The sequence below is a fragment of the Sporofaciens sp. SGI.106 genome (assembly GCF_050314255.1).
Classification (GTDB): domain Bacteria; phylum Bacillota; class Clostridia; order Lachnospirales; family Lachnospiraceae; genus Claveliimonas.
In genome coordinates, this window is the sequence record NZ_JBNPMZ010000025.1 from 1 (window position 1) to 41970 (window position 41970).

At 42.5% G+C, this 41970-nt stretch carries 37 protein-coding genes and 3 pseudogenes; 5 read left to right on the plus strand and 35 right to left on the minus strand.

Translation table 11 applies throughout. The annotated features are described in order from the left end of the window. From ACQRCC_RS13790 to ACQRCC_RS13850, 13 genes are all read right to left on the minus strand, one after another. A partial coding sequence (locus ACQRCC_RS13790) for a hypothetical protein (protein ID WP_427851341.1) occupies positions 1-1103 on the minus strand: 1103 nt, incomplete at its 3' end. A 229-nt stretch (positions 1104-1332) separates the two neighbouring features. After that, positions 1333-3282 (minus strand): EAL domain-containing protein, encoded by a 1950-nt coding sequence (locus ACQRCC_RS13795; protein ID WP_427851342.1) that lies wholly within the window; start codon positions 3280-3282, stop codon positions 1333-1335. A 17-nt stretch (positions 3283-3299) separates the two neighbouring features. Next, positions 3300-4715 carry a glycosyltransferase family 2 protein gene (locus tag ACQRCC_RS13800; RefSeq protein WP_427851343.1) on the minus strand — a complete coding sequence of 472 codons (1416 nt, stop codon included), beginning with the start codon at positions 4713-4715 and terminating at the stop codon, positions 3300-3302. Further along, on the minus strand, positions 4712-5860 hold the full coding sequence (locus ACQRCC_RS13805; RefSeq protein WP_427851344.1) for a hypothetical protein: 1149 nt from the start codon (positions 5858-5860) through the stop codon (positions 4712-4714). Before ACQRCC_RS13805 ends, ACQRCC_RS13800 begins: the two co-directional genes overlap by 4 nt. After that, positions 5860-8034, minus strand: a complete 2175-nt coding sequence (locus ACQRCC_RS13810; RefSeq protein WP_427851345.1) for a hypothetical protein — start codon at positions 8032-8034, stop codon at positions 5860-5862. The genes ACQRCC_RS13805 and ACQRCC_RS13810 overlap by 1 nt, the downstream gene beginning before the upstream one ends. A 23-nt stretch (positions 8035-8057) precedes the next feature. Further along, positions 8058-9536: a CotH kinase family protein gene (locus ACQRCC_RS13815; protein ID WP_427851346.1), complete on the minus strand. Its 1479-nt coding sequence runs from the start codon at positions 9534-9536 to the stop codon at positions 8058-8060. Positions 9537-9545: 9 nt separating this feature from the next. Further along, the gene (locus ACQRCC_RS13820; protein ID WP_427851347.1) at positions 9546-10223 is read right to left on the minus strand and encodes a DUF4956 domain-containing protein; all 678 of its coding nucleotides are present in this window, start codon (positions 10221-10223) and stop codon (positions 9546-9548) included. Between the two features lie 14 nt (positions 10224-10237). After that, positions 10238-10933 (minus strand): polyphosphate polymerase domain-containing protein, encoded by a 696-nt coding sequence (locus tag ACQRCC_RS13825; RefSeq protein ID WP_427851348.1) that lies wholly within the window; start codon positions 10931-10933, stop codon positions 10238-10240. 102 nt (positions 10934-11035) lie between these two features. Further along, positions 11036-12331, minus strand: coding sequence for an MATE family efflux transporter (locus tag ACQRCC_RS13830; RefSeq protein WP_427851349.1), 1296 nt, complete (start codon positions 12329-12331; stop codon positions 11036-11038). Positions 12332-12453: 122 nt separating this feature from the next. Continuing rightward, a complete protein-coding gene (locus ACQRCC_RS13835; RefSeq protein WP_427851350.1) occupies positions 12454-13836 on the minus strand; it encodes an NCS2 family permease in 1383 nt (460 codons plus the stop codon). 210 nt (positions 13837-14046) lie between these two features. Further along, a complete protein-coding gene (locus ACQRCC_RS13840; RefSeq protein ID WP_427851351.1) occupies positions 14047-14934 on the minus strand; it encodes a quinate/shikimate dehydrogenase in 888 nt (295 codons plus the stop codon). 32 nt (positions 14935-14966) lie between these two features. Continuing rightward, positions 14967-16994 (minus strand): FAD-dependent oxidoreductase, encoded by a 2028-nt coding sequence (locus ACQRCC_RS13845; RefSeq protein ID WP_427851352.1) that lies wholly within the window; start codon positions 16992-16994, stop codon positions 14967-14969. Positions 16995-17117: 123 nt separating this feature from the next. Further along, complete coding sequence (locus ACQRCC_RS13850) at positions 17118-18005, minus strand: LysR family transcriptional regulator (RefSeq protein ID WP_427851353.1); 888 nt, start codon at positions 18003-18005, stop codon at positions 17118-17120. Positions 18006-18281: 276 nt separating this feature from the next. Between ACQRCC_RS13850 and ACQRCC_RS13855 the strand changes: the two genes are divergently transcribed. The 5 genes and pseudogenes from ACQRCC_RS13855 (at position 18282) to ACQRCC_RS13875 (ending at position 23313) form a co-directional block, all read left to right on the plus strand. Then, positions 18282-19490, plus strand: a complete 1209-nt coding sequence (locus ACQRCC_RS13855) for an MFS transporter (RefSeq protein WP_427851354.1) — start codon at positions 18282-18284, stop codon at positions 19488-19490. A 48-nt stretch (positions 19491-19538) separates the two neighbouring features. Further along, the gene (aroD, locus tag ACQRCC_RS13860; protein WP_427851355.1) at positions 19539-20300 is read left to right on the plus strand and encodes a type I 3-dehydroquinate dehydratase; all 762 of its coding nucleotides are present in this window, start codon (positions 19539-19541) and stop codon (positions 20298-20300) included. A 239-nt stretch (positions 20301-20539) separates the two neighbouring features. After that, positions 20540-20991: pseudogene (locus tag ACQRCC_RS13865) on the plus strand (TRAP transporter small permease). Continuing rightward, entirely contained in the window at positions 20992-22281 is a 1290-nt protein-coding gene (locus ACQRCC_RS13870) for a TRAP transporter large permease (RefSeq protein ID WP_427851356.1), read from the plus strand. A gap of 12 nt (positions 22282-22293) precedes the next feature. Further along, positions 22294-23313: a TRAP transporter substrate-binding protein gene (locus tag ACQRCC_RS13875; RefSeq protein ID WP_427851357.1), complete on the plus strand. Its 1020-nt coding sequence runs from the start codon at positions 22294-22296 to the stop codon at positions 23311-23313. A 74-nt stretch (positions 23314-23387) separates the two neighbouring features. Here ACQRCC_RS13875 and ACQRCC_RS13880 read toward each other — a convergent pair whose 3' ends face one another. The 22 genes and pseudogenes from ACQRCC_RS13880 to ACQRCC_RS13985 form a co-directional block, all read right to left on the minus strand. Further along, positions 23388-23927, minus strand: coding sequence for a hypothetical protein (locus ACQRCC_RS13880; RefSeq protein ID WP_427851358.1), 540 nt, complete (start codon positions 23925-23927; stop codon positions 23388-23390). Continuing rightward, complete coding sequence (locus ACQRCC_RS13885) at positions 23920-24672, minus strand: ImmA/IrrE family metallo-endopeptidase (protein ID WP_427851359.1); 753 nt, start codon at positions 24670-24672, stop codon at positions 23920-23922. Before ACQRCC_RS13885 ends, ACQRCC_RS13880 begins: the two co-directional genes overlap by 8 nt. 5 nt (positions 24673-24677) lie before the next feature. Continuing rightward, the gene (locus tag ACQRCC_RS13890; protein ID WP_427851360.1) at positions 24678-25010 is read right to left on the minus strand and encodes a helix-turn-helix domain-containing protein; all 333 of its coding nucleotides are present in this window, start codon (positions 25008-25010) and stop codon (positions 24678-24680) included. 122 nt (positions 25011-25132) lie between these two features. Continuing rightward, positions 25133-25702, minus strand: coding sequence for a 4Fe-4S binding protein (locus ACQRCC_RS13895; RefSeq protein WP_427851361.1), 570 nt, complete (start codon positions 25700-25702; stop codon positions 25133-25135). Positions 25703-25704: 2 nt separating this feature from the next. Further along, positions 25705-25908, minus strand: coding sequence for a 4Fe-4S dicluster-binding protein (locus ACQRCC_RS13900; protein ID WP_427851362.1), 204 nt, complete (start codon positions 25906-25908; stop codon positions 25705-25707). Between the two features lie 112 nt (positions 25909-26020). Next, the gene (locus ACQRCC_RS13905; RefSeq protein WP_427851363.1) at positions 26021-26878 is read right to left on the minus strand and encodes an AraC family transcriptional regulator; all 858 of its coding nucleotides are present in this window, start codon (positions 26876-26878) and stop codon (positions 26021-26023) included. A 153-nt stretch (positions 26879-27031) separates the two neighbouring features. Beyond that, positions 27032-27252: pseudogene (locus ACQRCC_RS13910) on the minus strand (DNA-binding transcriptional regulator); the annotation flags it as partial. 15 nt (positions 27253-27267) lie between these two features. Then, a complete protein-coding gene (locus ACQRCC_RS13915; protein WP_427851364.1) occupies positions 27268-27573 on the minus strand; it encodes a type II toxin-antitoxin system RelE/ParE family toxin in 306 nt (101 codons plus the stop codon). Further along, a complete protein-coding gene (locus tag ACQRCC_RS13920) occupies positions 27563-27829 on the minus strand; it encodes a type II toxin-antitoxin system prevent-host-death family antitoxin (RefSeq protein ID WP_427851365.1) in 267 nt (88 codons plus the stop codon). The genes ACQRCC_RS13915 and ACQRCC_RS13920 overlap by 11 nt, the downstream gene beginning before the upstream one ends. A gap of 251 nt (positions 27830-28080) precedes the next feature. Then, positions 28081-29628: a glutamine-hydrolyzing GMP synthase gene (gene guaA / locus ACQRCC_RS13925; protein WP_427851366.1), complete on the minus strand. Its 1548-nt coding sequence runs from the start codon at positions 29626-29628 to the stop codon at positions 28081-28083. A 102-nt stretch (positions 29629-29730) separates the two neighbouring features. Next, the gene (locus tag ACQRCC_RS13930) at positions 29731-31092 is read right to left on the minus strand and encodes an MATE family efflux transporter (protein WP_427851367.1); all 1362 of its coding nucleotides are present in this window, start codon (positions 31090-31092) and stop codon (positions 29731-29733) included. Next, complete coding sequence (locus ACQRCC_RS13935) at positions 31089-31541, minus strand: DUF1893 domain-containing protein (RefSeq protein WP_427851368.1); 453 nt, start codon at positions 31539-31541, stop codon at positions 31089-31091. The genes ACQRCC_RS13930 and ACQRCC_RS13935 overlap by 4 nt, the downstream gene beginning before the upstream one ends. Further along, positions 31531-32103 (minus strand): ECF transporter S component, encoded by a 573-nt coding sequence (locus ACQRCC_RS13940; protein ID WP_427851369.1) that lies wholly within the window; start codon positions 32101-32103, stop codon positions 31531-31533. Before ACQRCC_RS13940 ends, ACQRCC_RS13935 begins: the two co-directional genes overlap by 11 nt. Then, positions 32091-33203: an aldo/keto reductase gene (locus tag ACQRCC_RS13945; protein WP_427851370.1), complete on the minus strand. Its 1113-nt coding sequence runs from the start codon at positions 33201-33203 to the stop codon at positions 32091-32093. The genes ACQRCC_RS13940 and ACQRCC_RS13945 overlap by 13 nt, the downstream gene beginning before the upstream one ends. Positions 33204-33225: 22 nt before the next feature. Next, positions 33226-34401, minus strand: coding sequence for an iron-containing alcohol dehydrogenase (locus tag ACQRCC_RS13950; protein WP_427851371.1), 1176 nt, complete (start codon positions 34399-34401; stop codon positions 33226-33228). Between the two features lie 128 nt (positions 34402-34529). Next, positions 34530-35645 carry a 4-hydroxybutyrate dehydrogenase gene (locus ACQRCC_RS13955; RefSeq protein WP_427851372.1) on the minus strand — a complete coding sequence of 372 codons (1116 nt, stop codon included), beginning with the start codon at positions 35643-35645 and terminating at the stop codon, positions 34530-34532. Positions 35646-35722: 77 nt separating this feature from the next. Beyond that, positions 35723-35878, minus strand: a pseudogene (locus ACQRCC_RS13960) (sporulation transcriptional regulator SpoIIID); the annotation flags it as partial. Beyond that, positions 35865-37400, minus strand: a complete 1536-nt coding sequence (locus ACQRCC_RS13965) for a recombinase family protein (RefSeq protein WP_427851373.1) — start codon at positions 37398-37400, stop codon at positions 35865-35867. The pseudogene ACQRCC_RS13960 and the gene ACQRCC_RS13965, both read right to left, overlap by 14 nt. Before the next feature lie 195 nt (positions 37401-37595). Next, complete coding sequence (locus ACQRCC_RS13970) at positions 37596-37805, minus strand: FaeA/PapI family transcriptional regulator (RefSeq protein WP_427851374.1); 210 nt, start codon at positions 37803-37805, stop codon at positions 37596-37598. Positions 37806-38049: 244 nt separating this feature from the next. Beyond that, positions 38050-39375, minus strand: a complete 1326-nt coding sequence (locus ACQRCC_RS13975) for an IS1380 family transposase (RefSeq protein ID WP_427851375.1) — start codon at positions 39373-39375, stop codon at positions 38050-38052. 128 nt (positions 39376-39503) lie between these two features. Then, complete coding sequence (locus ACQRCC_RS13980) at positions 39504-40631, minus strand: RNA-binding domain-containing protein (RefSeq protein ID WP_427851376.1); 1128 nt, start codon at positions 40629-40631, stop codon at positions 39504-39506. An 81-nt stretch (positions 40632-40712) separates the two neighbouring features. Continuing rightward, positions 40713-41970, minus strand: a 1258-nt coding sequence (locus ACQRCC_RS13985) for an AAA family ATPase (RefSeq protein WP_427851377.1), incomplete at its 5' end; no start/stop codon positions are given.

Sequence of the window (41970 nt, forward strand, 5' to 3'; positions counted from 1 at the left end):
GGACAAAGCTGATTCTCACCATCCAGATAATAAACGTTCGTTACAGTCCTGTTTTTATCAATCTTTACCGTAACCGGATATTCTCCTGCTGCAAGCTTTGATACTTCCCACCTGTGCGGATTGACAACCTTGATATCCAGAACCGTATAATCATTGCTCTCCAGCCCCGTCACCAGACTGCTGTCAAGTTCTTTATCCAACACAAGAAAATCTCTGAAATTCATTCCCGTCACCGTGGTCTTCCCCGATATACTGGTGACCGTTGTATCGTTCGTATGGGCATACTTCTTATCTACAAGCTGGATAGTATCAATTCGATTGCAATCGGCATGATTGTAAGCATATCTGCCAGCGCCATATTCTGACTTATCCTTTGCCGCCAGAACCAGAGGCTCCACAGCATACTGCTCGTTATCTGCCACCACCATATAGGTAATATCCTCCAGAATATCAGCCCTTAATTGGCCACTATTCGTAGTTACAGCTTCAACTGTTTCCACAGCGCTTACCAGCTTAAACCTGACATTAGCCATAGCTCCCTCTCCGTAGCGAACCGGCAGATTGATAAAGACTCTGTTAGTACCTTCCGGATTCGGCTCCTCGCTATCTCTTTCGTACAGTATCAGGCTGTCCACCTCCGGATAGGCATAAGTATCGACATTCTTCTTAATATCTACAATCTTGTTGCCATTTACCCAGATATATACATTAGGCATCCTATATTTTGAGTCCTCTGCAAAAATAATATAATTATGGTTCTTAACCAGATTCAATTTCGGAAGCATTCCATTTTCAGACTCAACACGCTGCTCAACTATCTGCTTCGTGCTATTGTAAATTACAAACTTTACCGGCTCCTGAATTGTGTTCGTTATCACAGGGCTAACCGTATCATTTACCACCTTTTCAACGGTGATTCCCTGTATTTTTACCGTCTCGGTCGCGAAAACATCCTTCTGCTGATATGCCGGAATACCATGATACACCGGTATAGATTCCGCCTTTACTTCTTTCAGTTCCGCACTTGATACAGCACCTGTTGTCAACGAAATCGCCATAACGGCACATAACAACTTCGCCAGAATAGACTTTCTTTTTTTCATTATACTATCTCCTTCCCTGGATCTTTGGCATTCCCCTGCCTCTTCTTTACAAAGCCGACATTTACCCTATTATTTGTATTATACACTCTATGGAAGGTTTTTCCCAATCGGTAATATTTATATATAGTTCTTCTATAGACTGCATCTATAGTTACTCGTTAGCCCATATATACCAAACCAAAAAGAGGTATCAGAATGTACGCATCCTAATACCTCTTTCAATCGATTTTTAACAAGGGGATAGGGGGTGGTTCCCTGTTCCTTCCTCCGAATATTTCCTGTAATATTCCATTGCATACTCTTTCGGCAGAACCCTGGAATAATAAAACCCCTGAATATATTCACAGGGAATTTTCTCTATCTTCCGATTTTCTTCCTCTGTCTCTACTCCTTCACAAAGCACCTCCATATCCATCTCATGAACCATTGTATTAATTGCTCTGAGAAGCGCCATACCTTTTGGCTGAATAACCTTCCTCAGAACAGCCCTGTCAATCTTAATACAGTCTATTGGAAAATCACACAAATCCCGTAAAGAAGAATAGCCGCTTCCAAAATCATCCAGCAGGATATAGCATCCCATTTTCTTACACTCAAGCAGATTCTGTAAAATCGCTGCAGCATTATCAGCCAGGAATTCTTCGGTAACCTCTAACCAAAGCTTCTTACGATTGAATTCATACTTCTCCACAATTTCTTTAAACTGCGGCAAAAAATCCTCTCCGCATATGGATGTCCTTGTAAAATTGCAGGCAATATGCAGATGTCCGAGTCCCTGCTGCCTCCATTCCACTAACTGTTTGCAGGCCTCTTCAAGAATGTAAAAATCCAACTGTGCTATTATGCCCGCATCATGCATAATCTCCAGATATTTTCCCGGATTCAATAATCCTTCTCTTGGATTCTCCCAGCGTGAAAGAGCTTCCGCCCCACAGATTTCCTTTGTATTTTTATCTACAACAAATTGAAGATACATTTGAAATTGCTGTTTTTTAACAGCCTCCTGAATTTCAAGATGCAGAAGAGGTGCATTCTTTGCATCATCCAATAACTTCCGATTCGTAAGCGTATAATCTTTATAATTCTTCACTGCGTAAAGATATCCCTGCCTTGCACTGAAAACTGCCATATCGCATCTGCTATCCGGTTCCAGATGATACCCTCCCACATGAATAACCGGTTCATACTCCTTGCTGAATTTATTCGAATATGTGCGCAGCATTAACAGCAGCTGCTCTATCCGGTCCTCTGCATTTTCATCATTTCCGCTTTGAAATAAGAGAATGAATACTCCTTCATCCAGCCTTGCAGCCACTTCTTCATCCCCGGCATACTGTGAAAGAAGCGAGGCGCAATATCTCTGAAGTTCTTCTGCCTCTGTCTCTCCCTGATACTGTCGAACCTGTTCAATATCAAGTCCCACATATGCAAGATAATAAAGCCCAATGGTCTGTGGGGAAACAACCTGTTCAAAATAATACTCCAGATAATCAGCATTTCCAATCCCCGTCAGAGGATCCTTCATCGCATTTTCCTTCTGTGTTTTTCTCTGTCGTCTCAGATGAAAGACGTAACCACTCAAAGATACACTCAATAAAAATGGAACTCCAAAGGCAATGACAAGATAGATAGCCGGAACCCCCGGTCGTTCGCTCTTTGCCATATAGGAAAGGGTAATTCCTGTAAGTTCCTCATTGCAAACCTGTTCCATGGCACTGCTTATCTGATCAATCAGTTCCTGAGAAGCAATTTTCGTAAAACCGACATACACTTCCATTGTCTTTCCTTCACGCTCTATCGTTAAGACCAGCATTTCCAAATAAATGTTTTCAGGATTTATCTTGCCTGCTTCATGCGCTGATATCATCTCAGCCTGACAGTTTTTAGCAAGTCTGCTCTGCCTGTTCCGTCTTCCGCCACTGACATATATAAAATCTTTCCCTGTTTTTTCCGATACCTTTTCCAATATCTCAGGAATAATTCCTTCATAATCTCCCGTCTTCTTATTATAAAACTCAACAGGATACATATCCGGATTTCCAGCCACATAAACACAATTTGCGGGCCCGGTGGATTCCTCTGTAGTTGTCACCTGCGCCGACGCACAGACATCACAAAAGATGAAAAACAGCGCTGACAGATTCAGAAACAGGATTATCCTACAAACGCATTTGCACATAATCATCATCCTTCCGACTATTTTAAATCTATTTTCTTTCGTTCAATCCTTCCCCAATTCAGCTTTTTCTTCTTATATCCTATAAAGGCAGTTGTACGTACAAATGCCATAACAAAACGAAGACAGGTAATCTCAAAAAAGCAAAGGCAGACAGCTTTTATGACGTCATTGAAGGATATTTTCAGATCTATGGTATGGATTCTTGCAAAAAATGCGGTCAGTGACATCACCGATCCAAAAATCGCATAGATTACAAAGAACAAAATCATAAACGGAACATTAATCAGATCTACACAATAGGCCAGTACCATAGTAAAAATTCCAAATACCTCAATAAACGGAGATAACAGTTCGTATAACAGGAAATAAAGATAAGAAACAAAACTTACCGCTCCGAATTTGGGGTTGAATAACATAACCCGATGACGCCACATACTCTGGAACAGACCCAGATGCCAGCGTTTTCTCTGCTTGCATAGGTCACGCAATCTCTCCGGCGCCTGCGTCCAGCAGATAGCATCTGTAGCATAACGGATTACATATGGCATCTCATTAACCACACAGTATTCGTGAAGCTTTACCACCAGTTCCATATCCTCTCCCATTGTAGTATGATCATATCCTCCCGCCGCAATCACCACATCCTTTTTAAACAATCCAAAGGCTCCGGAAATAATCAGGGAACCGTTGAATTTATCAAATAAAATTCGGGATGCCAGAAAAGACCGGTCATATTCCAGTACCTGCATACAGGCCAGAATATTTTTGGGAAGGCGGTATCTCTTTACCCGTCCGTTTTCCAGCTCCACGTTATTGGATGGCCGCACCGTTCCTCCTACAGCCACAACATCTCCCTGCTCCAGAACCGGCTGTACGATCTTACTAAGAGAATCATACTGAAGTACTGAATCAGCATCCATACAAATAAAATATGGGTAATTTGAGGCATTAATTCCCATGTTCAGCGCATCCGCTTTGCCGCCGTTTTTCTTACGGATCAAAGTAAGCGGAACCTTCTGCGTTGTTGTCTCGTACACAAATTCTGCCGGCTGGCACTCAATCTGGTATCTGACAGGCCGCCGGATATGCTGCATATGAAATGCGTCTATCAGCACCTGAGATGTGCCGTCTTTTGATCCGTCATCTACCACAATAATTTCATACAATTTATAATCCAGGGCCAAAAGCGATTTTACCGTCTCAACTACGGTAATCTCTTCATTGTACGCGGGAACGACTATTGTCACCGGCACATAATAATCCTGCATGAGAATACTCTTCATCCTCACCTGCTGCTTTTTTCTGTACAGAGTAGAAGACCCCACTGCCACCGAGAGAAATAAAAAGGTCGAGTAACCGATCAGATAGATGATAAAGAATATCTCCACTCCATCCAGAAACACTTTGATTGCATCCATTGTCCCATCCATCATGGTGCGGTCACCTCCTTTTCCCTGATTTTCCGCATATCGAAGCGGTAACAGAGAATTTCCCTGGCATACCTGTCATTTCCTTCAAAGACATCTATCAGATCCATATAGCTTAATCCCAGATGTTCCAGACTCTCCGATGCATTCAGACGCACATACCAGTTATGACTGTGAAGCCGTTCCTTCAAAGCAAGGATCGTCTCCTCACGCGGGTACGCCGCAAGGACTTTCGCTGCAATAGCCGCATACTGCCATGGATACTCTGTCTCATGATTTACAAAATCAATCAGAAGCTCATATGCGTCTTCGTATGGATATTTTCCCAAATATCTGATGCATGCAAAATGAACTTCCTCATTTTCTCCCTCATCCTTAAGAAGGCTCAGCATCTGCTGACAATATGCTCCCGATTGAAATCGTATATAATTCAAAAGCGTCACCTTCATCTCCACTGAGTACTCTCCCAAAGTCTCCCATATTTTTGCTGTCAGTTCCTCATGACTTCCTGCGAAAGATAACAGCCCGTCAGTCAATAGTTTGGGACTATGATAAACTCTGCTCCTGTCCAGAATGCGGATCGCCATCATAACACATTCCACATTCCCGGTAGTGTACAGCGCCTTTAATGCATTCTCCCTGCAGTAAAGACTTGGTTTTTTCACCATATCTAAAAGCATATTGTTTATAATACGATTTCTTTTATTTTTAATAATATCGTATTTCTGAATAAGGTATGGAAAATAGGCTTCCTTCAATTCATTCTTCTTTTGATATTTCATGCTCAACTGGATAAAAACAGGGTAAACCTCCTCCAGATACCGGGACAAATTCTCCGAATCCTCCTTTTGAAGACGATCCAGAGTTTCGTCAAAAGCTATCAGATTACTAATGTGGTTCATCTTCCGTATAAGATAGTTCCTGTGTTCCGAATCAATATGTTCTTCTTTTGCAACCTTCATAAATTGTTCTCTGATCTGCTCTTCAAAATGATAGCTTTTTCGTTCCATATTTTTTTCTCTTCTGGCAAAAACAAAAATACAGGCAATATTAAACAAAATCATACTGATGCAGACTGTAAGATATGCAAAAATCATTGTTTCGATATTCATCCGTTCCACCTGCCTTTCCTTTACCCGTACCTGTCTCATTACTTCTCTGCCCAGAGTTTCTGCATAATATAGTAAGAACTCTTAAGCCGCTCATGATAAGTTACTTTATTTTCCCATCCTTTCAATTTATAAGCCACCAGAGGAATCCTTCCGTTTTGTGATGAATCTCCCACTCCCGCATACATTTTATCAATATTTATATAAGCCACGCCATAGTTTCCGTCATAATAATCATCATGAATCTCCATTCTCGAAGGATCCGCAAAATTCAGTATCTGCCACGGGAGCTTTAGTTCAATATAATCACCCTCACAGATAAAATCCGCCAGGGAATTAAACTCTTCCGCCTCCGGATTGGCATTTCCATAAGTAAGCTTTCCAGTCTCATAGACCTCTGCTTTCGCATCCTGTGTTTGATACAGAAGCGGTGTCGCTGTCTGAAGAATCATATTAATTTCTACAAACAACGGAGAATCCTTTTCCGGAATATTTTTCTTCACATAGGTATCATATCCATATACATTAAATGCATAATTAGAACGCAGTGCCTCATAACGCTCCTGAACCATGATCCTGCTGTTCTCACTGCCGTTCAGAACAATCAGAAAATCTGCTGCCCGGTCAAAGAGAAGATCATAATTCTCACAATAGCTGCTGCCCGTTTTAGGCGTTGTATCTATCGGAATATAAAGACTGTCATTTTCAAAGTCCAGATTCTTTTTATGCACCAGAAAATAAACAAATTTCTCATCATATTTCATGGACAGGGACATATCTTTCCCTTCACACACCAGATCCTCTTTCTTCCATTCGGAAATGTCACCATCCACGTAACAGACCGACTCTTTTTTCCCCGGATCAAAGGACAGGAGTCCAAAATACTGCTCATTTGTCTGATAATCTGACCAGTATGGTGTTCGTTTCAGGTCAATCGCATACATGGTGTTCCATGTCCGCTTAAACCACTCATCCTGCCAGGAAAACACACAGCTCCCCGCGCATCCGGCTGCCATGATATCTTCATAACACTCCTTCAGAGCCTGCCCCTGAGCTGACTCTGACATATTACCCTGATTTCTTCCGGTATTCATATCCCTCTGTGCCATACCTCTGCCGGTAGAAACTCCAAACTCAGAGATTACAACCGGCATACTGTGATGATTTGTCAGCATAGTCAGATAAGCTCTGTAAGTGTTAAGCTCACCGGTCTCTGTTAAAAAAGCGGAAGAATCTGTAAACCCCAACTGGCCCCAGTCATTTACATAGCTCAGATAATCCGGATAATAAGGGTACACATGGTAGGATGCAAACTGCCCCGCAAGGAACTCATCCGTTGTCTTAATATGCTCTACATCCACGTAGGCACATTTCATAAAATAAGCCGATACATCCTCCGGATATTGGAAAGGATCCGTGGTTGGCCAGTTGGAAAAAGCCACCAGTCTCTGCTGCTTATAACGTTTCGTCTCATACTCTATAACCTTGTCCCCAACTCTGGCCAGCATCGTCTCAAAAGGCGACCCCTTATCCACATACATGTAATTACCCGCATAAGACTCATACCCTTCCACATCATTATAAGTCTCATCCGTATAAACCACCGTTACATCTTCCCACTCCACACCCAGAATGTATCCGATTACCCATGGGGAAATATCATGTCTGTAACTTCCCGAACCTGCACTGGCCATACGACCCAGACTGATCTTTCGTTTGCCATGGACCACATCCACCATCGTTCTGCAATCATTCAGAAAGGCTTCATAAAAATCCCTGTCATAGGCATCCCGATGAGAATTCTGTACATAGTCATTGACCCATACACCATGAATCAGCCACAGTGGATTCTCATTATCCTTATTGTATTCATAAAAAGCATTATAAAACTCATCGGACTGTACCGTGTAAATGCGGATAGTATTTGCTCCCATCTCCTGTATATAGCGAAACCAGCGCAAATAAGTCTCCTTATCAATATCAAAATCCGTAGCCCACTCCCCCGGCTCTCCGGATCCCATATTGACACCCCGGATTTCAAATGGCGCGTATCCGGAATCACATTTCTGAAAAATCTGATCTCCATATACTTTCATAAATGTGGTAACTTCCTGATCCGGATGAATATCCACATAGATCCCCATACGATAATAGGCGTAATCCCATGCAAGGTACAGGCATATGACAGCGGAAACTGCTATAATAAATTTTTTCATATTCTCTTCCTGCTCTTTCCCTGTTAATTTGCATTCTCGTTAAATTTCTTGATTCTGGATTCTGAGGAATACTGCCGCACGGTTTCGATATTCTCATCCATCCACTGAATCCTCTCATGGAGAAATTCTTTCATATCCGAAATCGCCTCTTCATAAGACCGGGGATTCCGATTGGCAGGCTCAAGCAGATCATACTCCGGTTGGAAAGTATATCCCCACTTTTCATAATTTCTGTCAATGGCATCTCCCAGATATACTGCGACATCATCTATATAATTGTCCAGATATTCTTCATCAAAATAAGTCTTACGAAGCTCCCAATACCTCTCAACGATTCTGTCCGTAAAATCCTCATCCTTAGTCAGCATAAAATACCAGAGACAATCCTGCATCTGAAATCCATCCGTGGACATAATCTGCTCCTGATAATTGTTGCATGCGGAATTAAAATCCCATATGCACATGCGGAACTTCCCATCTATCCCCTTATAAATATAAGTAGACAGCCACCCGGCATCATAGTTGCAGGCAAGTTCATTGATAAGAAAATAATCCACAAAGGAATCCACGTCTATCATTTGCTCATATCCATATTTATCATTATCATAATCATAGGAATACAGAGTTTTTTCAAAATACGAAAAATCCTGCTGAATTGCATCTTTAAGCTCCGGTGTCAATTTCTTCGTACCAGGATAAACAATATTCAGCTGAAGATTGGTTCTCCTGGAATACTGGGAAAAGGTTCCGATATTTTTCATCTCATTTTCACTTCCCCGATCCAGTCTCAGAAGATATCCGGTGAATGTATTGTCCTTCTTGTCCACGGAGAAATCCAGCCTGGATTTACCTTCACCGGAAGTAATGCTCTCTGTCATCACATATACTCCCTGATATTCTCCATTCACGAACACCTCGCAGAAACGGACGTTGGGTGCATAATCCATAACTTTTCCCGCCAGGTTATACCACATATAGTTGCGCATGAGCGTCTTATCAAGAAATGGCCCATGGAGCACCCACTCATGATGCTCATCCATTCCCATCACACTCTGTGGCTGACTTTCCCCATTCTCATCCGTCAAACGAATCGAAAAATTTGTTTTATCAAAAGAGCGGGAAGAATTACCGCGGATATGAATCTTCATCCGGCTTTCCAGTGCCGGTTTATCATCCATATGGCTATTTGTTTTTTCATTATCAACAATCGTTATCTTTCCGAAGATCTCATCCTGTCCATCCAATGTAGTCTCCTGTCCCACTATTTTTCCCAAATCATCCACAATATTTTTTCCCGGAATCATCTGCCCTTCTGTATCTATCTCTACCAGCGGAAGATGGGTACAGAAAACTTCTTCCCCATGGCTGCAGACCGCCTTAGGTTCTGCTTCCAGATGCTGTTGATATCTCTCCTTCTCAGCATTTCCTGACAGGGAAGGGATGAAAATACACAGTAAAATAACGGCAATCCATGCGCTGATTCCCCAAAGCTTATACTTCATGTCTCCTCCCTAGTTCGATATTTCATCGTTCTGCATCACAATATTTACGTATTCAATATCTCCCAGTCTGTAGATATCATCACTCACACTTTCCCCGTTTTTTTCAGCATCACTCAGCATTTTTCGGGTAATTTCATAAATAAATTCCACATGAGACTCGCTGGTATTTCTGACCCGGAGCACCGCCTTATGCTTCAGTCGTTTGAATACCAGCGCCTGGATCGCATCCTGCCGGTTTCTCTTTGCCCGAATAATCAGAAGCATTCTGTTGTCACTCTTAATACATCCCAGAATCATCAGTACCAGAAAAGTAATTCCACTTCCGATGGAAGCCACCAGATAATCCCCTACACCGCAGCAGATACCTGCGATAATGGTCCAGAATATGTATACCGTATCTCTGGAATCTTTAATTGCTGTGCGGAAACGCACAATGGAAAGCGCACCTACCATACCAAGAGAGAGTGCAATATTATTACCGATTACCGTCATTACTGTCCCTGTCAGCACGGTAAGCGCTACCAGAGATGCATTAAACTTTTTACTGTAAATAGTTCCTCTGTGGGATATGGCATAGGAAATATAAATCATAAAACCAATCAGGGCTGCCACGCACAGATTCATCAGAATCTGCTCCCACGTCATGTCCGCAGGATTCGTAAATAAACTGTAAATTTTTTCTCTCATAATTTCATTCTCCCTTATAAACTTGTCTGATATGCATTCTGCCTTGCAAGACAGTACTTGCTTACCGAAAGCTCACTTTTATCTATACTGTTGAGCAGTCTCTTTATGTATTCCAGCAAAAAGCCATTAAATTTTACCTCCAGCACCACATCAAATGCATCCAGAACAGGATTCATATTAAGGTGTTGTGAAAAAAGATCCAGATTGCTCTCTGTGGATACAATATTATGATCAAACGTAATCCGTGTTTTATTCTCCCTCGCAACAAATGCCTTGCGGTCATACTGTACAATGGTTTTTGGCCGATAACATTTGCAGTGCATCAGAGCAAAACACTCCTGTGCAAACGGATCCGGATATTTCAGAAGCGGAGAATAATCCGCATCTATTAACCGCATGGCATCCTCCCTGGATACTTTAAGGGATCTCTTCAGCTGACTGCTTCCCTGTTTCTGCTTCATCTCCAGCATCGCATATGAACTTTCCGGATCATAACACCTCAGGCGGATCTTCCTGCGGGTCTCAATCCCTGCCAGCTTATCAAAATAATCTTCATCATACAGGGAATCAAAATACAAAGAACGAATCATGTATCCCTGATCCCCATTATGTTCATCCTGCAAAAGCACCTGCTCCAGCTGACGGCTTTTCCTCATATATTCTTCTACATTAATTAAAAACTTCTTTTCCTCACGAAATACCTGATTCATACTACCTCCCCGGATAGGGGACGGTTCTCTGACCTTCCCTGTCCTCTGATTAATCTAACAAACAGACCGCTACAAAAGTGCAAAAGGGATAGAGAACCATCCCTATCCCTTCTTTATTGCTGTGGATGTGCAAAAAGTTGTCAATAATTCCGCTGCCGGAAAGGCCATCCAGATTCCTGTCATTCCAAAAATCCGGGCCAGCACAAAAGCACACACACTGATTGCCACAATGCCGCGCATAATGGAAGTCAAAAACGCCCACCCGGAATTCTCTGTCGCGCCCAAATATCCTGCCCCTACAATATTAAAACCGGCAAATAAAAATCCCACAAAATAGATTCGAACTCCCTCTACCCCGTAGGCTGCCATCTGTACATTATTTTCGCTGTTGAAAATTCGGACAAGCGGCTCCGCCAACATACCTGCCGAAATGACAACTGTAAGTGCAAGGACTATAGCTGTTCCCAGCGCCATTTTCAAAATTTTTCTGACAGCTCTGTCATCCCCTCTTCCATAGAACTGGCTGAACAGCGGCTGTGCCCCCTGTGATACTCCATTGAATATGGATATTGCCACGATGGATGTATTGGCTACAACGCCATACGCTGCCACTCCATCATTTCCCGCAAGTTCCAGTATCAGGAAATTGAATATTGCTGTCGTGACACCGGAAGATATTTCCCCGATAAATGCTGAAGTACCTAATTTACATGCTGTTATAAGTTGCTTTACCGAAGGCAGTTTCCACACCAGTTTTATCGTACACTTTTCGGAGAAAAAATGTCTGCAGCAGATCAGTATTCCGACTATCGGCGAACACGCTGTAGCCCAGGCCGCTCCTGCCATCCCAAGCCCCAATGGAAACATCAGCACATAGTCCATCACAATGTTAAAAAGACTGCTGAATAATGTCGCCCTCATAGCCAGATTGGGATTTTTATCATTTCTCACGAATGCGTTACAGATATGATTCCCCATAAAGAAAGGTGCAAACAACAGAAAGATTCTTGTGTACGGTGTTCCAACCGCTACAATCTGCGCATCTCCGCCCATCCATTCCATAATCCGGTCCGGTACAGCTGCTCCGGCTGCCATAAAAACCAATCCAAATATAACTGCATAGAGCAGCGCATTCGAAAAATATTCATCTGCCGATTTATCATTACGGGCACGCAGAATATTGAACCGGATTGCAGAGCCCACACCCAGCATGGCTCCGATTCCAAATATCAGGCCATAAATCGGAAGTACCAGATTTAATGCCGTAATCCCAGCAGTTCCTTCTGCTTTGGATATAAAGAATGTATCTGCCAGAATATAGGCTGATATGCCTATCATACCCAATATATTTTGCGAGACATAGCCCACGAATTTTCTTTCCACTGACTGTTTTTTCATATAACCAGCCCCACTCCTAATCTAAATTATCTGAAAGGCGCCCGTAGGATAGGGGACGGTTCTCTGTCCTGCAAGTATACAGGACAGAGAACCGTCCCCTATCCCATCGTCCTCTATCTCATCTACAGAAGAATATATTTCAAAATAAAGAGAATTGCCAGTACATACATCAATATACTGATATTTTTCTCCTTACTCTTGCCTGCAAAAAGATTGATTGCTACATAGGAAATAACTCCCAGTGCAATGCCTTCAGAAATACTGTAGAAAAATGGCATTGCAGCCATACAGATAAAGCACGGTATTGCTTCACCATAATCATTAAAATCAATATTTACCACATTTGTCAGCATATAGAAACCTACCACGATCAAAGCCGGTGCCGTAGCAAAGGACGGAATTGCCAAAAAGATCGGTGACAGGAACAGGGACAGTCCAAAAAGCACTGCCGTCGTAAATGCTGTAAGACCTGTACGACCTCCCTCACTTACACCGGATGCACTCTCTACAAATGTTGTTGTTGTAGAGGTACCAAGAACTGCTCCTGCAGTTGTAGCAAGCGCATCAGCCATAAGTGCTCCCTTGATTCTTGGAAGCTTTCCATTTTCGTCAATCATATCCGCTTTAGATGCAACTCCAATTAATGTTCCAATTGTATCAAACATATCTACAAACAGGAATGCAACGATAATCACAAGGAAATTTGATGAAAAGATTCCCTTAAAATCCAGCTTGCAAAATACCGGTGCAAGGCTGGGAACAGAGATTCCGTTGCTGAAATCCGGAAGCAGACTATAAAATCCCAGTTCCGGATTTGGAACATAAACTCCTGTAAACTGACATACAATTCCCAGAATCCAGGTGATTAAAATTCCCCACAAAATATTTCCCTTAACATTTTTTACAACCAGAACAGCCGTAATAATTACACCAACAAGTGCAAGCAGCACTGTAATTCCCACATCCTGGGAAGTTGCCTCTACCCCATTAGCAAGATTGTATCCATTCAGGGAGAAAATCTCAACCAGAGTTGCTCCCCCGATAACAATATTCGCATTCTGGAGTCCGATAAATGCAATAAAAAGACCAATACCAACACTGACTGCTGCTTTCAGATTCACCGGAATCGCATTGAAAATAGCCTCACGCACATTCGTGATGGAAAGAATAATAAAAATAATACCTTCCACAAATACTGCCGTCAACGCCGTCTGCCAGGAATATCCCATTCCAATTACTACTGTATAAGCAAAATATGCATTCAATCCCATTCCCGGTGCAAGAGCAAATGGGTAATTTGCAAAAAATGCCATACATAATGTTCCGAGCATGGATGCCACTGCTGTTGCCGTAAAGACAGCTCCCTGATCCATACCGGTTGCTGCAAGAATCCCCGGATTGACTGCCAGAATATACGCCATTGTCATAAAAGTAGTAAATCCGGCCAGTACTTCTGTTTTTACCGTTGTGTGATTCTCACTCAGTTTAAAACATTTCTCCAACATTTGTTTTCCTCCTCCGTTATAAACACCGAGGATAAGGGACGGTTCTCTGTCCTGCGAGTGTACAGGACAGAGAACCGTCCCCTATCCAAACTCTCAACAGATACAGTTTAACAAATACCGCGAAGAAAGTAAACGCCCTATTATGCAGAAAAATAGCATCCGGAAAACCGAATGCCATTTCTATGGGGGATGTTATGTCTATTATACGAATTATATTCCTAACTTCTCTTTCATGTACTCTACATCCGTTGATTTTCCGGTGTAGAGCTCAATCGCAATCAAAGCCTGGAAGAGCATCATACTCATTCCATTATATATCTTTGTACATCCGGCTTCTTTCGCCTGTTTCATCATTACCGTCTCACGCGGAGCGTATACGGTATCTGTGACAATCAGATCCGGACGGAAAAATGATGGATCCGGGATATTGGAAATATCCTCCAGCGGATGCATGCCAACGCCTGTAGCGTCGCAGAAGATATCAGCTTCCTGCATCTTTTCTTTTAAAAGATCAAGATCAGCCAGATCATTCATGGTTGCTTTGCATTCTGTGTTATTATTGATGGTCTCAACGATCTCTTCGCCGCGGGCATAGAATTTATCCCGGATATTGAAAATCTGAAGCTCTGCAATTCCATCCAAAGCTCCGCGAACAGCGATTGCTGTAGCAGCTCCACCTGTTCCGATCAGAACCATCTTCATTCCCTTAAAGTCGATTCCTTCCTCTGTGATTCCCTGCCAGTATCCCATACCGTCGGTGTTATATCCTTTTAATTTTCCTGTAACCTGTCCATTCTCATCACGGGTATTCACAACCGTATTGATTGCGCCGCAAAGTCTGGCAGCCTCATCAACCTCTTCCAGATATTTATGTACAACTGTCTTATTCGGCATGGAAATGTTGGAACCAAGCATTTTCAATGCACGGATACTGTTTACAGCTGCTTCCAAAGAATCGTTATCTACCTCAAATGCTAACTGAATCACATCGTCACCATTCTTATCGTATGCAAGATTATGGGTTGTAGGTGACTGTGTATGGCGAATCGGATAAGCCATCAATCCGACTAATTCTGTATGTCCTGTAATATTCGGCATGGTAATTACCTCTTTTCTTATCTATTTCTATTCTATTTTTGTTCTATTTCGTCTAAATCTAAAAATCCTTTGAACTCCAGTACATTCAGGATCGCACGTCCGTCCATCGTACCTTCCATAATACGACGGGCACGAACGGAATCACCGATCGGATAAACAAATGTATCCGTATCACCGAATTCCTCTTCCAATGCCGGAAGCAGCGGATTGTTTGCTCTCATTCCCAGACAGTTGAAGCCAAGATCGAACTCCAGCTCTCTGATCTCTCCCTCCGGTGTCTTAACAACGAATGCATTCGGTTTTACTTCCTGAAGTGCCGTGTTCACATACTCTTTTACGCCATAAGTATCGTGGGTTTCACGCATGGAACACTTTGTTATTGGATCTGCCATCATACCGATCTGCGGAAGCATATCCACAATAGAGCACTCTGCTCCGCGCGGTGCAAAATACTCGACCACATCAAGACCTACAGATCCTCCTCCCATAACAACGACCTTCTTGCCTTTGCAGAATTCATCCGGATATTTGCCTGCGTTCAGATTGTTAATCATATCAAATATGGTGGCAACATTTCCCTCTGCGATATTCTCTCTCAGACCCGGAATCGGCGGAACCAGTGGTGCTGAACCTGTTGCATTTACAACGATATCCGGTTTAAAGTCCTTAATTTTGTCAATTGTTGCTTCTGTATTTAAGAAAATATATAAATTCGGCAGTCTCTTTGCACGCTTCTCCAGATAATTCGGGAAGTCCTTCATACGGGACTTGCTTTGAAGATCTGAAATAAATGTTGACAGTCCTCCCACATGATCATTTTTCTCAAAGACAAATACGTTACAACCAACCTCAGCAGCTGTACATGCAGCCTCCAGACCTGCGGTACCGGCGCCTACAACTACTACGTTACAGTTTTTCTTTACTTTTAATTTCTTATATAAATCGCCCTCCGGAACTGCCGGGTTCACTGTACAGCGGATCGGACGATTGACACCGATACGGTTTCCTGCACATCCTACATTACAGGAGATACATTTACGGATAATATCCTCGTCTCCGTTCTGGACCTTCACAACCCAGTTGGGATCCGCGATCAGTCCACGTCCCATACCAACGATATCTACATCTCCGCTTTCCAGAACCTGCTCAACAACCTTCGGATCGCGGTAATTTCCGGCATTGATCACCGGTTTGCCAAATTTTTCTTTTACAGCCTTTGCCTGATAGGAACGCCATCCATCCGGCATATAGTTTGAATCAATCTGATACTGAAGAGATGGATTCAGCGCACAGGATACGTCATACATATCTACAAATTCATCTATGTACTCCAGATACTCTAATGTATCCTCCAGAGTATTTCCGCCCGGCACACGCTCTTCTGCAGAAATACGCACAATAATCGGGAACCACGGTCCAACCTGTCTGCGAACTTCTTCCAGCACCATGCGCGGGAAACGCAGACGGTTTTCTACAGAACCGCCGAACTCATCTGTTCTTTTATTATAGTATGGAGAAATAAACTGGCTCATCAGATAAGAATGTCCGCAGTGAATCTCAATCGCATCAAAACCGATTGCCTGCACACGCCTTGCAGCCTCTCCATATTTCTTAACGGTTGTAAGGATTTCCTCCTTTGTCATCGGACGGGGAATCTCTCCGCCAACCTTTGTCGGAATATTGGAAGACGAAACAGTCTCCATTCCGGTTCTTGCAGAAGAAGCAGACGCACCCGCATGGTTAACCTGGATTGCAACAGTTGCTCCGCTTTTGTGAAGGTTTTCCACCAGCTGATAATAGCGCGGCATAAAACTGTCATGGTCAATACGGATCTGGCTCGTTCCATTTGATCCGACCGGGTACTCTACATTGGCATTCTCTAAGATGATCAGGCCAACTCCGCCTTTCGCACGCAATGAATAATAGTTCATGTGACGATTGCTCATCTCACCGCTTGTCTCACCATAATTTGTCCCCATCGGTGTCATAGCAATACGGTTGCGTATCGTCATTCTTTTTACTGTTAAAGGTTCAAAAATCTTGGGATAATTTGTTTTCATGAATCCTTCTCCTTATATGTTTTTCGCGTAAGGCATTTCTTCTGTTTGTGACAATCTCATTATAATCCCAGGAACCTATAACGTAAAATATCTTTTATGCTATCTTTTGATACCTTAAAGCTATCATTCGAACGGTGTTACTTTTTGCTTCATATATTCAATAAATCTTCCGACTGCCGGCAGCTGATAACGATCCTTCATCCAGAACATAAAGGTCTGATGCATCAGATCAATATCATTCAGTTTATGAATATTTACGCGGTTTTTATCAATTTCCTCTATTCGCGGTACAAGTGCAATCCCAAAATCCTCACTTACAAGCGCAGCAATGGAATGTTCATCCGGACATTCCACTACAATATTCGGATGAAGAGAAAGTCTTCTGTATAAACGCTTCGTATAATTACCAAGCCAGGACTCGCGGTCATACCCTATCACCGGATAATGATTGACTTCCTGAATAGAAACACCTTCCTTTTCTCCCAATTCGTGCCCCTTCGGTGTGATCAGCACCATTTCTTCTGATAAAACAGGAAAGAACTCCAGGTCTTCCTCTTTATCTATATATCCGCCAAATCCCACATCCAGTTCCCCGGATTTTACCTTTTTCGCAATCGCGGCAGTATGATTCTGGAAAAAATTAAAGGTAACATTTTTGTTTTCTTCTTTATTTAAGAAATCTCTGACATTGTGAGGAATATAATGTCCTGCAAGCGGGAACACATATCCAATATCTATCTTGCCCCCGTCACTTGCTATTTCTCTCATCTTATTTCTGGCAATCTCACACTCGGAAATAATTCTGTCTGCATATTCCAGAAATAATCTGCCGCCTTTTGTCAGATTGATTCCTCTTCCATTTTTTTCAAAAAGCAGAACTCCTAATTCAGCCTCCAGGGAGGCAATCGATCTGCTCAGCGATGGCTGGGAAATAAAAAGTTCCTCCGCTGCCTTTCGATAATTCTCATATTGGGCTACCATCTGAAAATAATAAAGCTGATTGAGCGTCATATGTCGTTCTCCTTTATTCGTGATTTGTAACCGTTCAAAGACGGGCAGTGTTTTCGAGGTTGACTCCGAACAGTTACATTATTCTTAAATAATTATAACATTTTGATAGCCTGAATGCATCAATTTTCGCATTTATTGGCATTGGAAATTCGACAAATACATTGATAAAATAAAGACATACAAATCGTTAGTTTTTTAACGATATGGTGACACTGCGTTTCTAATGTTTGTGACAGGATATCAGAAAACGAAAAAAACAAAAGGAGAAATTAACCAATGAACAAAAAGTATTTACCAAGTGCACTCATTCTGTACTTAAACTATTTTATCCATGGTGTTGGATGTTCCGTTCTGGGACAGGCTGTAATTAAAGAAGCACTGGCAACAAGCTGGGGTGTTGAAGCAATGGCAATCACAGCAATTTCCGCTGCATTAGGTCTCGGTCGACTAATCGCCCTTCCATTCGCAGGTCCTCTTTCAGACAAATTGGGACGCCGCATCTCCTGTGCCATCGGAGGCGCATCCTACGCAATCTACCTGATCGGTCTTGCACTGGCATTCAACGCAGGCGCAAACGGCGGTTATCAGATTGCTTATATCTGCGCTATCCTCGGCGGTATTGCAAACTCATTCCTGGACACAGGTATTTACCCGGCAGTTGCCGAAGTATTCTACAGCGCACCGGGCGTTGCTACGATGGGAATCAAATTCTTTATCGCTATTTCACAGATGCTCCTTCCGTTCGTACTTGGAATTGCTGTAACAACAACCGCTGCAGGCCTTGTATCCTATAACCCGTTATTCATCGGCTGTGGTATCGGCTACATTGTATTACTTGTTCTCATCCTCTTTGCTCCTCTTCCGGATTCAGATGCAAAGAAGGTTAAAAAAGAAGGCTTGCTTGAAAGTCTTAAAAAGACACATTTTTCCATTGAATCCATCGCTATGATCCTGATTGGATTCACCTGTACAGGTACTTTCCAGTTATGGTTAAACTGCGCACAGAACTTTGCAAAAGAGGTTGTCGGCTGGGCAGATCCGTCTATCATGCAGACATACTACTCCATGGGAACACTGCTTGCACTGATCGTAACAGCACTTTTGACACGTAAGATCAAAGATGTACGTTTCATCATGGTTTACCCGGCAATCTGTCTGGTGACAATGATTCTTGTGCTGATAGGCAAATCACAGGCGCTTTGCATCGCAGGTGCATTCGTAATCGGCTGGGCAGGCGCAGGTGGCCTCCTTCAGATTGCAACATCTGTATGTAACATGCTCTTCCCTAAGATCAAGGGTACTGTTACCGCATTGGTCATGATTGCATCATCCCTTTGCAACTACACCATTTTAACAGCAGCTTCCAAGATGACACCGTCAGGCGTTATGACCATGAATATTGTTCTGACTGCTGTCGGTGTACTGCTCGGAGTATTTGTAAATCTTCGCTATGCAAAAATGGTTGAGCTTGCATCTGCCGAGTAAACTGGTATAATCAACTTAATTCACAAACATAGAAGAAAGGATAATATTATGAATACAGTTCGTATTAGAGATATTGAAATCGGTTCCGGCATTCCTAAAATCTGTGTACCGATCGTCGGAGTAACCAAAGAAGACATCATTGCCGAGGCAAAAACATTTGATACTATTCCTGTTGACATTGTGGAATGGCGTGTAGACTGGTTTGAGGGTGTATTCGACTTTGATCAGGTTCTTGATGTTTTAAAGGATCTGAGAGAAGCGTTGGGAAATACTCCTCTTCTTATGACCTTCCGCACATCCAAAGAGGGTGGAGAAAAAGCAATCGCCGATGCTGCTTATGCAGAATTAAATATCAAGGCGGCACAGTCCGGATATGTAGATCTGGTGGATGTAGAAGTATTTACCGGCGACGAGATCGTAAAAGAGATCATTGCAGGTGCTCATGCTGCAGGTGTGAAGGTTGTGGCATCCAACCATGACTTTTTCAAAACTCCGGACAAGGATGACATCATCGGACGTCTCAGAAAAATGCAGGAATTAGATGCTGATATTCCAAAAATTGCCGTTATGCCGCAGAATAAAAAGGATGTCCTCACACTCCTTGCTGCTACAGAAGAAATGGTATCCGAGTATGCTGACAGACCGATCATCACCATGTCCATGGCCGGAACCGGTGTAATAAGTCGTCTTTGCGGAGAGGTATTCGGTTCAGCCCTTACCTTCGGTGCTGCAAAGAAAGCTTCTGCCCCGGGACAGATGGGTGTCAATGATTTAAGCACCGTTCTGAACTTACTTCATAACGCATTATAAGATACCAGGGTCAAAAGGGCTAAGCTCACATGAGCTTGCTCATAAGTGGGTGAAAGTCCTTGAGACCCGCCCCGATATGCGAATATCAGAATTGTTATTCCATCACCTGCAAGGAGGCAGAAATGAAAAAAGCACTTCATTGGCTTGATGCAAATCTCGAAGAATTTATCCTCGTAATCCTTCTGATTGGCATGACTGTGATCATGGGCATACAGGTATTTTCCCGGTATGCACTTGGCATGTCTCTGTCCTGGTCCGAAGAACTGACGCGCTATTTATTTATATGGTGTGTTTCATCAGTGTCAGCTATTGCAGTAAAAAATGCTTATCCATTAAGATCGAACAGTTTGTTGCCATATTTCCCAGACGTGGAAAAGCAATTTTCAAGGTAGTCAACCATACCTTTGAACTTATATTTTTTATATACATGATCCCATTTGCATATTCCTATATGATGTCTGCCGTAACCAGCGGACAGGTATCCCCCGCCTGCTCCATTCCGATGTATTACATTCAGGCGGCACCATTAGTTTCTTTTATTATGGTTGCATTTCGTATCCTGCAGCGCTGGATCATCGAATTCCGGGTTGCCCGCGGTGAAAATGTGTTTGATCCGGCTCATCCAGAGCGCAACACCCCGGAGTCCTTCATCGAAGCAAATGCAGACAATTCCAGTAAGGAGGTTCCGTAAATGCCAGTCGCTTTATTATTTATCATCTTCGTGGCCGGGCTGATCATCGCGATTCCCGTTTCCATTACCCTGGGTATCACGGCTGTTCTTCCGTCCGTTTTCGATCCCTCCTTTACAGTTGGAGCAAAATATCTGATCCGCGCCATGTTCAGCGGACTGGATTCCTTTCCACTGCTGGCAGTTCCGATGTTCGTTTTATCCGGAATCATCATGGCAAAAGGCGGCATTTCCAGAAAATTATTTGATATTTTTGCCTATTTTCTCGGCAATCTGACGGCAGGAATGCCCTGCGCAGTCATCGTGACCTGTCTTTTTTACGGTGCGATTTCCGGTTCAGCTCCTGCTACAGTTGCCGCAGTGGGAAGTATGACGATCCCGATCCTGACAGGTCTTGGTTACGACCTCACCTTTACCACCGCCATTGTCGCAGTCGCAGGCGGCCTTGGAGTAATCATTCCCCCGAGCATCCCATTCATCATGTATGGTATGGCGTCCGGCGCATCCGTCAGTGATTTATTCCTGGCAGGTATCATTCCCGGACTGATGATCGGAGGACTGCTTATGCTCTATGCCATTTTCTACTGCAGACGCAATGGCGAGGACAAGGAAAAAATCCGGTCAGAAGTACAGAAACTCCATGACAAAGGCTTGTTTAAAGTTGTAAAAGAGAGCTTCTTTGCACTCCTCAGCCCCATCATCATCCTGGGATGCATTTACAGTGGTATCGCTTCTCCGACAGAAGCTGCTGTGATCTCTGTATTTTATGCGTTGTTCGTCAGCCTGGTTGTTTACAGAAGCATCCGTATCCGGGACATCTGGAGCATTCTGCAGGAGGCGATCCGGACATTTACACCGATTTTATTTATCCTGGCAACTTCTACTGCCTTTTCAAGAGTATTAACACTGATGCAGGTTCCTCAGACGGTCAGCGAATTTATCAGCAGCAATTTCCACAGTCCCGTCCTGATTCTGCTGATCATCAACCTGTTCCTGTTAATTGTGGGCATGGTCATGGATACAACGCCTGCCATTCTGATCCTGACACCGATCCTTCTTCCCATCGTGACGAATCTCGGCATGGATCCGGTTCAGTTTGGTGTGATCATGGTTGTGAACCTTGCCATTGGATTTGTTACTCCTCCGATTGGAGTCAACCTTTTTGTTGCAAGCTCACTGGCAGATGTTCCGGTTATGACCATTGCCAAAAAGGCCATGCCGATGATCGTCTACTTCCTGGCAGCGTTATTGCTGATTACATTTATTCCGGCAATCTCTCTGGCATTGTTATAGGAGGCAGTTAGAATGAAATTGAGTAAGATGAAAACACGTTTTTTATCCATAGGACTTGTACTGGCGTCAGCTTCTGCCTTAGTCTTCACAGGATGCAAAAGTTTCGGCGTGGACGAGGTGCAGCGCTACGCCTGGCCCCTGGCCACCGCCAGTCCGGAAGACACCGTTACACAGATTTTTTCTGAAAAGTTTGCCGAAGAAGTAGCTCGGCTCAGCGATGGAAAAATGAAGATTCAGGTATATGCCAACTCTACTCTTGGTGGTGACCGGGATTTGCTGGAAACATGCGCAGACGGTGACATCCCCTTCGTCGTCCAGAATACCGCTCCTCAGGTAACTTTCATGCCGGATCTCGCAGTATTCGATCTTCCCTGTGTATTCGATTCACTGGATGAATGCCGGAAAACCATCGATGAACCGGATTTCTATCGATTAATCAGCGATGTCTATACAAATGGCGGCTACCATCTGCTCGGAATCGCCGACCAGGGATTCCGGGTTATGAGCACCAATAAGGAAGTATCTGATTTTGCAGATTTCAAGGGGCAGAAAATCCGGACCATGGAAAACAGCTATCACCTGGCATTCTGGAAAAGCTTAAAGGCAAATCCGACACCCATGAGCTTCAGTGAAGTCTACATCGGACTTCAGCAGCACACCATCGATGCACAGGAAAATCCATATGAAGTAATCGTTTCCAACAAATTGTACGAGCAACAGAAGTATATTGTGGAGACCAACCATCTCCCACATCTCATCTCTCTAATTGTAAACGATGACTTTTTCCAGAACCTTTCTAAAGAAGAACAGGACATCATGACCCGGGCTGCCAGAACTGCAACCGAATATGCCCGTGAGCGGTCAGACGAACGAATTGCTGACCGTGTAGCTGTAATCGAAGAAAGCGGAACACAGATTCTTACCCTCGCCGACGAAGTAAGAAATGAAATCCGCCGGAACTCACAGGAGGTATATGCTTCTATCAGAGGAACGGTTTCTGAAGATATTTACAATGCATATGTAGGAGAATAGATATGTCAAGGAACTTTTCTTTGTCCCACTGCCAAGTTGAGTGCTTGGCAGTTTTTCTATGTAAAGAGTTTCCTCTATACATCTTTATGTTTGTTTACCAGATACTCTGAAAAAGTATTTTCCGGTAACTTACGCTTCTTTGCTAACATTTTACTCCAGATGATGTTTCCATCTCCTTCTGTTATCAGCCCTCTTTTCAGTGCTTCTAGCAAAATTTGTCCGGTATCTATATGTTTCAGATTGTACTTCTCAATATATGGAGCAATATCTTTATAGTTGTTACTTGCAAGAACTCCATTATATGTTTTTGCCAATGCGATTCCACCCGCTTCACCACGACCGATACTTTTTCGCCCCTTTTCACCACGTACAAGTTCAGCATACAATTTATATTCCTCAGTACCTGTATCAATTGTTTTCACGGATATATCCTTACTACTGATCATTATATCTGCACGCTGCTTTATATGTGGAATACTTGGATTCGACAGTTCTTGATAAACCGGTTCTGGCAAAACAATTTTTCCACCATAAAGCTCATGCAATATATTGGTATCGTTAATCCACAAAAATGCAGATAAACAATCTGTGTCAAAAAATAACTCATCAGTCATTCAGATTAGCTTCCTCCTCATCAAAATTGTATACTATATCCGCTCTATACGCGTCCAGCAAAAGTTCTTCCCTTTTTCCTTCCGAGATAAGGTCTTTTTCTGCCATCTTTTCAACTTTTCGAATATATTCACCAGTTGTGAAATATTGTTTGTTTTTATCTGTTGGAAAATATAATTCTTTACCATACCCCAACCTGGCAGCCGCGGTGGAAACCGTAATAGACTTATATTCATCAGCAACTTCATTGCTGAGCAGATTATCACATACTAATCGATGAAGTATCGACTGATGACTTACTTGAAAAAACTGTTCTGCATCGATCACTTTCTCAAGATCCCATTTTGCTTTATCAAGCTCATATTCTAACAACGCATCATATGGCATCAATAAATAACTTGCAAATTGATCTGCTTCTTTTTCTGATTCGGATTTGTTTCCATTTATACTCATATCACAAATTACTCGCTGCATATCTTCTTCGTACAATACATGGTACAATTCATGTGCCAGCGTAAATCTTTGTCTTCCATAAGAGGTTGTTGAGTTAATACAGATAACAATATCTTCATTTTCTTTTGTACACATACCACTTATTCGTGATGACATCGGATATCTTACTATCGTAATTTTCTTATCTTTCCATCCGTTAACAATAGCAAAAATATCAATTGGGGAATATCCATCCTCATTCCACATTCTTCGTGTTCTTAATGCTAATGAATTTAACTCCTGAGCTGTTCTCATAAATATTAGTCTCCCATCATTTCATTCATATAGCGAATGTTCATTACAATTTTATTGACCACTGCTATACTCTCTAAATCTTCTGCCTGGATTCCATTAGAGCGAAACGCAAAATTCAAAGGGATATAGGCATCATCTTCTCCCATCAAATAAGCATCTGAACACCCAAACAGGTTACATATTTTTTCAATTAGTGTTACATTCAGACTTCTCGTTCCATTTTCCAGTTTTGTAATCATCGTCTGATCTACATCCAAGTATTTTGCCAATTGTTCCTGGGTTATTTTACTTTCTTTCCTAAGTTGTTTTAAACGAATATTTTTTGTGTTGGCCTCCATCTTATATTCTCCTTTCAAAGAACACACTCAGTACTCACTCATATTATATGTTAGCTTTGTCATATTTTCAAGTTGTTTTTATTTGTTTTTTATGACAGAATTCTTCTATCAAAAAATCCAACCTACCGAATTTTCAACTTGCAAATCCCCTGTGTCATGGTTCCCATCGGACAGAACGTGCACCAGCTTCTCGGCATATATAGAATCATCACAATGAATCCAATCAAAGTGGAGGTCAACATCAGGCTGTAAAATCCAAAACTGAACTGTGCAATCCAATCCGGTACCGTGCCGACAGAATACGCCCAGCCCCACGGCACTTTGAATGTCCAGAACAGTTTAACTGCTTCTTTCAGCGATGCAGCTCCGGCGCCTACGAGATAGGTTTGAAATACTATGTTCCCAAACATGGCCAGGAAAAAAATCAGGAATCCATAGCGGAACCACTTTGACGACAGCCACTTTGGAGTCGGTTTATTCCGTGAACATTTGCAGTCTTTTCCCACCTTACGGAAAAGCTGTCCTCTTCCGCAGTAACGGTTGCAAAATCCTTTGTTCCCGCCTGCTATAGCAAATATCAGCGGCACTAAAAAATCAATCATGCCAAGCCATGCAAACAGGATATTGAAGAAGCCAAGTGTAAAATATACGATTGACCATATCCACAAATAATCATACCATTTTTTCTGCATATTTATCTTTCCTCCCGTTCCACTAATATGATGCATCCTGCCGGGCAGTTTTTCGCACATAACCCACAACCGACACATTGATCTCTGTCTACAAATGCAAAACTTCCATTTTTGATTGAAACAGCGTTTTTCCTGCAGGAAAAAGTACATTCACCACATGCTACACACTGTTTTTCATCTACCACTGCGTATTTTTTTGATTTCACTTGTATTACCTCCCAAAAAAGCCACTTGTTTTTATTATATCTTAACAAAAACAAGTGGCTTTGTATGTAGCTGATTCACATTTTAAATAACATTATCATTTTTTATCCGCATTTACTTTCTTTTTACCGGAATCCAGATTTCACAATAGTAGTTATCGTCCATCGTTCCCTTCTCATATTTTGCCGGGTCATCATAGTACTCCACGCAGTAGCCTGCTGCAAATTCGTATTCCTTTAGTGCAGGCAGCCATTCTGTATAGATCTTAACATTGACATCCTGCAGCGCATTTGGCATAGCACCCCTGCACGGGAATACCGCCCAGTCGAAAGCCGGGATGGTTCTTGTAATGAATCCCTCCGGAATCTCTTTCTGTGGATCATAAGGATCAGCAATCAAATATTCAAACTTCTGCTGCCCCATTTCCTCATCAATATTAATCCCATACGTGCCCATTACGGTTGCACCTTTTCCTGTCTGGAAATGCTCCTGCCAGAACTGTGGAATCACTTCTTTAGCACCCTCGTAAGGGAATTCTTTTGCATTTGCGATAACGGTAAATGCTTCTTTTTTCATAATCTTGTAATCCATGAGATAGCCTCCTTCTAATGATATCCTGATTTTCAGCGGTGCAAAGGATTTGAGCAATACCTCCTCTTTACGCACAGATGCAGGTGTGACGCCATGGAATCTGGTAAAAGCTTTTGTAAAACTATCCGGAGAGTCATACCCATATTTCATGGCAATATCAATAATCTTTTCATCACTCACCAACAGATCATTACCGGCCAGAGCCAGCCTCCTGTTTCTGATGTACTCAGCCACCGTGAATCCACAAAGCATGGAAAACCCCTTCTGAAAATAGAAGGTAGATACATTGACATGTTTTGCAATACTGTCCACAGAAATTTCTTCCGTAATATGTTCCTCAATGTACTGAATCGAGTTCCCGATAATTGCCATCCACTCCATCTGTATTTCAACTCCTTTGCTCTCTTGCCGTATACATATTCTATCTCAAAAAAGAGAATCCATCCCGATAAATCTTGCCCGGATTTGTCCTGTTTATTGCTCATTCCTGATAGAATCTCCCTTTGTAATAATCCTCACTTCCGACGAACCAGATTTTATCTTTTCCATGAGTTGCGTATAATAATGGCTGCCGCTGACACCGTCAAGACTGCGCAGCCCCCTGTATAGTCTGAATCGGAATACCAGCTTGCAAAGATCCTCAATATCCCTGTTGATAGTTCTTCTGGATACTTCAGACCGGTCGGTTCCGGGGCAGTTGTCCGCTCCTTCTGTAACAGAACAGAAAGAATTCCAATCAGTCGATCTATTTTCACCGCATTTCAAACTCCTTAATAAAATAACTTGGTGTATTCGGTCTGAGTATCTGCAATATGATACACATAAACTACATCGGCTATTTTTTTATAAATAGCTACATGCTTTTCACAAATTATCATTCGATATCCCATTTCATTTAACCACTTATCCGGTGTTAATGAACCGGAATCGGGAAATTGCTCCAACCTTTCAATTGTATCTAAAATATGGTCACTAACTTTTAATGCTGTTTCCACATCGAATTGAATTAGATACCAATCCTCTATACGTTTTAAATCTTCCCAGGCAGTTGGAAGTATCTCCACTTTATAGAGCATTAATTCTTTCTCTCAATCTACTTCTCGCTTCAGAAACACTAATTGTTTTTGCCCCTTCGATACGTTCTTGTTCTGCCTGCAACACTTTTGCCCGAAGTTCTAATATTTGTTCACGCCTTTCAAAAGCCTCAATATTCATTACCACTAAATCCCCTTCTCCATTTTTAGTTATATAGATTGGTTCTTTGGTTTTTTTAGCAATATCAGAAATTGACGCATATTCATTTCTCAAAGTTGCTGATGCCTTAATAATCATATTCACGCCTCCATATCTTTTATTTGATATTATTATATCGCATTTTTGATATTTCGTAAATATATTTTTATTTCACATACCACTTGACAAACAGCGAAACAGAGTTTTTCCTTCAAAAATAAGAATTAAAGCAAAAACAGCAGCGGTAAGTGATACTCTGAATGGTTTCAGATTACTCTTTTTCCGCTGCTGCTTAGGATACTTAATTTTGCCCCTTACAGGCTAATCGGGTTTGCCCCGAGACAATTCTCTTATTCCATTTCTATGGTTCCCGGCGGTTTACTGGTCAGGTCGTACATTACCCTGTTAACGCCCTTTACTTCATTAATGATTCTGCTCATGACTTTATTCAGTACGGCATACGGCACCTCTGCCGCCTCCGCTGTCATGAAATCAATGGTATTTACCGCACGCAGTGCTACCGCATAATCATAGGTTCTCTCATCACCCATAACACCAACGCTTCGCATATTGGTGAGTGCCGCAAAATACTGACCTACGGTCTTGTTCATGCCGGCCGCATCCATCTCCTCGCGGTAGATCGCATCTGCATCCTGAACGATCTTTACCTTCTCCGCAGTAACCTCTCCGATGATGCGAATGCCAAGTCCTGGTCCCGGGAATGGCTGACGAAATACCAGACGCTCCGGAATTCCAAGCTCCAGACCTGCTTTTCTTACCTCGTCCTTGAACAGATCTCTCAGAGGCTCGATAATCTCTTTGAAATCAACGTAGTCCGGAAGTCCTCCTACATTGTGGTGGGATTTGATCACAGCGGATTCTCCGCCCAGACCGCTTTCTACCACATCCGGGTAAATGGTTCCCTGTACCAGGAAATCCACCGCCCCGATTTTCTTTGCTTCTTCCTCAAATACACGGATGAATTCTTCACCGATAATCTTACGTTTTGCCTCCGGCTCTTCTACACCGGCAAGTTTGGAATAGAATCTCTCCTGAGCATTCACACGAATGAAATTCAGGTCATAGGAACCATTTGGTCCAAATACCTCTTCCACTTCATCTCCTTCATTCTTACGGAGAAGTCCATGGTCAACGAATACACAGGTGAGCTGATCTCCAACCGCTTTTGATAAAAGAACTGCGGCAACGGATGAATCCACACCGCCGGACAGGGCACAGAGTACCTTTCCCTTGCCAACCTTTGCACGAATCTGCTTAATAGATTCTTCTACGAAGGAGTCCATTCTCCAGTCCCCCGCACATCCGCATACGCCAAGGACGAAATTGGACAGCATCTTTGTTCCTTCTGCTGTGTGAAGGACCTCCGGGTGGAACTGAATCGCATACAGTCCCTCAGCCGCATTCTCCGCAGCAGCCACCGGACAGTCTGCCGTGTGGGCAGTAATCTCAAATCCCGGTGCAATTTTAGAAATATAGTCAAAATGGCTCATCCAGCAGATGGTCTTCTCAGACACATTCTTAAATACGCGGGAATCTGTCTTGTCGATCAGAACCTCCGTCTTACCATACTCACGGACATCCGCACGCTCTACTTTGCCTCCCAGCACATGCATCATAAGCTGCGCACCATAACAGAGTCCCAGTACCGGAACTCCCATCTTAAATAATTCTTCTGAATAGGTCGGGGAATCTGCCTCATAACAGCTGTTCGGGCCGCCTGTCAGAATAATTCCCTTCGGATTCATTTTTTTAATCGTCTCAAGGTCTGTCTTATAAGAATAGATCTCGCAATACACATTACATTCACGGACACGTCGTGCCACAAGCTGATTGTACTGTCCGCCAAAATCCAACACGATAACTAGCTCTCTTTTCACCTGTGCTCCTCCTTGTGTTTTCTCTCAATCTCCTTAACAGGCTGTTCACACCTGTTTGATAAATTTCATTATAAAATAGCAAATAATGATTTACAACTATTTTTATACAATTGCTGCCTTTTTCCATTTGCCGCCAAAGTATCTGATTATAAAACAAATGCATCGGACTACCCAGTCAATGACCATTGCCACCCAGACACCGAACACTTCCATTCCCATATATTTTCCCAGAACATAACTGAATATAATACGGAATATCCACATGGAAATAATGGAAATAACCATGCACACCTTCGCATCTCCCGCCGCACGAAATACACCCGGCAGCGTAAATGCGATCGGCCAGATCAGCATAGAAGATACTCCGTGGAAGATCAGAATTTTTTTCGTATAATATGCAGTAATATCCGACAAATGATACGCCCTCAGGATCAGGGGCATTGCCAGCAGGATCACCGCGTTAGTAAACCACATGCCCACGTAAGTAATCATCATCAATTTTCTCGTATAATATCGCACCTGCTCATAGTCGCCGGCACCTACACATCTTGCAATAACCGTTGTCACTGCCAGCGACATTGCCAGTCCCGGCAGAATCTGGAACAGCGCTACCGCATTAGACACAGCATTTGCGGCAATCGCATAAGTTCCAAAAGAAGATACCAGACTCAGCACGATAATCTTGCCCAGCTGGAACATACTGCTCTCCAGTCCGTTAGGCACTCCGATAGAGAGAATACTCTTTACCATTCTCCAGTTCACACGATATTTCCAGGTACGCTCCAGATAAAGGGTCTGATTCGGATTCCAGAGCAATACAACAATCAAAATCGCTGCCACTACACGGGATAGCAATGTGGGAATTGCCACACCTTCGGTTCCTCTGTGAAAACCATAGATTAAAATAGCATTTCCGCTGACATTTATAATATTCATGATCACGGAAACCTGCATGGGTACTTTAGAATTTCCCATGGCACGAAACACAGCTGCACCGGCATTATACATGGCAAGGAAGGGAATCGATGCACTTACGATCAAAATATAAATGTTCGCATGTCCCATTACATCTGCTTCAATGTGTCCGAACACACTGTGAAGAATCATATTTTTACAAAGGTATATGAACACCATAATCACCACTGCTATGATGGTCGTAAACCACACCAGCTGAGTGGCCGCTTTCCTGGCCTCTCCCGTCTTCTTCTGTCCCAGATACTGGCCTGCCACCACAGCACCTCCCGTGGCAAGAGCCGCAAAAATATTAATCAGAAGTACCATGATATTATCTACCAGAGAGACCCCGGACACTGCTGCCTCACCCACACTGGCAATCATAATGCTGTCCGCCATTCCTACCAGGACAGCCAGAAGCTGCTCAATAATCAGCGGGATGATCAGCATGGTCAGCGCTTTATTGTCAAATAAATATCCACTTCTGTCGGCTTTTACTTTTGTTCTCATGATCTATTTTCAGCTTTCATTTCTTCCAGTTTTCTCTTTAAGATGTGGTAAGCCTCAGCGGCATCCTCCACATCCCAGACTGCAGATTCCATTGGGCATCTTCCATCTCCTGTTCGGTTGATGATATAGGGAACCTCTTTTTCAAATTCACAGCAGACCCCGGCTTTATAGAATACGTCCTTTGCAGCACCGCTGATAACTCTGGCATAGACGGACACAGCACCTCCATAAACCATCAAAAATGCAGCTGCCTTCCCAATTACCTTATCCGCAATATATGCCCCTTCCAGGGATTCCCCTTTTTTCAGAAGCTCCATGATGGGGCGGATTCCCTTGTATTCCGATACATACGGCTCCTTACCCGCATCATCTTTCCATACGATCGCACAGGTATTTTCTTTCTTCTGTGCCAGCAGATTTTTCGCCTGCTGCATGTATTTATTTTCCATCCTCTATTGTCCTTTCTGCCAGAATATTGCCCCGGATCAGCCGCTTATACAGAACAGGCAAAATCAGAATCTGCAGGATCATTCCCGGTATTCCCATTACGATTCCGGAAATAAATGCCGCCTTTCCGGCAAATGGAGCCTGAAGTCCGAAAAATCCCACTCCTGCTGCCAGTGACAGCCCGTAAAAAATGCGGCCTGCTGCCATTGCTATGATCAGATTCAGATAAACCGGACATTTTCGTCTGAGCAGTCCAGTTACGATTCCGTATCCTGCCAACTCAAAGAACATAAAATACACCTTCGGAACCGGGGGCATTCCCGTCAAAAGACAGCTGATCGCCGGAACCAGAATTCCGATAAAACCGCCATATACCGGTCCAAGCAGCAGTCCTGCCAGAAAAATGGAAAACTGAATCGGCAGAAATATCATTCCCGCCTCCTGACCAAATACATGAAACACCTGTGGCAGCAGTACGCCCACCGCCGTTAAGAGTCCACCGTATGCAATCTTCACCGGAAGAGAAAATTCTTTAATTTTTACACCCGTACTTATGCCTGACATTCTGCTATCTCCTTTAACCTGTTAATAATCGGAAGGTGCTGTGTGCACTGGCGTTCGCATTTGCCGCACGCGATGCACTCCCCTGCCATACTCTGAGGAATATCCCAGTGGTTATCCAGACGGTCCAGAATGGCTTTCTTATCCCCTGTCAGGATCATCTGATTATATGCATCCATCATTTTAGGAATCTGAATCCCCTTCGGGCATCCTTTGCAATAAGAACATCCGGTACAGAGATTGTTCAGAGCCATTCCCTTCTTATCGTATTTTTCAGCCACCTTCTCTGCTGGTTCCTCCACCAGATTTTCCACAGCCTTTACCGCATCATCCACATGCTCCTTCGTAGTACAGCCCGCCAGTGTCACTGTAATTTCTCTGTGAGAAGCCACGAATCTCAGAGCCGCCTGTGCCACCGTAAGATCTGTTCCCTCTGTCAGGTAGGAAAATGCTTCCGGATTCTGCGGAATCAGACCTCCGCCCAACGGATTCATAACTACCACGCCCATTCCATTTTCATAGGCCTTTTTTATTCCGCTCTGACGGAAACGGTAATTCAGCGCATTATAGCCGATCAGCATTCCCTTAAACTTGCCGGAATCCACAACATTTTCAATATCATTTCCCTGCATATGGGAGGAAAAAACGATATTGCGGATGAGGCCTTCTGCCTTCGCATCTTCAAAAAATCCATACATTGCCTCCATATGCTTCTCCCAGGATTCCAGGCTCAGCATACACCACATATGATAAAAATCTATGTAATCCGTCTTCAACCGGTCAAGTGACATTTCCAGACGGCGCCTGAAAATATCTTTATCCGGTTTTTCCGTTTCCAACGTATTAAAATTGGTCTTAGAGGTAACGAATACCTTCTTTCTGTCCACCTGGGACAACGCAATTCCAGTTACAATCTCACTCTTATCATCACAGTAAAATGGCGCTGTATCCCAGTAATTGATTCCCTTCTCATAAGCGTAAAGTGGAATCTCCGCACATTTTTCCAGGCGGCCTGCCTTAATATCTTCATCATTATAACGCATCGTCCCAAGACCCACTGCTGAGACCTTCATATCTGTATTTCCATACTGTTTATAATACATTTCGTCACTCTCCCATCATTTTTTACAACATCAATCGATAGATATTCTCCACATCCTCCTGATTCAATGGTACAAATCCCCCGATCGTTCCGTTTTCCACATCACCATAACAACAGGTATGTGCCAGCCTCTCAATGTCCTCTTCCCTGGCACCCAGCTCTGCAAAATTCTTCGGCATACCGATAGATATCAGAAAACTACGCAATGCTTCTATTCCCTCTTTTGCGGTTCTCTCCGGATGTTCAAAATCCATCTGGCAGCCCCATACACGTACCGCAATCTTGGCAAAACGCATCACGTCATGTTTCAGATTATAAGTAAATACCGCAGGCATAACCACTGCAAGTCCCGCTCCGTGCGCACAGTCATAAAGCGCAGACAATTCATGCTCAATTCCATGGCTTGTCCAGTCCTGGCTTCTTCCCACGCCACAGGAATTATTATGAGCCATCATACCCGCCCACATAATATTGGCACGCGCATCATAATTGTCCGGGTCCTCGATCACACGCGGTCCCTCATGCACCATTGTCAGCAGAAGTGCCTCAATCATGCGGTCCGTACATTCCACTTCCTTTGTATTCGTAAGATACCGCTCATACAGATGTGCAATAATATCTGTAATACCACACGCTGTCTGATAAGCCGGGAGTGTCTGAGTCAGAGCCGGATTCATTATGGTAAACTTCGGTCTCAGCGCTTCTCCTGTCGTCGCACGTTTGTACATGCCATCCTCCTTCGTGATCACAGAATCAGCAGAACCCTCACTTCCTGCCGCGGATATCGTTATTACCGTTCCGATCGGAACCGCTTCATTCACAATACCTCCCTGATAAAAATCCCAGAAATCCCCGTCATATGGCACACCTGCGGCAATAGCTTTCGCAGAGTCAATGGTACTTCCTCCGCCCACAGCAAGAATAAAATCCACACCTTCTTTTCTGCAAAGATCTATACCCTCATATACCAGACCGCTTCGCGGGTTCGGTTTCACACCGCCAAGCTCAACATAACCGATCTGCTCTGCCTCCAGAGAGGCCTTCACCCGATCCAGCAGACCACTTCGCACCACAGATCCCCCGCCATAATGAATCAGCACCTTCGTACCACCAAAACGTTTCACATATTTTCCCGTTTCATTCTCCGTATCTTTTCCAAATGCAAAATATGTCGGAGCATAAAATGTAAAATTATCCATACCAAATACCTTCCTTTCTTCAGATATTCATAATTATAAACCCATCTCGCATCCTGGTAAAGTATGACATTTACGAGTCAACAGGGACAGGTTCCACGACTCTTAAAATGAGTCGCGGAACCTGTCCCCTAATACAATTGCCTGTATATCTTTTCCATACGATCTGCATCAAATTTTACACAACTCTGATTCAGCAATCTCTGCTGGCTTTCCTCCACACTTTCAGCAAAGTTTCTTATATCTTCCTCTGTCATCCCATATTCCCGAAGATTCTTTCGGGATATGATTTTATTCAGCAAGTTTTCCAGTTCCACGTATACACTTGCTTCTTCGCATTCCAGAAGTCCTGCCAGAAACTGATTAACCTCCTTAAGTTTTCCCTCCGGATCCAGTCTCTGATATTCCCAAAATACCGCTGTCAGAAACTGATAATTCGCTTCTCCGTGTGTTACATGATAGACTCCGCTCAGCGGATAAGACATGGCATGTACCGCTCCGGTTCCCGCATTACCAAATGCAATTCCTGCCAGATTACTTGCTGTCAGAAACTCCTCCAGAAGATTCATCCGATATTCCGGTCCATGCTCTGCAATCTTACGGAATCCGGACAAAATCATCTGCATAGCCTGTTTGCTGAACATCTGTGTATACAATGTTGCCTTTGGCGATACATAAGATTCGATAGCATGAATAAATGCATCAATCGCACTGGTAGCAAAGAACGAATACGGAAGATCTGCAAGCAATTCCGGAATCAGGACCGCATCATCTGCATAAATACTATCGTCAGCTAACCCAAGTTTACTGTGGATACTGGTAAGCTCCGTAATGGATACGTTAGATACTTCCGATCCGGCACCGCAGGTAGTAGGCACAGCAATCAGCGAATGCACCTTCTCAAGCGGAACTTCCCTCTTAAATATCTGCTCCGTAGAATATTCTCCCGCAAGCACCAGGATCTTTGCCATATCAATAACCGCCCCGCCGCCAATCGCAACAATCCGCCTGCAATCCGTCTTCCGAAAATCGGCAAGCAGCGCATCAATCATAATATCCGTCGGCTCTCCTGCTCCATATTTACCCTTGTATTCCACATGAGCTTCGATCCCAAGAGGCGCGAAATATGTCTCATAGACACTTCTGCTGGCAAGGATAAAATCTCCTTTGCCGATCTTATATTCCTTAACAAATTCCGCTGTATGCTCAAACTTCTGTATTCTGGTTCTTTGCTGAAATAATTTCATGTCGTATACTCCTTCTCTTTTGTTATGAAGTTATTATAACTCCATTATTTCGCCATCTTCAACAGCATATTCTTTTTCTATCGATGTTCCATATGCAGATATTTTTCCCTGGTGGCAAGTCCACCACGGATATGGCGCTCGGATTTATTCACATCCAGAACCTTACGGGCTTCTGCCGCCAGAGATGGGTTAATCTGAAGCAATCTCTCTGTTACGTCTTTATGTATGGTAGTCACAAATTAGAACGGTTTCATTTAATCCCAAATCACCAAATAAACGAAGATAAATATCCACATTTCCATTCCGATCCACTTCAATCTTCTGGATAATTTTCTTTAACTGCTCATTTGTCATCTCATGAACATCGGTAATATCTTCTATCTCTTTAAACGTATTATTTAGAACCGCTTCCAGTTGCTCCCCTTTGGTCAGATGATAGGAAACCATCTTAAGTTCATTTTCCAGACGTTCGATTTCCAGCCGCATGCCACCAATTCTCTCATTCAATTCTTCACGGGTAATCAGATCATCGGTGTACATGTCCATATATTTCTGTCTTGTCTTTTGCAGCTTTGTAAGCTGTCCAGTCAACTCTTTCTCATATTCTAGGTTTTCGTCCTTTGCTTTGTAAACGCGCTGGAATTCATTGACTACATGGTTGATTACCTTTTTCTTCTGCTTCAATACTTCCACAAAATATTCCTGCAAAACCTCGATTAATTCTTCTTCGTCTACCGTCACCGCATTCGGACAACTGTCTGCCCCACGCCCATTATGCCCGGAGCAGACCCAACGGACGTAAGTATTCTTGTAAGTCCGCACTGTCCGGCGGAAGGACCAGCCACATTCCTTACATTTAATCAATGTGGAGAAAAGATATTTATTGCTTTGGCGTTCATGCTTCATATTAAAGGATGCATGCCGGGAATGAAGCGTTTCTCCCACCTTTTCAAAGGTCCTATCATCAATTATCCGAAGTTCCGGTCGTTCCACAACCATCCATTCTGTCTCATCTTTATCCGTTCTCTGTCCAGTCAGGAAATCTGTCACTTCCTGCTTGCCATTGATGATTTTTCCGGTGTAAAGCTCATTCGTCAGGATCCGGCAGATGGCATTCTGACTCCACTTGCAGTTTCGCTTCGTGGTCAGCCCTTTTTCATTCAACTTATTGGCAATTTTAGCAGCACCATAGCCGTCTTCCGTATACCACTGAAAAATCTGTCGGATAACTTTCGCTTCTTCCTCATTGATAGCCAGATTGAAATGATCACCAATCGTCTTATCATATCCGTAGACAATATTGGGAACTCGTCCCTTTTCTGCATTCATTTTCTTACCGAATTTCACACGCTTGGAAGTGTTGGCACTTTCTTCCTGGGCAATAGCACCGAAAATAGTCAGCAGAAATTCACTGTTACCCATACTGGTCATGTTGGTTGTGAGAAATTGTGTTTCAATTCCTAACGCTTTTAACTTGCGGATATTCTGTAAAAGATCCACCGTATTTCTGGCAAAACGAGAAATATCCTTTACAACAACCATGTCAAAGAGACCGTGTTCAGCATCGGACATCATGCGAAGAAATTCTTTACGATTTTTAATTTTAGTTCCGGAAATACCTTCGTCTGCATATAATCTTACTAAGGTGCCACCAGTGCGTTTGGTATATTCAGAGAAGAACTCTTTTTGGGCTTCCAGGCTGTTGAGCTGGTCGGTTTTATCGGTAGAAACACGGCAATAAGCTGCTATATTCATGTTGGATGACCTTTCTGTTATAGTTATATCGTTCTGTTACAACTTTATTATATATTAAAATTGAGAATTGTAAACAGAAAAACAGAGGCTTATCAAAATAATTTTAAATAAACCTCTGTAAAATGATTCACTCATTTTCCGATCACGATTCGCTCATTTTTCGCTCATAAAATGAGCGAATTCATGATCCAATTACTATTTCTGAATATAAATATTACCTTTCGTACTTTTCGTTTTTTCTATCATTCCGATATCACACAATGCTTTTAAATATCTGCGAACTTGAGCGACAGATTTTCCGGTAAGTTCCACACCTATATCCGTTGTAATCTTTCCATTCTCTTTCAAGTATTCGACAAGTTTTAAAATCGCTTCATTTTTTATTTCACTCAGTTTCTTTTCCATAAGTTCGTTCATTTTTTACTCTGTAAAATAGTTTTTTCCCAATCGATTTTTCCCACAGTTCTATAAAAACAAACAACAAACCTGAATTATTCACGGAACAGCATCTGAACTAAAAACTGAGCCATGAATTAAAAAATTGATCCTTGCAGCCATAACCGTAGTCCATAAACCTGTCAAAAGGGTATAGTATCCCTGTGACAGATTTCAAGATGGTTATTAAGCTGTCAAGGTTCGTTAATAGTTGCTATTCCAGCTGTGCATGAAGCTCGCTGATATTTGAAAGTGTCTCATAGAACTCTTTCTTATAAGGGCAGCTGCTACACAGCTTGAAAGTGATATATCTTGCTGAATGAACTACTTTTGCAGCAATCTTCAGCAGTTTTAAACGGACGGTATCAATGCGTTGCTTTCGCATGTTTGTTGATAACGCCAATCGTCTAAACCAATTAAATATGTTATACGCAAGAGCATGTACCTGTAGTCTGTTGGCATTTACTATTCTGGTATGACTGCTTACGGACGCGAAATCAAAGCCGGATTTGCTTTCTTTGATGAAGTTTTCCATCAGCCCTCGTTTGCTGTAAAATTTGATAAGATACTCTGGTGAGGAATCCATGTTTGTTACAACAAATGTGTACATGTAAACCATTTGGTTCTTCGGTTTTTCAACCTTGCATACCACGCGCCTTTCATAAGGCCATGAACCTGCTTTGTACATGAATTCGCCATAGACTACTGCATAATCAACTTTGTTATTCTTGGTGATTTCATCAAGCTCATCCATAAGACAGGATGCTTTTTCGCGGAGAATGCCATTCTCTTTCAGCCGAATCACATAGCTTGTGCCGTTTTCCTCACACTGCTTATAAAGGTCAGGCGTAGCGAAACCGCTGTCACCACGAAGCAGAATACGGATTGCCGGATAATCATTCAGGTATTCATCCAGTATCGGCTGCAGGAAGTCAACCACTCCGGTGCAGGAATACTGTGTTCCATCGCGAAGCTGGATTTTGATCAGATCCCCGGTCATTCCATCATAACAGACAAGCGGGTGGTAGCCATTGCTCTGATAATGAAAATTAAAGGCTCTGCCTTCCTGTCTGCCGTATGCATCAAGAAGAGTAGAATCCAAATCCAGAGTAACAGCTTGTGGCAACTGTATACTGTAAACTTTCTTACGAAGCACTCTGCCAATCGCGAGGAACTGGTTTAAGGTATCTTCATCCATACGGTTAAAGAATCTTGATACCGTAGGCTGTGATGCAAGGGCATCTTTTTCAAGTACAGACTTGAATACAGGATCGTTTGTCAGTTCATCGGAAGCGTCATCTTCGAAATAACCGGCAATGATCATATATATCATCTGGAGCAGATTTTTCTGATCCGTATGATATCTGAATAATGCAGGATCATTGGTCTTGAAAGCTTTGCCAAAAAGCTTATCAATACCAAGTTTGCTTACAAATTCTTTGATGAGAAGTAAGCATGCATCGGAGGATAAGTCTCCTCCATCAAAATTTATTTTAATCTGTCTATTGCTTTCTAATGATAAGGTGTTTACAATACTCATAAAGGGCTCCTTTGTTGGTTTTTATTAAGTCTTGAACACCTTAATTTTACCACATTTGGATGCTCTTTTTTCATTCACTTGATAGATGAAAAGCAATATTCAGTCAAAACACAGTAACTATGCGGCTTTCAGCCACTTTCACGCCTGTGCCATGAATAATCTAGGACAAATCCTGTCTTCTTCTTTTGGAATTCATATCGCACCCCAGCACTTTCACAAGCATCCGCAATACGTTTTAACCCCGTTCCAAAACTCTCAATATCTTTTGAATAATACAAAATTCTAGCTATTTTCGGATTTCTTCGAACCGGACGTTCTACTCGTTCAATATAATCCTGTGGTTCTAATCCTTCTGGGAATGTACCTGGATTGTATATTTCAACACGATCTTTATAAATTGCCACTTCATTACTTTCTCCGGAAGAATAATCCTTATGACAGAATGAATTTAACAATGCTTCACGAATTGCATCAATCGGAATCTCAGGTATTTCTGTTCTCTGTAATTCTCCGGTAAACTCAACCCTCCAATGAATATTGCTTTTAATATAGTTTTCCGCAATATCCACAAGTTTCAATACCGGTCCGTGATAACGTTGAATATCATTAAATGTCAATCGTTCATTTGTAGCAAATATCGCCATCTGAACATCATGAAGCAGATCATCACTAAAAAGTACCTTTCCGGCATTTAACAGCTTGTCCCCTTCAGTTAATTCCAATTGATTCAAAACTGTATTCTTATCCGTATAAGAAATTGCAATTCTCCCGGCATCATGTGCATGAACCAAATATTTTTTAAGCAACTCTTCATCAACATCATCAATTTTTTTATTTGACACCAGATTTTCCCATCGATTACCTTCCCGTCCGCTTTGAAGAAGAAGATTCGTGATTTCCTCCCTGGACATAACCAAATCTTCATCAGCCACCCTAATTCTCGCCACATTATACGCAAAATATGGTCTTTGATCTCCTGAAAATTTTACATGAATACAGTCTCGTCCATCTAATACAACCTTATTGATTTCTGGATATATTCTCGGTTCAATAAAATTTTTTATTTTCTGGCTTACTTCCCGCAAAGACTCTTCTGTTACAACTTGTCCAATCACAGTACCGTCATTCTTTACGCCAAAATAGAGTTCTCCATATTGATGTTTATTCAAAATCGCACAAATAGAATGCATTGCTTCTTTTAATTCACCTGTTGATTTTTTAAATTCTAATGTTTCCGTTTCAATTCCTAAATTCAAATCAACACCTACTTTCAAATTTTATGACTAAATTCTATGACTATTCTCTCTTTTGTAGAACTAATTTTAATCGATTCGTAGTCATAACTCAAGCCAGTAATCCCAATCTATTATTTTTTGCAAACACGGTTCAGCGCCATATTTTCCCTCCAGATACTGCTTGTCAAACTTTGCATCTTTACGAACAGATTCTCCTTTTCTGTTCTTAAATTCAACCAGAGAATACAGCTTGGAGTTCTGGCTGTTTCCTTTCGCCACAAACCAGATTTCGTCTCTGCGGAACACGTCACTGTTCATTGTGGACAAATCATGCGATGTAAAAATCAGCTGAGCTCCTTTTCGGTTCACTTCCATATCGTTATACAACATAATAATGTGTCGCAGTAACGCAGGATGGATTTTTGCATCTAATTCATCAATTACTAAAGTTGTTCCTTCAATCAAACTTTCCGCGATAAACGGAAGCAATCCGAACATTTTTTTTGTACCACTGGACTCATCTGACAGATTAAGCTCTGCTTCATAACCATCTACTTCATGTTTTGTAAAAACTTCTATTCGATCATGTTCTTTTTCTTCCACACGAAAATCCAGAATATCCAAATCCATTTCCTGAATCATTTTAAGAACGAGATCCTTAACGTCACCAGAATTAGCAATCGCCATACGCAACTCCTGCATTGGATTTCCGTAATTCATAAAATCAATTCCAAATTCAAACCAATCCAGCACATCATTTACGACTTCATTTTTCCGATAAGTAATTCCAAGATAAGAGAGTAACGGAAGAGTATCCGATAACTCGTCACTTATTTTCAATCTGGCCAAAGTGCCTTTCAGAATAATTCCCTCATCGCCTCTCTCAAAAAGTGCTGATCTTCTACCGGTATCTAACTTTACACGGTCCAGACGTTCATATAAAACCTCATCGCGTTTTATATTTAAAATATAGCGGTACTCAGCCAGCTCCGTTCTGAAAAATACCTCAAATTCCGTAGGTTCTTCTTTTTTCTTTTCTGAAAAAGAGAATGGCTCAATAAGCAATTTTTTACGAGGTATTACACGATCTTCATTATCACTGGTTGCATATAATGGTCGAAGAACCTTTAATGATAAACTATACAAAGCTTCAAGGACATTTGATTTGCCACCACCATTCGGTCCGTAAATAGCTGACACCGGCAAATACAACTCTCCATCTCTATCCTTGATGATCCGATCTTCATGTTCAGAAATGGCGGCAGCTTGCATATCAAACGTTGCCTCGTCTCGTATACTTTTAAAATTCTTGACTGTAAATTGACACAACATAATAGTTACCTCCAAATTCCACATTACT

Excerpts from the sequence above, each read along its gene's own strand:
- ACQRCC_RS13920 (WP_427851365.1), bottom strand. The coding sequence starts at position 27,829 with ATGATTATTAAGGCATCAGCAACTTTGAGAAATGAATATGCGTCAATT.
- ACQRCC_RS13835 (WP_427851350.1), bottom strand. The coding sequence starts at position 13,836 with ATGTTGGAGAAATGTTTTAAACTGAGTGAGAATCACACAACGGTAAAA.
- ACQRCC_RS13895 (WP_427851361.1), bottom strand. The coding sequence starts at position 25,702 with ATGCAGAAAAAATGGTATGATTATTTGTGGATATGGTCAATCGTATAT.
- ACQRCC_RS13955 (WP_427851372.1), bottom strand. The coding sequence starts at position 35,645 with ATGAAATTATTTCAGCAAAGAACCAGAATACAGAAGTTTGAGCATACA.
- ACQRCC_RS13820 (WP_427851347.1), bottom strand. The coding sequence starts at position 10,223 with ATGAGAGAAAAAATTTACAGTTTATTTACGAATCCTGCGGACATGACG.
- ACQRCC_RS13805 (WP_427851344.1), bottom strand. The coding sequence starts at position 5,860 with ATGAGACAGGTACGGGTAAAGGAAAGGCAGGTGGAACGGATGAATATC.
- ACQRCC_RS13810 (WP_427851345.1), bottom strand. The coding sequence starts at position 8,034 with ATGAAAAAATTTATTATAGCAGTTTCCGCTGTCATATGCCTGTACCTT.
- ACQRCC_RS13830 (WP_427851349.1), bottom strand. The coding sequence starts at position 12,331 with ATGAAAAAACAGTCAGTGGAAAGAAAATTCGTGGGCTATGTCTCGCAA.
- ACQRCC_RS13930 (WP_427851367.1), bottom strand. The coding sequence starts at position 31,092 with ATGAGAACAAAAGTAAAAGCCGACAGAAGTGGATATTTATTTGACAAT.
- aroD (WP_427851355.1), top strand. The coding sequence starts at position 19,539 with ATGAATACAGTTCGTATTAGAGATATTGAAATCGGTTCCGGCATTCCT.
- ACQRCC_RS13850 (WP_427851353.1), bottom strand. The coding sequence starts at position 18,005 with ATGACGCTCAATCAGCTTTATTATTTTCAGATGGTAGCCCAATATGAG.
- ACQRCC_RS13935 (WP_427851368.1), bottom strand. The coding sequence starts at position 31,541 with ATGGAAAATAAATACATGCAGCAGGCGAAAAATCTGCTGGCACAGAAG.
- ACQRCC_RS13945 (WP_427851370.1), bottom strand. The coding sequence starts at position 33,203 with ATGTATTATAAACAGTATGGAAATACAGATATGAAGGTCTCAGCAGTG.
- ACQRCC_RS13875 (WP_427851357.1), top strand. The coding sequence starts at position 22,294 with ATGAAATTGAGTAAGATGAAAACACGTTTTTTATCCATAGGACTTGTA.
- ACQRCC_RS13975 (WP_427851375.1), bottom strand. The coding sequence starts at position 39,375 with ATGAGTATTGTAAACACCTTATCATTAGAAAGCAATAGACAGATTAAA.
- ACQRCC_RS13870 (WP_427851356.1), top strand. The coding sequence starts at position 20,992 with ATGCCAGTCGCTTTATTATTTATCATCTTCGTGGCCGGGCTGATCATC.
- ACQRCC_RS13855 (WP_427851354.1), top strand. The coding sequence starts at position 18,282 with ATGAACAAAAAGTATTTACCAAGTGCACTCATTCTGTACTTAAACTAT.
- ACQRCC_RS13905 (WP_427851363.1), bottom strand. The coding sequence starts at position 26,878 with ATGGAGTGGATGGCAATTATCGGGAACTCGATTCAGTACATTGAGGAA.
- ACQRCC_RS13915 (WP_427851364.1), bottom strand. The coding sequence starts at position 27,573 with ATGCTCTATAAAGTGGAGATACTTCCAACTGCCTGGGAAGATTTAAAA.
- ACQRCC_RS13795 (WP_427851342.1), bottom strand. The coding sequence starts at position 3,282 with ATGTGCAAATGCGTTTGTAGGATAATCCTGTTTCTGAATCTGTCAGCG.
- ACQRCC_RS13970 (WP_427851374.1), bottom strand. The coding sequence starts at position 37,805 with ATGGAAAAGAAACTGAGTGAAATAAAAAATGAAGCGATTTTAAAACTT.
- ACQRCC_RS13880 (WP_427851358.1), bottom strand. The coding sequence starts at position 23,927 with ATGACTGATGAGTTATTTTTTGACACAGATTGTTTATCTGCATTTTTG.
- ACQRCC_RS13815 (WP_427851346.1), bottom strand. The coding sequence starts at position 9,536 with ATGAAGTATAAGCTTTGGGGAATCAGCGCATGGATTGCCGTTATTTTA.
- ACQRCC_RS13845 (WP_427851352.1), bottom strand. The coding sequence starts at position 16,994 with ATGAAAACAAATTATCCCAAGATTTTTGAACCTTTAACAGTAAAAAGA.
- ACQRCC_RS13965 (WP_427851373.1), bottom strand. The coding sequence starts at position 37,400 with ATGAATATAGCAGCTTATTGCCGTGTTTCTACCGATAAAACCGACCAG.
- ACQRCC_RS13800 (WP_427851343.1), bottom strand. The coding sequence starts at position 4,715 with ATGATGGATGGGACAATGGATGCAATCAAAGTGTTTCTGGATGGAGTG.
- ACQRCC_RS13940 (WP_427851369.1), bottom strand. The coding sequence starts at position 32,103 with ATGTCAGGCATAAGTACGGGTGTAAAAATTAAAGAATTTTCTCTTCCG.
- ACQRCC_RS13885 (WP_427851359.1), bottom strand. The coding sequence starts at position 24,672 with ATGAGAACAGCTCAGGAGTTAAATTCATTAGCATTAAGAACACGAAGA.
- ACQRCC_RS13950 (WP_427851371.1), bottom strand. The coding sequence starts at position 34,401 with ATGGATAATTTTACATTTTATGCTCCGACATATTTTGCATTTGGAAAA.
- ACQRCC_RS13825 (WP_427851348.1), bottom strand. The coding sequence starts at position 10,933 with ATGAATCAGGTATTTCGTGAGGAAAAGAAGTTTTTAATTAATGTAGAA.
- ACQRCC_RS13890 (WP_427851360.1), bottom strand. The coding sequence starts at position 25,010 with ATGGAGGCCAACACAAAAAATATTCGTTTAAAACAACTTAGGAAAGAA.
- ACQRCC_RS13840 (WP_427851351.1), bottom strand. The coding sequence starts at position 14,934 with ATGCCGAATATTACAGGACATACAGAATTAGTCGGATTGATGGCTTAT.